Here is a 54,928-nt window from a genome sequence, read left to right as displayed (position 1 = left end):
TCCGCCGACTCCTGCACCAGGGCGTCGTCCAGCACGCCGAGTCCGCGCAGCGCGCGCTCCATCAGCAGGATCGGGTCGTGCTCCCGCCAGGCGGCCACCTCGTCCGACTCCCGGTAGCGGGTGGCGTCGTCGGCATTGGTGTGCGCATCCAGCCGGTAGGTCAACGCCTCCACCAGGGTCGGGCCGCCGCCGGCCCGGGCCCGCTCCACCGCCTCCGACAGCACCTGGTGCACCGCCGCCACATCGTTGCCGTCCACCAGGCGCCCGCGCATCCCGTAGCCGACGGCCTTGTGCGCCAGGCTGGGCGCGGCGGACTGCGCGCTGAGCGGCACGGAGATCGCGTAGCCGTTGTTCTGCACCAGGAACACCACCGGCGCGTTCAACACCGCTGCGAAGTTCAGCGCCTCATGGAAGTCACCCTCGCTGGTGCCGCCGTCGCCGAGCATCGCCAGCGCCACCAGCGGATCACCCGCCAGCCGCGCCGCGTGTGCCAGGCCCACCGCGTGCGGCGCCTGAGTCGCCAGCGGAGTGCACAACGGCGCGGTACGCGTCGCCCGCGGGTCATAACCGGTGTGCCCGTTCCCGCGCAGCAGCGTCAACACCTCCAACGGATCCACCCCGCGCCCGACCACCGCCAGGGTGTCCCGGTAGCTCGGGAACAACCAGTCCCCGGGCCGCAGCACCATCGCCGCCGCCACCTGACAGGCCTCCTGACCCGCGGACGACGGGTACACCGCCAACCGGCCCTGCCTGGTCAGGGCGGTGGCCTGCTGGTTGTAGCGCCGGCCCACCACCAGGCGGCGGTAGAGGTCCAGCAGCAACGCCGGATCTGTGCTCGCCACGGCGGGCGTACCGAGCATCCGAACGGGGGAGTCGTCCGGGAGCAGCGGAGCCGGGTCGGTGCGGGGGCCGGTCGCGCCGGGGAACCACCCGGGTGCGGTGGTCTGGCGGCGGTGGTCGAGCGCGGTCATCTCGGCTTCTCCGGGGTGGTGGGGTCCGCCCGCCGCGTCCGGTCGAGCGAGCAGCGGGCGGACGGTGTGTGACGGAGGACCGGGCCGGGCCGGTCAGTGGACCTCGGAGTGGAGCTCCGTGCCGACCGAGTCCTTCTGGGCGAACTGGGTGTGGTACAGGTCCGCGTAGAAGCCGCCCGCCGCGAGCAGTTCGTCATGGGTGCCGCGCTCCCGGATCCGGCCCGCGTCGATGACCAGGATCTGGTCGGCGTCGCGGATGGTGGACAGCCGGTGCGCGATCACCAGGGAGGTCCGGCCGACCAGGGCGGTCTTCAGCGCGCGCTGGATCGCGGCCTCGGACTCCGAGTCCAGGTGTGCGGTGGCCTCGTCCAGGACGACGATCGGAGGCGCCTTGAGCAGCAGGCGCGCCAAGGCGATCCGCTGCTTCTCACCGCCGGAGAGCCGGTAGCCGCGGTCGCCGACAACCGTGTCGAGGCCGTCCGGGAGCGCGGAGATCGAGTCCCAGATCCGTGCGGCGGTGCAGGCCTCGACCACCTCCTGCTCGGTGGCGTCCGGGTGTGCGTACAGCAGGTTGGCCCGGAGCGTGTCGTGGAACAGGTGGGAGTCCTGGGTGACCACGCCGACCGTGTCGCGAAGGGACTGCAGGGTGAGGTCGCGGATGTCGTGACCGCCGACCCGGACGGTGCCCGAGGTGGGGTCGTAGAGCCGCGGCACCAGCTGGGTGATGGTGGTCTTGCCGGCGCCGGACGAACCGACCAGCGCGGTCAGCTTCCCGGCCGGGGCGACGAAGCTGAGCTCCTGCAGGGTCAGCGGGTTGTCGGCGCCCTCCGGCGCCCGCGCGGAGACGGACTCCAGCGAGGCGATCGACACCTCGTCGGCGCCCGGGTAGCGGAACGAGACCAGGTCGAACTCGACCTCCGGCGCGGCCTCGTTCTCGGCGGCGGGCAGCACCCGCGCGTCCGGCCGTTCCGCGATCAGCGGCTTCAGGTCCAGGATCTCGAAGACCCGGTCGAAGCTCACCAGCGCGGTCATCACGTTGACCTGCATGGTCGTCAGCTGGTTGATCGGGCCGTAGAGCCGCAGCAGCAGCGCCACCATGGCCGCCAGCGTGCCGATCTGGAGTCCGTCGTGTATGGCGAGGTAGCCGCCGAGGCCGTACACCAGCGCAGTGGTCAGCGCGGTGAGCACGGTGGCCGTGATGAAGAGCAGGCGCCCGTAGACGGCCGACGCCACGGTGATGTCGCGAATTCGGCCGGCCAGCTGCTCGAACAGGCCGGACTCCTGGTCCGGCCGGCCGTACAGCTTGGCGAGCATGGCCCCCGACACGTTGAACCGCTCGTTCATCATCGAGCCCATCTCGGCGTCGAGTTGCATGCGTTCACGGGTGAGCCGCTGCAGCCTGCGGCCGACCATCTTCGCGGGGGCGAAGAAGATCGGGATCATCACCAGGGCGGTGACGGTGATCTGCCAGGACAGGAAGAACATCGAGCCGAGCACCAGCACCAGGGTCATCAGCGTGGATACGCTCTGGGAGAGCAGGGTGGCCAGCGCCTGCCGGGCCCCCACGATGTCGGTGTTCAGCCGGCTGACCAGCGATCCGGTCTGTGTCCGGGTGAAGAAGGCCAGTGGCTGCTCCTGGACGTGTCGGAACACCTTGGTGCGCAGGTCGAAGACGAGCCCCTCGCCGATCCGTCCCGAGAACCAGGACTGGACGTAGAGGGCCACCGCGTCCACCACGGCCAGCACGCAGATGGTCCCGGCGAGCCAGAGCACCGTCGCGAGCCGCCGGGGAATGATGCCGTCGTCGATGATCGCCTTGAGTAGCAGGGGACTTGTCGCCGCGATTCCGGCGTCGATCACCGTGACCAGCAGCAGCATCGCCAGCGACCACCGGTAGCGCATCGCGTAGGGCACGACACGCCGGAGTGTACCGGGTTTGACCTGCTGGCCGGTGACGGAGTTCTTGTCGAAGCGCGGAAGCGTCGGACCCGTGCCCGGGCCGCCCGTCTTGGCCACGAATACCTACCTCGTCAGTGTGCGTCAAGGAACTCGGCGGTCGCCGCGTCGACCGCTTCAGGATGCCCAAGGTGATCGCAACCGGATATTCCGAGCCGCCACGGTTTCTCGGGCACTGCGGAGTCGACTGCTCTGGGGTTGCGCGGTGTTGATCGCTCGTGGTTTTCGATGGCCCGACCCGCGACGCGAGCGGTCACAGCGGCGCCTCACTATCCCATTCGGCTGCTGCGCTGATCAATATTCGGGCAGGTGCGGTTCGGCTGCGCCCGTCCCCCGCGACCAGGGTGACGGCCCAGTCGTTCAACTGCCGCAGTACGGCGGTTGAACGACTGCATTGATCAGCTGCGGGACTTCCTCCATAGTGGAGTTCGGCGCAGTGCCGGCGTCCCGGCGCGAGCACGGTCTGGTGTGGGAAGCGGGTTTGACCGCACCCGCACTTCCGGTGCCGGCGGACAATGGTGCCGGCGACGGCGGATCACCGCGCGCGATCCACATCCAATTCACCTGAGGAAGGACGGCGTGGTGACGAACCCGTTCGACGATCCCGATGCGAACTACCTGGTCCTGGTCAACGAGGAGGGTCAGCATTCGCTCTGGCCGGTATTCGTGGACGTTCCGGCGGGCTGGACCACCGTCTTCGGTGAGGCCGCACGGCAGGAGTGCCTGGACTTCATTGAGAAGTCCTGGACCGACATGCGCCCCAAGAGCCTGATCGAGGCCATGGGCTGAGGAGGACCCACCACCCGCTCGGCCGGCCCTCGTGGCCGGCCGAGCGGCTTTCTCGGGACATGTGAAGGACGCAGGCGGCACGTTCGCGGGACACTCGCGGCACAACGCCCGCCCGCCCGGCCGACTGCCGGGCGGGCGGGCGTTGTGCCGCGTTCCTTCGTTCGCTACCTCACCGCCGGTTCCGAGACCGCCGGTCCCGGGACGGCCGCCTCCGACACCGCGGAGTCGTAGTGCTCGCGGACCCAGTCCGGCCGGTAGATGGTGTCCACGTAGCGCTCGCCCAGATCCGGCGCGATCGCCACCGCGATCAACTCGTCGGAGTCCGAGCCGTGTTCGGCGAACCAGCGCTGGGCGCCGGACACCACCGTTCCGGTGGAGCCGCCGAAGAGGAACCCGTGGCCGGCCAGTCGGTGGCAGGCCCGGATCGTGTCGGCCTCCGGGACCGTCACCACCTCGTCCACCAGGGACTCGTCCAGCAGCGGCGGCCGCACTCCGGAGCCGAGGCCGGGGATCATCCGGCGTCCCGCCGGTCCGCCGAAGACCACTGAGCCGACGCTGTCCACCGCGACGATCCGCACGCCGGGCCGGTGCTCCTTGAACCAGCGGGCGCAGCCCATCAGAGTGCCGGTGGTTCCGGCGCCGACGAAGAGCAGGTCGAGCTCTGGGAACTGGTCGGCTATCTGTGGAGCCGTCAGTCGGTAGTGGGACCGCCAGTTGTCGGAGTTGACGTACTGGTTGAGCCAGAGGTAGCGCTCGTCGCTCTCGCAGAGCCGCTGGACGTACGCCAGCCGAGCACCGAGGAACCCGGTCACCGGATCCGGCTCCGTGATGACGTGCACCTCGGCGCCGAACGCCGCCATGATCTGGCGCGTGGCCGGATTGCAACGGGCATCGGTGACGCAGACGAAGCGGTGGCCCTTGCTCGCCGCGATCATGCTGAGCGCGACTCCCAGGTTCCCCGAGGAGGACTCCACCAGGATCGAGTCGAAGCCGAGCAGCCCCGACTTCTCGGCCGTCTCGACCATCTCCAGGGCGGGCTTCTGCTTGATCGAGCCGGAGAAGTTGAAGCCCTCGCACTTGAGATGGAGGGGCAGCTCGAAGGAAGAGGTCAGGTCTACGTACAGACCGGCCTCATTGTATTCGTGAGGTGCCGAGATGATCACCGCGTGCCTCCCGCAGCCGCGCTTGTCAGGGGGTCCGGGCCGGTCAGCCGTAGCGGCGCAGCTCGTGGAAGAAGTCCTCGACGACTCCCAGCTCTCCGGCACTGAGCACGGTGTCGTAGACGTGCTTGCCGACCGCGAGGTCGAGCACCCCGAGCCCGAACGGCGAGAAGATCGTCGGCCGGTCGGGGGTCGGACTCAGCCGTCCGGTGAGCACGTCGTTGAGGGTTCCGTCGATGAAGTCGCGGTGACCGACCTGCTGTTCGGCCAGGTGTACTGACGTGTCCGCCTTCAGGCAGTGCTCGACGTCGTCGACGATGTTGGTCGAGGAGAGCACCACCTCGGGGGACAGGTCGCGCAGCGAGACGTGCAGCACCACGGGGTTGTGCGAGAACCAGGCCGGGTCGGTGACGTGCGGGGCGCTGGCGGTGGTGGCGAAGACCAGCAGGTCGCTGCCGCGGACCACGTCCTCGGCGTTGCCGTGCACGGTGACCCTGGCCGAGCCGTCGGTGGAGCGCTTCAGGTAGTCGGCGTAGCCGTGGGCGTGCTCGGCGGACAGGTCGAACACGCCGAACTCGTCGAAGGACCAGCCGGTGCCGGCCAGGTAGTCGTTGATGTAGCGGGCGATCAGGCCGACCCCGAAGAAGCCGATCCGCCGGGGGCGGTCGTCGTGCCTGGTGAGGTGGTCGGCCGCCAGCGCCGCGGACGCCGCGGTGCGGCTGGCACTGATGATCGAGCTCTCCAGGCAGGCCAGCGGGTAGCCGGTGTCGTGGTCGTTGAGGATCAGCACGGCCGAGGCGCGGGGGATGCCGCGCTCCAGGTTCTCCGGAAAGCTGGAGATCCACTTGATGCCGTCCACCGGGGTCTCGCCGCCGATGGAGGCGGGCAACGCGATGATCCGGGAGCTGGGGCGGTCGGGGAAGCGCAGGAAGTATGACGGCGGGTTGACGGTGTCACCGGCGCCGTGTGCGCGGTAGGCGGAGTCGATGAGATCGACGACCTGCCGGTGCCGGCCGTCGAGGACCCGGTGGACCTGGCCGCCGGAGATCACGGCGAACGGGGGCACAGCGGTGTTGTCGGACATGCGGACTCCGTGGTTCTGGGCTGGGCGTGGGCAGATCGGCTGGGGCCGGGTCAGGACCGGAGGTGGTCGGGAAGGCGGACCGGGTCGCCGAGGATGGCGACGATCTCCCGCCTGCCCTGGTAGGGGGCCCGGCTGTGTGCCATCCGGAGGTTGTCGAGCAGCAGGACGTCGCCGTCCTGCCAGGGCTCGCCGACCGCAGCCTTGAGGTAGACCTCGTTGATCGTGTGGACGGTCTCGTCGGAGATCGCCGAGCCGTCGCCGTAGGCGGTGTTGAAGGGCAGGCCGTCGGGGCCGTAGACGTCGACCAGGTAGTCGCGGATCACCGGGTCCATGGTCCGCTCGTTGAGGAAGGCCACCTGGTTGAACCAGACCTGGGCACCGGTGCGCGGATGCCGGACCACGGCGGCACGCCGCTGCCGGGTACGCAGCCGGTCGCCGGGCAGCCACTCGTGCTCCAGACCGGCGGCCGCGCAGTAGGCGTCGACCTCGGCCCGGCCATCGGTCTGGAACGCGTCGCTCCAGGGGACACCGACCTCGTGGTACATCCGGGTGAGGAGCCAGCCCTCGCGGGTGAAGCGCTCCACCAGCTCGGCGGGCAGAGCCTTGAGCACCTCCTGGCCGTCCGCAACCTCGGTCATCCCGCCGCCGGTCGGCGCGGTCAGGCAGCCGAACAGCAGCAGGCTCGGGACCTCGGCGGCGTAGCTGAGCTCGTGGTGCATGCACATGGGCTCGTCGGCGGGCCACTCGGAGGCGGAGTAGACGCCGTCGGCGTGCGTGCCGCGCGGGGCGAACCGCTCCCGCTCGGTCATCCTCCCGATGCCCAGGCCGTCGGCGACCGCGGCCACTTGGGCGGCCGAGCCGACGTCCAAGCCGCGCAGCAGCACTGCCCCGTGCTCGGCGACCAACGCCCGCACCTCGTCGCGGTGCCCGGCCGCCCAGCCGGCGGCCCCGCCGGGGCCGGGAGTCGCCGTCAGGACGTGCAGGCCGCCGGGTCGGCGCTGCGCGCCCGGGGCCGCCGGATCGGGGATGGTCGTGGAGGTCACGGTGTCGTCCTCTCGGGGGAGCTTGCATTGATCCGGTCCAGCAGGGCCGCCACCTCGGCGACTGTGGGGGTGTCAGCCAGGTCCTTGACCGTCAGCACCCGGTCCAGCGCGATCACCAGGCGGATCGCGGTCATCGAGGTGCCGCCGAGCTCGGCGAATCGCGAGCCGCGGCCGATGCGCTCCAGCGGCAGCTTCAGCAGCTCGGCCCACAGCAGGGCGACCCGGCGCTCGGAGTCGGTCGCCGGTGCCTCGAGGGCGCCGTCGTGGGCCCGCTCGGACTCGGCGGCCATCCGCAGCAGCGCCTTCTTGTCGGTCTTGCCGTTCGCGGTGAGTGGCAGCTCCGGGATCCGGTAGAGGCGCTGCGGCACCATGTAGGCGGGCAGCGCCGCCGTCAGGGCCTGCCCGACGTCGGTGGGGGACGGAGCGTCCCGGCCGGTGAAGTAGCCGACCAGCTGCGGCTTCCCGGCACCGCCGGCGATCACAACGGCGCCGTCCCGCACGCCCGGGACCCGGAGCAGCCGGTTCTCGATCTCGCCGATCTCGATCCGGAAGCCGTTGATCTTCACCTGCGAGTCCCGTCGGCCGAGGAACTCCAGGGTTCCGGAGGGCAGCCAGCGGCCGACGTCGCCCGAGCGGTAGAGCCGCTGACCCGGTCGGTGCGGGTCGAGGCCGAACGCCGCCTTGGTGCGCGCCTCGTCGTTGATGTAGCCGCGGCCGACGCAGACCCCGGAGAAGACGATCTCTCCGGGAGCGCCCAGCGGGACCGGGTCGAGCCGATCGTCCACGACATACACCCGGACGTTGCGGACCGGTCGCCCGATCGGCACCGACCGCTGGTCCGGCACCCGGTCCATCACCTCGTGGTTGGTGTCGTCGGAAGTCTCGGTGAGCCCGTAGGCGTTGACCAGGAGCACGTTAGGGAAAGCGGCGAACCAGCGCTGGGCGAGCTCCTTCTTGAGCGCCTCACCGGTCACCGAGACGCAGCGCAGCGCGGGCAGCGGCTGGGGCCGCTCCTGCAACGCCGACAGCACCACGTCCAGGTAGGAGGGGACCAGTTGGAGCACCTGGATGCCGTGGTCGGCCACCGTCCGGACAAACCGGTGGACGTCCAGGACGGTCTCCTGCTCGATGATGTGGGTGCGGCCGCCCACCAGCAGCGCGCTGACCAGCTGCCACAGCGAGATGTCGAAGCACTGTGGCGCGGTCTGCGCTACCACCTGGCCCTCCTCGATGCCGAGATCCTCGATCTTGGCCAGAAGATGGTTGAGGAAGCCGTCGTGTTCACACATCGCGCCCTTGGGCTCGCCGGTGGAGCCCGAGGTGAAGTAGATGTACGCGAGCTGGTCGGCGGCCACCGTGAGCCCGAGGTCGTGGTCCGGGCCCTGCCAGGCCAGCAGCTCGTCCAGGTAGGAGAGTTCGACGCCGGAGCGGCCGCGGAGCGCCTCGTCGAGGTGCGGCACGCCGCGCTCGGCGAGCACCCAGCGGGCCTCGCTGCGGCCCAGTACTGCGGTGATCCGGTCGGCCGGGAAGTGCGGCTCCAGGGGCAGGTAGCAGCCGCCCGCCTTGAGTACCGCCAACACCGCCGCCAGCCACTCCAGGGTGCGCTCGGTCACCACGGCGACAACGTCCTCGGAGCGTAGCCCACGCTGGTGCAGCTGCCGGGCGATCCGGTTGGCCCGCCGGTTCAGCTCCTGGTAGCTCCAACGGCGCTCGCCCTGCACGGCGGCGACGACGTCGGGGTGGTGGCGCACCCGCTCCTCGAACAGCTCGTGGAAGCGGCGATCGGGCAGCGGGCGGACCGGGCCGGCGAACGCCTCCAGCTGGCTGCGCAGTTCCGCCTCCGGGAGCAGGCTGCGCAGCTGGTGGGGCTCGCCCGGGTCTGCGGTCAGCCGGTGCAGGGCGGTCAGCAGGTAGCCGGCGACCTGCGCCGGCGGCACGTACCCCTGGGCGCCGACGCCCTGCCAGGCCAGCTCGGCCTCGGCCCGCCCCCGCGGTGTGGCCACCCGGGCGACCAGGTCCTCCCAACTGCCCTCGTCCGACGAGAGGTCGGAGGAGCCGGTGACCGCCGCAGCCACCTTGAGCCGGGCGGCCAGGTGCACTGTGTCGGTGCCGACGCCGGAGGCGTCGGCGAGCCGCTGGACCGCGGTCGCGAGATCCGCGGGCACCACGGGGAAGTACTCCCGCATCGGTGCGCCGTCGTCGGGACGGCGGGTGCTGTCGATCATTGAGAGTTCCCTCGTTCAGCCGATCCACGGACCCGGATCGGTCGCCCACAAGAAATGCCGGGCGGCCGTCCGGCCGCCCGGCCGGAGCCGCGCGTGAGGGTCGGGCAGGGCCGGCCGCGGAGACTGCCGAGCGCGGCCCGGTACCGTCGGTCGACCGCTCGGCGAACCGTGTGCGGTACGGCTGCGGGGGAGCCGCCCGGGCCCGCCGCGCGGTCTGGTCGCGACACCGGGTCGCGAGCATGGACCCCGCAGCGGGCCGAAGGTCGTACCCGAGACTGCTACCAGCGCCACTCACGCTGGTTGAACAGGTGCTCGGCGGTGAAGCCGCGCTCCTTGCACCAGCCGAGGAACTCCTCGATCTGCTTGAGCTGGTAGGTGTCCGGGTGGTAGGTGGTGGCCATCACGTGACCCTGCCAGCTCTCCTCGCCCATGGCGTAGATGTATGCCTCGGTGGCGCCCAGCTCGACCATGATGTCGCCGGCCTGTGCGGCGTTCGAGCCGGACAGCTTGCGCGAGTCGCTCATCTTCTTGGTGACCGGCTTGGTGAACAGGCCACCGTACAGCCACGTCAGAGGTGCGCCGTCGCACTCCATGCCCAGGAAGGCCATGTCGACCTGGCCCAGGTTGTTGCGGATGTAGCGGTAGAGCACCGGGTCGATGCCCGAGGAGTCCGCACCGACGAAGACGTTCTTCCCGGCCAGTTCGACCCAGAAAGTCGACTTGGAGCGGATGTCCAGGTCAGAGTGCTCGCCGAGGAACGGGGTGGCCACCACGCGGCCGCCCTTGAAGGGCACCTCGTCGAAGTCGTCGACCTCGATCACCGGCAGGCCGATCTCCCGGAGGTAGAGGCCCATCGACGGGTCCTCCAGGTTGCCCCGAGAGGAGCGCGGAACCACGATGGCGCCGACCCGACCGCGCAGCTGCAGCAGGGTCTCCAGCACGATGTGGTCCTGGTGCCCGTGGGTGATCAGGACCAGGTCGATGTAGTCCGGCAGGTCGTCCAGGGTGTAGCGGTCGCCCTGGGTGTTGTCGGTGCTGATGAACGGGTCGGTCACGATCGACACGTCGGGGGTCTGCAGCACCAGGCAGGCGTGGCCGAAGTAGCGGATCCGGCCGCCATCCTTGATGTGCCGGTCCGCGGACAGGCTCGGCTCGGTGGTCAGCAGCTTGTCGAGCTGCGCCGCCTGCGTGTCGTCGAGGCCGAGCGCCTCGACCAGCTTGGCGGCCGTAGTGGGCTTGATCCGGGCCTGGAACAGCGCCTCCAGACCGGGGTGGTTGAACGGGATCTGCAGCTCGAGCACGTCGGGCGAGGGGAGCCGCGGGGTGCTCAGGATGAACGGGCGCTCGACACCGTCGTCCAGCGACAGCTGAACCGACTGGCGCCGCTCGTCGAAGGCCGGGCTCTTGTAGGTGAGCGGCTCGAGGAAGCGGAGCGCGGCTTGGTTGCTGGTGTCGTACGCCATCTCGACCAGCCCGTTCAGGGCGGTCGGCAGCTTCGGGTAGAGCGGGGTGAGGTCGAAGCCGGTGGCGTTCTGGCGCACCAGCTCCTCGCCCTCGGCGATCGCCTCGGCGAAGGCCAGCATGTCGGCCCGGTCCCTCTTGATCGTCTCGAGCAGCTCCGCGACCTCGCCGGCGCGCTCCTCGGGGACGTTGACGAAGTAACCGCCGCGCAGGTCGGGGTTGTTGCTGGCCGCGACGTGCACCTGTGGGGACTGCAGGTACGACTCGAGCAGCGGCACCTGCAGGAACGCCAGGTTCATCGACGCCGGGACCGGTGCGAACGTGAACATCCAAGCGTAGAACCTGTCGACCAGCGGCTCGATGATCACGTTCGAGCGGAGATACCTCAGCTCGCTACTGTCGCCCATGTGTTCCCTCCAACTGGAACTCTGCTGCCGAACTACGGGCCCGGGATCGCATGGCAAAACCGACAGTCGCGCCGTATTCGACGGGAAAAGAGAAAAGGCCTGCGGCCATTGACGAAATGCAGCTGACACGCAACTCATTGCACGGCGCGGTGCTACGGCTCCTCACTATGGCATCGGGTCGCATCGTTGATCAATGCCGGGCCACCACAGCCGCATTGTCGGCCGGACGCGTCAGCCTGCGGACGGCCGACCTGCGTTCAACTGCGGCATCGCGCCGGTTGGACGCAGGTCGAGCGGACAGGTCGATGACACCCGAGCATTGATCCACGATGCGATGCCGCGTCATAGTGCTCCGACGGAGTGGGCTCAGTCAGGATCGCTTTGAGTCGACGCTCGAAGACCATCGCGCCGGACCGGCGGCGCGGGATGCCTGCGGCCCTACGCGTGGGTGATTGGGTGTCCCCCCGACGAACTGGCGGTTGTGATGATGCGCAGCGAGCCCCGGCCGGTGCCGGAAGAAAACAGCCTGCAGAAGGAGGAGCTGCACTTCAGCCTCTCCGACCCTGTTCTTGACACGATGAACTTCCTCAACGAGGTGACGCAGCGCTATCCGGATGCGATCTCCTTCGCCCCGGGCCGCCCGTACGACGGCTTCTTCGAGACCGAGGACATCTTCGCGCACATCCGGCGCTACCTCGATTACCTGGAGGAGACTGGGCACTCGCCGGCCCAGGTCCGTGACGCGCTCTTCCAGTACGGCCCGGCAAGCGGCCGGATCCGCGAGCTGGTGGCCGAATGGCTTCGCCTGGACGAGAACACTGACGTACCGGCCGAGTCCATCGTGATCACCGTGGGCTGCCAGGAGGCGATGTTCCTCGCGGTGCGTGCACTCGTCTCCGGCCCCGAGGACGTGCTCATGGCCTCCAGTCCCTGCTACGTGGGGATCACCGGTGCGGCCCGGGTGCTGGGCGTCGAGCTGATCGCCGTCGAGGAGGAGGTGTCCGGCTTCAGCTGCGCCGACCTGGAAGCGGCGATCCTGGCCGAACGGGCGCGCGGGCGCCGACCCCGTGCTTTCTATGTCGTCCCCGACCACTCGAACCCCTCTGGGGCCACGATGCCGCTGGAGGCTCGACACGAGCTGCTCGAGTTGGCGGCCCGTCAGGAGATCCTCATCCTGGAGGACAGTCCCTACCGGATCGTCAGTCCTGGGCAGCAGCTGCCGACCCTCAAGTCCCTCGACAGCGGGCGCCGGGTGGTCCATCTCGGGTCGTTCTCCAAGACCCTCTTCCCCGGTTCGCGGGTGGGCTTCGCGGTGGCGGACCAGCTGGTCGTCGACAGAGCCGGCAACCGCGGCCTGCTGGCCGATGAACTCACCAAGATCAAGAGCATGGTGACGGTGAATACCTCCCCGCTGAGCCAGGCTGCGGTGGCCGGCATGCTGCTCGGCGGCGGCGGACGGGCCTCGGAGCTGAACGCCAAGACCTCGGAGTACTACAGGGAGGCAATGCAGGCCACCCTGCGTGGGCTCGAAGAGTGCTTTCCACAGGAGACCCGAGCGGAACTCGGGGTTCACTGGAACAAGCCCAGCGGGGGCTTCTTCTTGGCCGTGACTGTTCCGTTCCGCGTGGACAATGTCGCGCTGACGCGCTCGGCGCAGGAGTTCGGAGTCATCTGGACCCCGATGTCCTACTTCTATCCCCAGGGCGGCGGAGAGCACGGCATACGGCTTTCCGTCAGCTGCCTGAAGCAGCAAGAGATTGCGGACGGCATCGGCCGGCTGGCGCGGTTCATCCGGGCGGCAGCCGAGGCGTGACCGCTACGAACTCCGATTCGTGATGTCGGTCTCTACGGGTCGCCGGCCGCCCAGGGGCAGGCCGGTGGTGGCGAGCTCTCCGCAGGTGGGTCACAACCGGTCGTGCTTCGATGGCTGGGGAGCTTTGTCGGCGCCGGTCAACCGTCGCTCTGCGCATACCTCACAGCACGCGACTGCTGGGGCTTCACCGTTCGGGCGGCATCACGAATTGAATCTCAGTGCGGTCGTGCTCCACTTCACCCGTGGTTTCGATATCGTCGCCACCATGGCCTGGGGCGATGAATCCATACCTCGCGCACGTCGAACCTCACCCGGGACCGGAAACCATGCTGGCCCTAAAGCAATTCGGACTCTTTTCCAAAGAAATGACCGGTAATGAGTGCGGCTTTACCATGGTCGGCATTGCGATGGTCCCCGGGGCGTCTTCGGCCTTGCCGGCCGCGGCCCGTTCAACTGCGGCGGTCGACAGTTGAACGCCGCGCCGACGCTCGGGGAAGCCGCTTGCCCGCCCCCGATCTGTGCAGGTGGGGGGCGGGTGCGCGGCTCGGCGTGAAGTTGTACAGCGCTCAACTGCCTCTTGCGTACCAAAGCCCCGCGGTTGTTGAGTACTATCCAGCTTTGGCGGGTTGAGAACTCTCTATACAGATGTGAGGGATGAGTCATGCCCGCGTGATGGTTGCATGGGGAGAGGTGTCGCGCGATGGTGGAGTGAGTTCGCCTCGCGGCCTCGCCTCGGTGCTCTTCCGAATGTGATGAGGTGTTACCCATGCGTCGCATCGGTATGAATTCGGGCGATTCTGCCATGGGGTATGACGGTGTGGGCTGTAGTGGAGGAGTCGGGGTCGAGGGGATCTTGATGCGAAGGTCATGCGCTTTGCGTACAGGTGCTCCTGCGTAACTGTGGGTGATGCGTGCAGCAAGTTTAAGCTGTTCTTCATCATGGGGGAAATGCATTGACTCGTTCAACCGTTGGCTCTTTTGAATCAAGAAATTTGACGACTGGCAAAGAGGTGGCCGTCGAGCCGGCCGCCGGGGCTGTTCCTATCGAACTCCGGCAGCGGACGGTTGTGGCGGTTTCGATTGGTTCCCTGTTGCCCGGTGAATCCCCTCGCCTGAGGGGGGCGGACGGGGATCATGTCGCCCGACTGGCCGAGCTCGACGCACCACTTCCACCCATTCTCGTCGATCGGCGCAGCATGCGGGTGATCGACGGAATGCATCGTCTGATGGCTGCTCTCCTGAAAGGGCAGGAGACAATAGATGTCGAGTTCTTCGACGGTAGCACCGACGATGCATTCCTGTGGGCCGTTGAAGCGAACGTCACCCACGGCTTGCCACTGTCGCACGCTGATCGCCGTGCCGCGGCTGCGCGGATCGTGGTGTCCCATCCGCACATGTCCGACAGGGCGATCGCGCGGGCGGCGGGCCTGGGTGCCAAGGCCGTGGCGGCGATCCGGCGGTGCTCGAGCGAGGCTGTACCGGAGTTGGGAGCCCGAGTCGGACGGGACGGCAAGGTCCGCCCGCTGAGCAGCGTGGCCGGCCGGCAGCGGGCCGCCGAATTGATCGCTGAGCGTCCGCAGGCCTCGCTGCGCGAGGTGGCGCGGCTCGCGGGGATATCTCCGGCGACGGTCAGCGACGTTCGCCGACGTCTGGAATCCGGCGAGGACCCGGTGGGTGCCCGGTCCGCGGCGGGCGGCGCGCCCCGCGAGTCCGCCACCGTGGCCGGAGTCCCCCGGCAGCGCACCGAACGGCGGATGCGGTTGGTGCAGCGCGATCCGGCCACCGTGCTGGAGAAGCTACTGCGGGATCCCTCCTTGCGCCACAAGGAGGAGGGCCGGTTGCTGCTGCGACTGCTGCGGCAGAACGCAATCGGGACGCACGAGTGGACCGAGTTGACGGCCGTGGTGCCGCCGCACTGCGGGGTACTGGTGGCGAACCTCGCGCGTCAGTACGCCGAGACGTGGCGGGAGTTCGCCCAGGAGCTTGACGAACGCGTGCAGCTGGTCGCGGACCTGGCCGTCGCCGAGTGATCCTTCCTGTAGCGGCGGTGCGAGGGATAGCACTGACGGTACCGGGGGGGGCACGCGTCGGTCCGCTCGGCTTGACTTCGGGCCCCACCGAGATCTTTCTTGGTGGGGCTCGTCCGCGTCGGCCGGCTCGCCGCGAAGGGCGAGGCCCAGAGCAGCTACTACGTTGCTGGTCCGAACCCCCCGAGGAGATCACCCGAGGGGCCGTAAGCCCCCGCCGCTGCGGGACCCCTACGTGTGGATCGGCGAGTGCGGAATACGGGGCGTGTGCACCAGCGCCAGCCGCGGCTCCGCCTTGCGCTGGCTCTGCGGGGCGTTCTTCCGGGCCTGGTACACCTCGATGAGGCGGGCCTTCGCCTTGTCCGGGGTGGCCCGGACTCCTCGGTCTGCTTCCCGGCCGTGGTGCGGTAGCGGATCTTGTACTCGTGCGGGCACCTCGGCCACTGGTTCTCGGGGTGCTCGCACTCCTTGAAGAAGCTGCCCATGCCGCAGACGAGGGTGATGGTGGCCATGGTTGTCGACTCCCGGGCGCCTTGCTGACCTTTGCTGGCCCCGGATGGTCGACCAAGCCCTTGACCTGGGAAGAACCGTGGAGCGCGTGGTATGTGGTGGAACTTCATCGGCCGCTCGACGGAGGACATCGCCCAGGCCCGCACAGACTGGACGACGGGCACCCGCTTCGGCGAGGTCCACGGCTACGCCGGTTACCGCCTGCCCGCCCCGGAGCTCCCCGCGATGCCGCTGAAGCCGCGCGGGCGGGAGCGCTGAGGCAGTCAGAGATCAGCGACGTCTCAGCAGGTCTTCAGGCAGGGATGCCAGGAGAGGGGGCTCGGTCTCTCCTTCGTAGCCGAAATGCAGCTCCTGCCGTGCGCGAGTAGCCAGGACGTAGTAGGTCATGCGGAGCGTTGCTGAGGTCGGGTCGGCGGCGCCGTCGACGTGGGTGTCGGGGATGACCACGGTGTCGAAGTCGAGGCCTTTGGCGCTGGCTCGGTTGAGGATGGCGATGCCAGGGCGGTCGAGGTCGACTGTCCGGTATCGGCCGTGTGTGGCTTGGGACGTGTAGAGCTGAGGTCGCACGCGGGGAGCTCTGCGTTCCAGGCGGGTTAGTACGTCGAACTGCGCGTGGGTGGAGCTCAGGACAACGCCGATGCGATGGCGGGAGTGGCGTTCAGCGAGGGTGATGAGTAGATCCGTCAGGGCGCTGGCGCGGCCGAGCCGGTGCAGACGGGCCGCCGGGCCTCCGGGGCCGGGTAGTGGCAGGGGTGAGGTGCCGATGTAAAATTCGGCTGCCAGCAAAGCTATCTGACGTGTGTTTCGGTGATTTCCTTCGATGGTGTGGCTGGTGCACTTCCCGAGGGCGTTCGAGATCTCGGCCAATGTGGAACTGGTTTCGGTAAGGCGCTGGCACTCGTCGGCGTACACAGTCGTACGGCTGCCGAGAATGCGGCACAGCCGGTAGAACCCGACTGGTAGGTCCTGCGCCTCGTCGACCACGAGGGCGGGGGCCGGGCCCGAGTCGGCGACGGCGGCCCGCTCGTAGAAGGCGGCCCAGTCGAACCACCCGTCGTCAGCCCGTGGCGCGTCACCGCCGAACCATCGGGCCAGCCAGGAGTGGGCGGTCGAGACCAGCACCCCGTGGTCCTGGGTGCCGAGGGCGGAGACGATCGGCGCGAGGGTCTGGCGCAGCAGGTTGGAGCGAGTGAGGAGGACGGTCGGTGTGCCCGTGAGTGCGAGCATCAGGGCGCGCTGGGCAGCCATCAGGCTCTTTCCACTTCCGGGTGGGCCACTGACCAGGTGGTTGCCGTCGAACGGCAGGCTGTCCAGTGAGGCGCGCTGGGCGGGACTGAGGTCGAGATAGGTGATCGTCACAACAGGGCCTGCTCCAGTGCGGCGGCCGCGGTGGTGCGAGCGGCGGAGACGACGGATTCGAAGTAGCCAGGGACCTGTTCGCCCCCGACGAGGAGGACCCGGTCCAGGAGGGTGTTGCCGCTCTCGCAGCTGGTCTCCGGAAGAAGGCAGCAGGCATGGCAGGCGGCGCGGTTGAGGTTGCCGAAGCCCTGTCCGGTGTGTTCGGCGCAGAGCGGGTCCGCGGAGCACCAGGCGGCGGCCTCGATCATCCGCAGGAGGGTCTCGGCGAGGTGAGGCGTCTCGCCCTGCTAAACGAGTCCGCCGAGGGTGCCTTCGGCGTCGCCGGCGCCGGTGTAGACGAGGATCCCGTGCTGGTCGTGCTCGGGACGGGCGTACACCCGTTCGCGCAAGCTCGCCGTTGTGTAGCCGGATTCGAAGGCGAGCTGGCGAATGAGCAGGTGGGCGAGCGTGTGCAGGAGGACGAAGCGGGGCGACAGCTCCGTTCCGGTCAGGCCGGCCAGCTGGTCCTTGCAGAAGGACCGGTCGAGGTCGGCCTGCATCCCGGCGACTCGTCGGCGGACCTCCTCGTGCTGCTCCCAGTCGGTGAGGCAGGCCTTGTCGAGGGTGAGGAAGACGCCCTCGCCGAAGACCTCGACGGCGGATAGCCACTTGAGCCGCCTCGCGGTGTCGGCGGGTACGAAGGCCGCGTCCGGTGACACCCTGCTGAAACCGGAGAGCGCGCGGACCTCGCGCAACCGGTCCGCGAGGACGACCCGACCGATCCGGCGGTGGAGTTCGGCCCAGGGCTCGTCGGTCTCGTGGGCGAGGCCGAGTGTGGTGTCGCGGATAGCGAAGTCGCGGGTGACGGGGCGGGCCGGCGCGGTGAACGCGGCCCACTCCTCGCGACTGAGGTCCGGGTGCGCCGAGGCCCTGCGGCTGTCACCGGAGGGCGGCGCGGCGGCGCCCGTCTCCTCCGCCAGGAGGACGTCCAGGAGTGCGTCGTCGGCGCCGGTGTCCTCCTTGATCATCTCGCGGAACACATCGGCCTTCGATCCTTCGCTCGCCCGGCACATCGGGATCCACAGGTCATTCGCCAGGACCTTGGCGGCGAGATCCTGGTCGGTCACGGCCGACGTGTCGCCCTCCGGGATGTCGAGGGCCGAGTGCGTGACGGGGTAGTAGAGGTTGCCTGCCGTGCGCTGCACGACCTGTACGGGCTTCACGCAGGTTGCGGCCTCGCCGGCCCGTTGCCACGGGTTGCGTCCCGAGCAGCGCATGCCGTGGGTGCCGAGGACGTCCAGGAGGTCGCGGGAAGCGCTGCAGCCCTTCACGCCGCACTCGACCGAGAGGGCCTCCAGGCCGGCCGCCCGTTCGGAGACCCGGAACCGCAGCTGCTCGCGGGACGTGCAGGCCCGGCGCCCGGCGGCGTCCTGTCGCGAGTGTGCCCAAAACCACCAGTCGACGTCACCCAGGTGGCCGGCGGCGCAGATCTGGACGAAGCGCATCGGAGTGAGTTGCCGCACCGGTGAGCACGAGGGGCAGCGCGGCGGGACGCCGTGCTTCTCGTCGGCGATGCGCCAGCGCACCATGCGTCGGCACGAGCCGCAGAACAGCCAGGCCGGGAAGCGAATGTAGGGCGCTCCGGCCGCATCCTGGCGGTCGTACCGGACGTCCGCCGCGGCCGGGGCGGCGAAGAAGCCGGTCACGCCGAGCTTGGCGGCGAGCCGCGGAGACTCGACGGGTTGCCGATGCCGAGGCCAGTCCCCGATGCCAGTGGCGACGAACGACTCGCCCTGGATGTCCAGGACGGCGCCGACCCCGAACGGAAGCACGGTCTGTGCCTGACGGACCCTCAGTCGCCTGCTCACTGGTCGCTTCCCTTCACTGTCACCTGGCACTCACGGTCGACGTTGCGCATCGAGTTCGGGGTCTCCCAGAGACCGCCGTACTGCTCGAAGCCCTTCAACAGGTTCAACTGGCCCTTGCCCTGGCTGCGGTAGTGGAGTTCCTTGCCGGCCGCGCGGGCCTCAAGAGCGGCGTTCTCCCAGTCGGTGAGCAACTGGGCGAGTTCAGCTCGGATGCCGTCGGCGGCATGCGGATCGCTGGCGGCGGCCCGCGTCAGCAACTCCTCGGTGAGTGCCTCGGCGGCCGGCAGCACGTCGGAGAGGTGGCCGGCCCGGTTCTCCTCGGACAGACCGAGTCGGTGGCGTACCAGGATGACCAGCGCGGCGTGCAGTGCACGGCGCCGCGAGGGCACTGACCACGGGGTCACGCTGGTCGGTTCGACGTGCCGGTACAGCGAGCGGTGGTAGGTGCCGAAGGTCTCGTAGTGCGAGCGGTCGCGGGGCCGTGTCGCGTTGAAGAACGCGACGACGAGGCCAGGCACGGTGTGGCGGCCCACCCGGCTGGTGGCCTGGATGTACTCGGCGGTCGTCTTGGGCTGCCCCTGCATGAGCATCAGTGCGAGCCGCTTCACGTCCACACCCACCGACAGCATGTTCGTACACGGCAGGAAGGACACTGCCTGCGGGTCGTCCCACGGCCGCTCCAGCCGGTCGAGCAGGACGGGCTGCTCGGCCCGTGGCAAGTTGCTGGTCAGCTCCTGCACCTGGCGGTCGGTCAACTCGCGGATGCCGCAGCCTTCGTCGAGCCCGGCGAGTTGAGCCGGGATGTCGTCCGCCGCCGCGGTGACCGTCCGGCCCAGTTCGCGCAGGCTGTGGTGGTAGGCGACGAGGGTCCAGTAGTCGTCCCGGTGTTCCTCCGGAAGTTCCCAGGCGCCCTGGAGTATGGCGGCGGCGGTGGCCACGGCCGCACGACCGGCGGTGTGGCCCTGGGCCATCACGCCGACGTAGCGACGGCCGGGTCGTGACGTGTCGGGCTCGGCGAAGTACGAGTGTCGGGCGTCCAGGCCGGCCGGCGGGAAGAGCTGCACGTCGCCCCCGTACAGGGCGCGGACCTGTGGGCCGGAGCGGCGGATGGTGGCGGTGGAGGCCACCACCTTGGGGCCCGTCCCGTCGGCGGCGGTACACAGGCCGAGAACTGCCGCCTCGTAGAGGCCGACCGTGGTGCCGAGCGGCCCGGTGAGCAGGTGCAACTCATCCTGGATGACGAGCGATGGCGGGAGGTTGCCGGTGCCGGCCCCGAAGAGCCGGCCGGCGCGGGGTTCCCAGGCGAGCCGGGCGAACTTGTCGACGGTACCGAGAACGAAGGTCGGCGGGCGATCGTACAGCTGCTGGTCCACCACGGCGACCGGCAGTTCGTCGTGGAAGGCGCATTCCTCGCGGGGGCAGAAGAAGGCGAAGGAGTCCGCTGCGGCCTGGACCCCGTAGTCGTGGATGTTGGGTGACTTGTGGGCAGGGAGGATGCGAGTGCCGCACCACGGGCACCGGTCCAGGATGAACACGTCCTCCGGGCGGGCAGCAGCGCGGACCTCGTCGAAGAGGTCACGCGCCGCCTGGTAGGAGTTGGGCGACGTCGCCTCGCCCACCCAGAGCCCGATCGAGAACGGCTCGCCGCCGAGCATGCCCGGGTCCGCGCGGCGCAGGGTTTCCAGAGCGCACAGCGTGGTGGCGGCGCGCTGGAACTGCTGCGTGGTGAGGAGGCTGAGGGTGTAGCGGCTCAGGACGGCGGTTCCGCCACCATCCGATGTGCCGCGGCGCAGCAGCATGGCGAAGGAGGCGAGGAGGAGGTACGCCTCCGTCTTGCCCCCACCCGTGGGGAACCAGATCAGGTCGGTCACTGCGCGGTCGGGATGGCCGGGATCGACCGTTCCGTCGAGCGCGAGCAGGAAGAAGGCGAGCTGGAAGGGGCGCCAGCGCGATTCGGCGTCCGGTTCGGGGTCGATCAGCACGGGATCGTGCCGGCCGCGGCGCTCCCCGGCCTGGTCGGCGCGGATGTGGCGCATTTGGAGGGCCATGGCGCGGTTGGCGGTGCGGAACGCCTGGAGCAGCTCGGGGCGGGACGGATCGCAGAGCGTTCGGACGCCGGCCTCCATGCGGCGGATGGCCGAGCCGATGCGTTCCAGGATGCGGTCGGCGGCTGCGCGGCCCCAGGCGGGGATGTCGGTCCGGCATTGCCCCTCGTACCACGAGCGGTAGTCGGCGGTGAACTGGTCCACCCCGGAGCGGAGTTCGGTCAGGGGAAGGTCGGGATCCGCGAGGTGCAGGAGGCTCAGCACCGGTGCTTCGGTCGGTCCGGCCGCGCGCGTGGCCGGCACCTCGGCCTCCGGCATGACGGCTGCCCGCAGCACCGTGATCCGTCCGCTCCCGTCCGACTCCTCCTCGACGGCGCAGCCGTGGCCGACGGCGTGGGTGCGGACGTGCCGGTACTGGAGCCGTAGCTCCTGTTCCTCTGGGTCCCGGCTGGCCAGCCGCACGCTCGGGTACTGGAGGACCGAGCCGTCCACCGGTCGCGCGGCGAGCCCCACCTGGAACAGCATGCGGTCCCACTGCGCCGTGCGGCCGAGGGCCTGCTCGGTGCGCGCCGTGTTGACCAGGGCGATGGTGATCAGGTGTCCGGGACCGAAACCACGTCGCCGGACACGGATCTCGGCCCGGCCGTCGAGAACGGTGACCTGCTCCCGGTCCGGTCCGATAACGTGTGATTCGTCCTCCAGCGGCATCCGCTTCCACTGCCGGCCGTGTTCTCCCTGCAGCGTGGCGTACCTGGCCCCGGAACAGTGCACCTCGACGGTCGCGGCGTCGCTGTAGAAGCTGAACCCGAGGGAGGACGGCAGCCACGAGTTGGATTCGGGGACGGGATCGGAGGAGGGGTTCGTGTCGTTCGCGACCGACTCGGTTCCGGGGCCGTCCAGTTCCTCGGCCGAGACGGTCAGCCGCTGCTGGAGGTCGGCATCCTGGGCGTAGAGCGTCCCCATCAGGTACTGACGGTCGGGCGGCGTGTCGATGATCTCCTCCGGCCCGTGGGCGGGGCCGATGAGCTGGCGCCGGAGGTAGTCGACGAGTTCGTCTCTGGGTTCCACTGTCGTCCGTTCTCGGGGTCGGCTGTACTGCCCGCGATGCGGGCGGGTCACGATGTCGCGGCTGGCCGGGTAGGGCGGGGCACCAGCCGCTTCCGGGCGGGTAGTGACGGTCGATGCCAAGTCACGCCCAGAGATTCCAGGACGATCCGGCGATGGGTGGGAAGCCCGGTCCCGTTGACGCCGGCGATCTCGCGCTGTTCGTCGAGCCACTTACCCAGGGGAAACTCCTGTTCCTTGTGGCCCAGCCCGGGAAGGCAACACCGTTCACGCGAGCGGAAGCTCCGCAGAGCACTTACGCCCGCGGACCAGTCCCGGCTGGCGAGGTCCTTCGAGATCGCGTGTACAGCGTTGGAGGACCCGGCGTCGAGACGCGTGTCGGTGAGCATCCGGCGCAGTGTGATGTACGGAGCGCCGGCGGGGTCCACGAAGGCGAGTTTCAAGACGATCTTGACCTTCACCTCCAGCTGGCGTACCCGCTCCCGGGTGACATCGAGGTCGTTCCCGATCTCGTCCAGGGTCGCTGGGGCGTGTCCGTCCAGCCCGTACCGCCGGGTGACGATGTGGGCGAATCGCTCGGGAAGCGCGGCGACGGCCGCGTGCAGCTCCGCTTCGGTCAGAGTGCCGATGACCGTGCTCTCCACGCCCGGGATTGCGTTACGGGCTTCGACGAGGTCGCCGAGATGGACACCGTCGCCGATGATCCGGTCCAGCGAGTCGGTGCGGCGGCTGAGCCGCCGCACCTCGTCAACCTTCGTCACCGGGAGGTCGCAGGCCACCGCAACCTCGGCGGCCCGGATCGGGAGGCCGCGGGAGAGCAGGGTCCGTTCGGCGCGGGCCACCTTCTGGACGACCTCGTGCATGTGCACAGGGATGCGGATGACGCTGCCCTCGTCGGCGATGGCCCGGCTGATCATTTGGCGGATCCACTGGGTGCCGTAGGTGGAGAACTTGCAGCCCATGTGGGGGTCGAACTTCCGGGCGGCTCGTATCAGACCGAGCATGCCGTTCTGTACGAGGTCCTCGTACTCCAGCCCCTGGTTGAGGAACTGCCGTGCGACGGAGTGGGCGAGCCTCATATTGTGCGTGACCAGGCAATCCCGTGCCCGTCGCCGTTCGTTCGTCCCCGGGAGCCCGGCCAGTTCCTCGTCGGTCGGTTCGATGCCCACCCGCCGCACCCCGCCGCGCAGTAGTACGGCCAGGCCCACCTCCTCGTCCGCGGTGAGGAGTCGCTTGTCCGGGCGGAGGGTGAAGCGATCACCGGTCAGCACGTTGCGGGCTGCGGCCAGGGCTTGTTCCAGGTGGCCCGGCGCGACCGGTGCCATCTGCGCCGGGATCGACAGCCCGGCTCCTGGGAGAGCGTTGCGCGGGGGTGGCGCTGGCGTCGTGCCGCCAGGTGGTGACGCGACACGCGTACCGGATCCGAGCTCTTCGGCTTCGGCTGCCGAAAGGCCGGCCAGGCGGGCGACCCCGGCTAACGCCTGAGCGTCGACCACGCCCGCATCGTCGGCGAAGCGGTCCAGCAGCCGGCGCGCCGTGCGCACGCGGGGGGAGGCGTCCGGCCGCTGCGCGGGTGCGGGCTCGGCCTCCCGGCGGGACGGTTCGCCGATCCGGAGGTTCATCGTAGTGAGGGCATCGGCCAGCCGACCGCGTGCTTCCTCGCTCAGCCCGAGCGCCTCCGTCTCGGTACGGAAGACCTGGTAGGGCACGACCCCGCGCACCCTCTTCGTCTGAAGCTCGGCGTACAGCCTGCCGAGAGCGGCCTTCAGGCTCGGAACCTGGTGGTCCAACTTCCCACCCCTTCACGCGGAGGCGAGGCGCAGAGGCCTCGAAAGCGCGTACGTTGCGGGCTGCCACCCGATGTACACGGCGACGATAGCGATGGTTTGTTAGCGACGTCAACGCATCATCAACATGGTGTACGTGACCCTCGGAATCGTGTACGGTTCTTCCTGTCGTCCCCGCTCGCCGCTCTGCGGCAGGTCATGGGTGGGGGAGCGGCAGACGGCGTGGTGCGTCCTTGATCCGGGGGTGTGGAGGAGTGGCAGTGGGCCTGGAGCTGATCGGCGGCCGGTTCCGCGTGTTGGGGGCGATCGGCGCCGGCAACATGGGGGAAGTTCACAAGGCCGAGGACCTGATGTCGCCGGCGGACGGACCGGATCGCGTGGTCGCCGTCAAGACGATCCTCCGCCGCCGTTCCGGTGCTGCTGTCGATACCTACGGGGATGCCAAGGCGGTCGAGCGCTTTGCCCGCGAGGTGCGCATCATGCGCCGCCTGGACCACCTCCACCTCAGCCGCCTCATTGGCGGCGGCGTGGACGAGGACCACGGCGGTTTGCCGTACCTCGCGATGGAATACCTCGACGGTGAGGTCCTGCGTGACCTGATCGCGGAAGAGGGACAGCTCCCCGTCGCCTGGGTCGCCGCGATCGGTGCCCAGATCGCCGACGGACTCTCCGCCGCGCACGCGGCCGGCATCGTGCACCGCGATCTCAAGCCTGCCAACGTGATGCTCACCAGGGGCGGCGTCGTCAAGGTCCTCGACTTCGGCATGGGGCGGATCGTCGACGACCCCGAGGACGCCAAGCTCACCAGCACGGGTGTCGCAGTCGGGACGGCCCGGTACATGGCACCCGAGCAGTTCAAGGCCGAGCAGGTGACGCAGGCCGCCGACCTCTACGCCCTGGGCTGCCTGCTCTTCGAGGCGCTCACCGGTGTCGCCCCGTTCGTCGGCGAGGCTGCATATGAGCTGATGCGCAAGCACATCGAGGACAGCCCGACTCCGGTGCGCCTGATCCGGCAGGACGTGCCCGCGGAGCTGGCCCGCCTGGTCGATCGTCTCCTCGCGAAGCAGCCCGTTGACCGTCCTGCCGACGCCGTCGCCGTCCGCGACGCCCTCCTCCCGCTCGTCGACCGGAACGGCGGTGCCCCGTTGCTCCCCGCCTGGAGTGCGTTCGACCCCGTTCCGGTCCTGCATGCCACCCAGCCCGCAGTGACCGCACAGCCCGTGGTCTCCGCGGCCGAGGCACCCGCAACTTCCGCAACCACCACGGGTATGGACGTCTTCGGTGTCCACCGCCAGCTGATCGATGATTATCGCGCCTTCACCGAGGGCGGGACGGTCATTCGCGATGATCGGATCGCCGCGTTCGTCGAGGACGACCTGGACGCCAAGTCCCAGTGGCCGGACCCCTGGCTGTCGCTGAACCCGTTCTTCGCCGGCGGTGGCACCGTCCTGGAGCTCGCGGGCCAGGACGTGCTGCACAAGGAGTGCGCGCGCATCTTCCAGGCGAAGAAGACGGAGGGCGGTACCGTCTGCGACGGCCGTCCGCTGACCCTGCACCAGCACCAGCGCGAGGCGCTCGAAGCCGCCCAGTCGGGCGCCTCGTACGTGCTGACCACCGGAACCGGTTCCGGTAAGTCGCTGGGCTACATCGTCCCGATCGTCGACAAGGTCCTGAAGGACCGCAAGGCCGAGGGCCCGGCGGCCGTCAAACGAGTCCGCGCGATCATCGTTTACCCGATGAACGCCCTGGCCAACAGCCAGCTCAAGGAACTGGAGAAGTACCTCCGCGACGGCTTCGGCAAGGGCCGCGAGCCCGTCACCTTCGCCCGCTACACCGGCCAGGAGGACGACGCGGCCCGCAAGGAGATCCGCGACAACCCGCCGGACATCCTGCTCACCAACTACGTGATGCTGGAGCTGATGCTCACCCGGCCCGACGACCGCAAGAGCCTCGTCAAGATGGCCCGCGGGCTGGAGTTCCTGGTCTTCGACGAACTTCACACCTACCGCGGCCGCCAGGGCGCCGACGTCGCCCTGCTGATCCGGCGGGTCCGTGAGGCGTGCCAGGCCGGCCGGCTCCAGTGTGTCGGTACCTCCGCGACGATGTCGACGGAGGGCACGGCCGAGGACCAGCGGAAGGTCGTCGCGAACGTCGCCTCGACCCTCTTCGGCGTCAAGGTCGATCCCCGGCACGTCATCGGCGAGACCCTGGTACGGGCCACCGAGGAAGCACCGGCGACCGTTTCTCCCGAGCGCCTCAGGGCTCCGGCCGCACCGAGGGCCTACGGCGATCTCGTCCGCGACCCGCTCGCACGCTGGATCGAGACCCGCTTCGGACTCGCCACCGACCTGGCCGACGGCCGACTCGTCCGCCAGAAGCCAGCGAAGATCGAGGAAGCCGCGGCGGAGCTGGCGGAGCAGAGCGGTGTGCCCGCCGACCAGTGCGCCGCCGCGATCCGGGCCACCCTGGAGGCCGGCTCGCAGGCCCGCCACCCCGTCACCGAGCGGCCGCTGTTCGCCTTCCGCCTGCACCAGTTCCTCTCCAAGGGCGACACCGTCTACACCACCCTGGAGGGCAAGCTCACCCGGCACCTCACCCGCGGCTACCAGCTCGAACAGCCGGACTCCGGCGGAAAGTTGCTGATGCCGCTCGCCTTCTGCCGCGAGTGCGGCCAGGAGTACCTGACGGTGTGGCGCACCGAGAAGGACGGCGAGGTCCGGTACGAGGCGCGCCGCGACACCTCGGCGACCGGCGGCCGTCACGGCGACGGCTACCTCTACGTCGACCACGACCGGCCCTGGCCCCACGACACCGAGGCCGCCATCGCGGACCGCCGACTCCCCGAATCCTGGCTGGAGATCGACGACCGGGGCCAGGAGGTCGTCCGCAAGTCGCACCGCGACCGGGTGCCGCGAGCTGTCACCATCGACCCGTACGGCACCGAGGGGTACGGCGACCTGAAGGCCGCGTTCATCCCCTCCCCGTTCCTGTTCTGCGTGCACTGCGGCGTCTCCTACGAGCAGACCCGCGGTCGGGACTTCGCCAAGCTCGCCACCCTCGGTCAGGAGGGACGCTCCTCGGCGACCTCGTTGATCTCCGCCTCCGTGGTCCGCTCGTTGAAGTCGGTGCCGCAGGAGGCCCTGGACAAGGAGGCGCGCAAGCTCCTCACCTTCGTCGACAACCGGCAGGACGCCTCCCTGCAGGCCGGCCACTTCAACGACTTCGTGCAGATCACCCAGGTGCGCGGTGCCCTCTACCGGGCCGCCGTCGAGGCCGGCGAAGAGGGCATCCACCACGAGGACCTGGCCTCGGCGGTCGCCAACGCCCTCGCGCTGGACCCGGTCGACTACGCCGGCGACGCGGCCGACCTGCCGCCGGCCCTCGCCCGCAGCGCGGCGAAGACCATGCGCGACGTGATCGCCTTCCGGCTCTACCTGGATCTCGAACGCGGCTGGCGCATCACCATGCCCAACCTGGAGCAGACCGGCCTGCTGGAGATCGGCTACCAGGACCTCCAGTGGGTCGCCGAGCGTCAGGAGCGGTGGGAGGGCGCCCACCAGGCGCTGCGCGACGCCGACCCGGCCCTGCGAGCTGAGATCACCAAGGCGCTCCTCGACGAGATGCGCCGCGCCCTCGCCATCGACGTGCAGTACTTCCGGGACGACTTCGACTCCCTCCAGCGCGCCAGCGAGGAACGCCTCATCGACCCGTGGGTGCTGACGAAGTCCGACAGCCCCAAGGTCGGCACCGCCTACCCCCAGCCCTCCCGCCCCGGCCTGGACCGCTCCGGCCTGTTCCTGTCCGCCGCGGGCAAGTTCGGCAAGTACCTGCGCCGGACGGACAAGGCCTTCCGCGAGCTGGACAAGGGCGACCTCCAGCTCGTCATCGAGCAGCTGCTGAAGGTGCTGACCAAGGCCGGTCTGGTCCGCGAGGTCTCGCAGGCCCCTCAGCGCTCCGGCCGTTTCCGTCACTCCGCCGGGCCGGCCGTCACCGGCTACCGGGTCGCCGCGCAGACGCTGGTCTGGCGCGCCGGCAAGGGCGAGCGGGGCGCCCACGACCCGCTCACCCGCACCTACGCCAGCGGTGACGGCCCCCGGGTCAACATCTTCTTCCGCGACCTCTACCGCAACGCGGCCACCGAGCTGGCCGGGCTCTTCGCCCGCGAGCACACCGCCCAGGTCGATCCGACCGAGCGCGAGAACCGAGAAGAGGCCTTCCGCAAGGCAGAGTTGAAGCTTCTCTACTGCTCGCCGACGATGGAGCTGGGCGTCGACATCTCCTCGCTCAACGCCGTCATGATGCGCAATGTCCCGCCGACACCCGCCAACTACGCGCAGCGCTCCGGGCGCGCGGGCCGCAGTGGGCAGCCCGCCCTGGTCACCACCTACTGTTCCACCGGGAACAGCCATGACCAGTACTACTTCCGCCACTCCGACCGCATGGTGGCGGGCGCCGTGGCGCCGCCGCGCCTGGACCTCGCCAACGAGGACCTCGTCCTCTCCCACGTCCAGGGCATCTGGCTGGCCGAGGCCGGCCTGAAGCTCGGCCGGGCCATCACCGAGGTCCTGGACATCTCCCACCCCGATACCGGCGACCGCCCCGAACCGGCCCTCGAACTGCACCCCGACCTCCACGCCGCCTCGCGGGACGCCGACGCCCAGACCCGTACCGTCGCCGCCGCCTACCAGGTGCTCGGCCCCTTGCTGCCCGAGTTCGCCCGGACCACCTGGTGGGACGAGCGGTGGATCGAGGACCGGGTGCGCACCGTCCCCGATCGGTTCGACCACGCCTTCGACCGCTGGCGGGAGCTCTACCGGGCCGCGCTGGACGACCAGTATGTCCAGAACAAGCGGGTCCTCGACCACAGCCTCACCGAGGGCGACCGCAGGCGCGCGGTCGGCCGGCGGCGGGAGGCCGAGACCCAGCTCAACCTGCTGAAGAACGAGAGCGCGGAAAGCAAGTCGGTCCTCTCCGACTTCAACCCCTACCGGTACCTGGCGTCCGAGGGCTTCCTGCCGGGGTACTCCTTCCCTCGCCTGCCGCTTGCCGCGTACATCCTCACCACCGGCCGCCGCCGGGGCGAAGGCGATTACCTGCAGCGCCCCCGCTTCCTCGCCATCCGCGAGTTCGGCCCCGGGGCGCTGATCTACCACGAGGGCGCCCGCTATCAGGTCACCCGCATCCAGCTCCCGCCGGACGCCTCCGGGGACATCACCACCAGCGAGGCCCGCCGCTGCGACCACTGCGGCTACCACCACGACCCGCGTGAGCGCGCCGACCGCTGCCAGATGTGCGACGAGCCGCTCGGCGCGGCCACCTACGGCCTGCTCCAGCTGCACACCGTCTACACCCAGCGCCGCGAACGCATCTCCTCGGACGAGGAGGAGCGCCGCCGGGCCGGCTACAAGCTGGAGACCTCCTACGCCTTCCAGGACCACGGCACCCGCAAGGGCCGCCAGGACGCCAGGCTCACCGACGGCACCGGCCCGCTCGCGGCGGTGGCCTACGGCGACTCCGCGACCGTCCGGATCACCAACGTGGGCCGGCTGCGCGCCAAGAAGGACGACCCTGCGGGCTACTGGCTCGACGTCGCGGACGGCCGCTGGATGAACGACCGCGACGCGGCCGACGCTTCCGGTGACTCCAGCGAGCTGCCGGTCGTTGACGCCGACGGCAACGAGAAGCGCCGCAAGAAGCGGGTCATCCCGTACGTCGAGGACCGCCGCAACATCCTCGTCCTCACCCTCGACGAGCCGCTGCCCGAGCCGATCGCACTCACCCTGATGTACGCCCTGGAGCGTGGCATCGAGGCCGCCTTCGAACTGGAGGACTCCGAGCTCAACAGTGAGCTCCTGCCGCCGAACGACGGCCCGCGCAACCGCTTCCTCTTCACCGAGGCCGCCGAGGGCGGGGCGGGCGTGCTCCGTCGCCTGCAGTCGGAGCCGGACGCGCTCGCCAGGGCTGCCCGCCAGGCGCTGGAGATCTGCCACTTCGACGAGGACGGCGTCGATCAGGGCGGTCCCCACCCCGACCGCAAGTGTGCGCGCGGCTGCTACGAGTGCCTGCTGACCTACGGCAACCAGCTCAACCACGCGCTGATCGACCGCCGTACGGTTGCTGCCCTGCTGCTGCGGTTCGCCTCCGCCGTCGCGAAGCGCGACGAGCGCGGTGAGTCCCGCAGCGAGCAGTTCCGGCGGCTGGTCGCCGAGCAGAGCCCGGAGCCAGCGGGTCGGCCGGACGAGGCTGCAGAGCCCGCGGAGCCCGCCGCCGCACTGACCCCGTTCGAGCGCGACTTCGTGACGTGGCTGAAGGATCGCGGCCTGCGTCTTCCCGACGAGACCCAGACCCTGATCACCGAGGCCAACGCGATGGCGGACTTCGTCTACCGGATCCCCGGTGTCAACCTCGCGGTCTTCATCGACGATCACGACACAGAGACCACTGCCCTGCGCGACGGAGACGCCGAGGAACGCCTCTACGACGCCACTTGGGACGTGGTCCGCTTCCCCGCCGACGGCGACTGGGACGCCATCGCCGCTCGACACCCCCGGTACTTCGGCACCGCCCACCCGACGCGCTGATCAACGGAACCGACGAACCACCCGACGAGGACCTCACCTGATGACACCCACCTACTCCGCCGGTTCCCTGGTCACCGCTCGCGGCCGCGAATGGGTCGTGCTGCCCGAGAGCGCCGCCGACATGCTCGTGCTGCGCCCCCTCGGCGGCTCCGACGACGACATTGCAGCCGTCTTCCCGGCCTTCGAGGACGTCAAGGGCGCCGAGTTCGCTCCCCCCTCGCCGGCCGACCTCGGCGACCAGCGTGCGGCCGGCCTGCTCCGCTCCGCCCTGCGGATCGGCTTCCGCTCCGGCGCCGGGCCGTTCCGCTCCCTCGCCGGGATCGCCGTCGAGCCGCGCGCGTACCAGCTCGTTCCGCTGCTGATGGCCCTGCGGCAGAAGACCGTCCGGCTGCTGATCTCCGACGACGTCGGCATCGGCAAAACCGTGGAGGCCGGCCTGATCGCGAGCGAACTGCTCGCCCAGGGGGAGACGAAGGGGCTGGCCGTGCTGTGCTCGCCCGCTCTGGCCGAGCAGTGGCAGGCCGAGCTGCGCAGCAAGTTCGGCATCGACGCCGAACTCGTGCTCTCCTCCACGGTGCCGCGCCTTGAGCGGGGCCTGGACCTCGGGCAGTCGATCTTCGACCGGTACCCGAACGTGGTGGTGTCCACCGACTTCATCAAGTCCCCGCGCCACCGCGACGACTTCGTGCGCCACTGCCCCGAGCTGGTCATCGTCGACGAAGCTCACACGTGCGTCGCCGCCGACGACGCTTCCGGCCCTGGCGGCCGCTCCTCGCAGAATCAGCTGCGGTACGAGCTGCTGCGCCGGGTTGCAGAGAAGGCGGACACGCACCTGCTGCTGGTGACCGCCACGCCGCACAGCGGCAAGGAGTCCGCGTTCCGCGACCTGCTCGGCCTGGTGAAGCCCGAGCTGGCCACCGTTGACCTGGACAGCAAGCGCGGGCGCGAACTGCTCGCCCGGCACTTCGTCCAGCGCAAGCGCGCCGACATCCGGCAGTACCTGACCAAGGAGGATGGCCTCAGCGACGACAGCCTCGCCGAGAAGACCGCCTTCCCGGCGGACCGGTACTTCAAGGACGAGACCTACAAGCTCTCTCCGGCCTACCGCGCCCTCCTCGACGACGCCATCGCCTACGCGAGCGACCGCGTCGAGGCGGCCGGGGCGAAGGGCAAACGCGAGGCCCGCATCGCCTGGTGGTCCGCGATCGCCCTGCTGCGCTCGCTGGTCTCCTCTCCGCGTGCCGCCTCCCAGACCCTGACCACCCGCTCCGCCACCGCCGTCGCCGCGACTGCGGAGGAGGCCGACCGACTCGGCGCGCCGCTCACCAGCGACTCCGCCGACAGCGACACCCTGGAGGGCCTGGACGTCGCGCCCGGCGCCGAGACGGACGACGCGGGCGCCCGGCTGGCGGCGCTCGCGGAGCGGGCCGCGGGGCTGGAGGGCACCGAGCACGACCTCAAGCTCAAGGCGCTGATCAAGCACCTCAAGGCGCTGCTGGCCGACGGCTACAACCCGATCGTCTTCTGCCGCTACATCCCGACGGCGGAGTACGTCGCCGAGGCGCTCCAGGGGAAGGGCGGAGTCAAGGCCACGGTGGCCGCTGTGACGGGCACCCTCTCGCCGCAGCAGCGCATCGAGCGCATCGAGAAGCTCGCCGAGGAGGCGGGGGACAGCCTGGCGGCGCGCCGGGTGCTGGTCGCCACCGACTGCCTGTCGGAGGGCGTCAACCTCCAGCACCACTTCGACGCGGTCGTCCACTACGACCTCGCGTGGAACCCGACCAGGCATGACCAGCGCGAAGGGCGCGTCGACCGGTACGGGCAGAAGCGCAACGAGGTCCGCGTCATAACGCTCTACGGTGCCGACAACGGCATCGACGGCAAGGTGCTCGAAGTCCTCATCAAGAAGTACCGGCAGATCAGGAAGGACCTGGGCATCTCGGTCTCCGTGCCGGACGAGACCTCGGCGGGTGTGACGGACGCGATCGTCGAGTGGCTGCTGATGCGGGGGAGGGAAGGGCAGCAGGAGGGGCTGTTCGCGGTCGACGACCTGGTCGACGCGAAGGCAGCGGAGCTGGAGAAGGACTGGAACTCGGCCGCCGAGCGGGAGAAGACCTCGCGGTCCCGGTTCGCTCAGCGCTCCATCCACCCACAGGACGTGGCGCGGGAGGTCGCCGCGATCCGTGACGCCCTGGGGAGCGCGGGGGAGATCCGCACCTTCGTCCGGGATTCCCTCAACGCGCTCGGCGCCGTCCTCCGGGACACCGGGGGCGGGGACTTCACGGCGGAGGTCTCGGGTGCTCCGGCCGGGCTGCGCGACGCCCTGGCACCGGTCGTCGGCGGGGACGCGGTCGAGACCGGGCGTCCGATCCCGTTCCGCACCGATCCGGCGGTCGGTCGCGGTGAGGCCGCGCTCGTGCGTACCGACCCGGTCGTGGGAGCCCTGGCCGGCCACGTCCTCAACGCTGCCCTCGACACGCTGGCCGAGGGCAGCCGGCCGGCCCGGCGCTGCGGCGTCGTGACGACGGACGCGGTTTCGGTTCGGACGACGCTGCTGCTGGTGCGCTACCGGTTCCACCTGACGCTGCCCTCGCGGAGCGGGGACAAGCAGATCGTCGCCGAGGACGCCCGGCTGCTCGCCTTCCAGGGCGCGCCGAAGAACGCCGTCTGGCTGCCGGACGGGGACGCTCTCGCCCTGCTCGGGGCCCAGGCCACCCTCAACACCGACGTGCACTTCGGCGAGCGGACGATGACCCGCATCCTGGGGCAACTCCCGGACGTCCAGGGCTACCTGGAGTCGCACGGCGAGCAGCTCGCCGCCGATCTCGACGCCTCCCACCGCCGCGTCCGCGAAGCCACCGGCGAGATCGTCCGAGGCCTGCGCGTGCGTGCGCAGCAGCCCGCCGACGTACTCGGCGCCTACGTCTACCTGCCCGCGAACACGTCGACCGGAGAGGGCGCCTGATGTCCGCCACCACCCGCAACCAGGTCTTCTCCGCCGTCCACACGGTGGGCGGGCTGCTGCCCGCCGACATACTGGTCCGCATCGCCGAGGGCAAGGACGTCTCCGGCGCCAAGCCGGCTGATTACGGTGTCATCGGCTCGCGGTCGGTGCGTGATGACGCCGAACGCCACTGGGACTACCTCAAGGGTGTGTGGCGTGAGCTTCGGAAGCGCCTCCCCGAGGACGCCGAGACGGGCGCTCCGGCTGCCGACCCGACGGGACTCGCGGTTGCGCAGTGGCTGGAGCCGCTGTTCGCGGAGCTGGGCTTCGGGCGGCTGACGGCGGTTGGCACGGCCGGTATCACCGCCGACAGCGACGCGGCGAAGACCTTCGACGTCAGCCACCGCTGGCAGCACGCGTTGATCCACCTCACGCCCTGGAACACCGACCTCGACAAGCGCCCTGGTGGGGCTGGGACCATCCCGCCGCAGTCGATGCTCCAGGAGTGCCTCAACCGCACGGAGGCGCACCTGTGGGGCGTGCTCTCCAACGGCCGTCGGCTTCGGCTCCTGCGCGACTCCAGCGCCCTGGCGACGGCCTCGTACGTCGAGTTCGACCTTGAGGCGATCTTCGACGGCGAGCTGTTCAGCGAGTTCGTGCTGCTCTACCGGCTGCTGCACGTCTCGCGGTTCGAGGTGGCGGAGGGCGCGGCGGCTTCGGCCTGCCGACTGGAGAAGTGGCGTACGGAGGCCATCGCCTCCGGGACCAGGGCCCTGGACCAGCTCCGCAAGGGCGTCCAGGACGCCATCACGACCCTGGGTACGGGTTTCTTCCGCCACCCCGACAACGCTGCTCTGCGCGAGAACCTCAAGGCCCAGGATCTGCACAACGCGCTGCTGCGCCTGGCCTATCGGCTGCTCTTCCTCTTCGTCGCCGAGGACCGTGACGTCCTGCACGCGCCCGAGGCCGGGGAGCGGGAACGCGAGCGCTACGCCACGTACTTCTCCTCGGCCCGGCTCCGCGAACACGCGCGGCGCAGGCGCGGTACCGCGCACGGCGACCGGTGGCAGGCTCTGCGGGTCGTGCTCGACGCGCTGGGCGACGAGAATGGGCGCCCGGAGCTCGGGTTGCCGGGCCTCGGCGGCCTATTCACGCACAGTGACGCGGACGTCCCGCTGGACGGCCTTTCCCTGTCGAACGAGTACCTGCTGACGGCGGTTCGCCACCTGTCGCAGGTGCGGGATGCGGGCTCCAAGCGCTGGCGCGCGGTCGACTACCGGCACCTTGACGCCGAGGAACTGGGCTCCATCTACGAGTCCCTGCTCGAACTCGTCCCGCAGCACAGTGCGGCCGACCGGACCTTCGAGCTGGTGGAGCTGGCCGGCAACACTCGGAAGACGACAGGTTCCTACTACACCCCGTCCTCACTGATCGACCACCTGCTCGACTCGGCACTCGACCCGGTCATCGACGACGCCGTCAAGCGCGGCGAGCAGAAGGCCACTGCTGCCGGTCGACCCGATGCGGCGAAGGACATCGTCGACGAGTTGCTGGCCCTGACGGTCTGCGACCCCGCTTGCGGCTCCGGCCACTTCCTGGTGGCCGCCGCCCGCCGCATCGCCAAGCGGGTCGCGGCCGTTCGCGAGCGGAACCCGGAGCCGACGGTCGCCGCTGTCCGCACCGCCCTCCACGACGTTGTCGCCCGCTGCATCTACGGTGTGGACCTCAACCCGATGGCCGTGGAACTGGCCAAGGTGTCGCTGTGGCTGGAGGCCCTGGAGCCGGGCAAGGCGCTGAGCTTCCTCGACGCGCATGTGAAGCACGGGAACGGCCTCATTGGTGCGACCCCCGCACTGTTGTTGAACGGCATCCCGAACGACGCGTTCAAGCCGATCGAAGGCGATGACAAGAAGGTCGCCAAGTCGCTGGAGAAGCAGAACGACAAGGAGCGGTCGGGCCAGAGCATGCTGCTCAACCTCGGCGACGGCCCGAAGATCGCCAACACCGTCTTCGCATCGGGGCTGCGCAGCATCACCACGGCCAAGTCGGACAGTCTCTCCGACGTTCGCCGACAGGAGTCCGCCTTCACGGAGTGGTCGGAGTCCGCCGTCTACGTGCGGGCGCTGCACGCCGCCGATGCGTGGTGTGCCGCCTTCGTCTGGCCGAAGGTGCCGGGTGCCCCGCAGGCCGTTACGCACGATGTCTTCCGGGCCCTGCAGGATCCCGATGCCGACGCAGCCTCCCAGGCGACCCATGATGAGATCCTGCGTCTGCGCGAGCAGTACCGCTTCTTCCACTGGCACCTTGAGTTCCCCGAGGTGTTCACCGTCCCTGACGGTTCCGGCGCAGTCGAAACCGATCAGCGCACAGGCTGGGCCGGCGGGTTCAGCTGCATGCTCGGAAACCCGCCGTGGGAACGGGTCAAGCTCCAGGAGCAGGAGTTCTTCGCCACCCGTGACGAGAAGATCGCGAAGGCGTCGAACAAGGCCGCGCGTGAGCGGATGATCGAGGCGCTCGCGGACAGCGAGGAGGACGCGGAACGCCAGCTGCACGACGACTTCGTTGCGGCCCGCCGCCGGTCCGAAGGTGTCAGCCACCTGCTCCGCAACTCCGGGCGCTATCCGCTCGCCGGCCGGGGCGACGTCAACACCTATGCGGTCTTCGCCGAGACCGCGTCCCTCATGATCGCCCCGCGCGGTCGGTTTGGATTGGTCCTGCCTACCGGCATCGCAACCGACGCGACCACCGCGCCGTTCTTCTCGGACCTGGTGCGCACGGCGCGCCTCGCTTCATTCCTGGAGTTCGAGAATGAGGCGTTCATCCTCAGCCGGGACGTGCATCACTCCGTCAGGTTCGCGCTGCTGACCGTGACCGGCATCGGCGAGCGCGTGCGGGAGGCCTCTTTCGCCTTCGGTACCCGGTACATCGAGGACCTGGACGACCGCCGCTTCGCGATGCCGCCCGAGGAGATCCTGCTGGTAAACCCGAACACGGGTACGCTTCCGCTATTCCGCACCCGCCGTGACGCGGAGATCACCCTTGGCATCTACCGCCGGGTCCCCGTCCTTATTCGGGAGCCGGATGAGAACGGGCAGGGTGGCAGCAACCCCTGGGGCCTGTCGTTCATGACGATGTTCCACATGTCGAACGACTCCCGCCTCTTCCGCACCAAGGATCAGCTTGAGGCGGGCGGCTGGGAGCTCACGGGCAACATCTTCACCAAGGACGGCCGTCGTTACCTGCCGCTCTACGAAGCCAAGATGCTCCACCACTACGACCACCGCCTCGGAACCTACGAAGGCCAGACGGAAGCCCAGTCCAACATGGGCACCCTGCCCCGGGTGACGTCGGAGCAGCATGACGACCCGTCTTTTGCCCCGTTGCCGCGCTACTGGGTCCCGGAGTTCGACACTCCGACAGGCAAGGCGGACAGCAAGGGGCGGGAGATTCTCGATCTGGGAGTGCGCTCGCGATTGGCGGCTAAAGGATGGCACCACTCGTGGCTGATGGGGTGGCGGGACGTCGCAAGGTCGACTGACAGGCGAACCATGATCGGGACTGTGCTTCCAGCCTATGGCGTGGGGCACAAGTTTCCGCTGATGCTTGTAGAGCGCGAAGCCATTTTTTTGAATGCTGTCCTGGCGTCATTTATTTTTGACTACGTGACCCGCCAGAAGGTTGCGGGAGCATCGATGACTTACAACTATGTCATGCAGCTTCCGGTGCCGAGTCCGAACTCGCGCATCCCCTTCCCTGTGGCCGAGGGGGAGGATCTGGCCGAGTGGATCAAGCCTAGAGCTTTGGAACTGCTCTACACATCCTGTGACTTGAAGCCGCTGGCTGTGGATCATGGAAATGACAATGCGCCTTACGGCTGGAATGCCCCCCGCAGGGAGCTTCTTCGGGCAGAGCTTGACGCGGCTCTATTTCACGCCTATGGAGTCGACCGCGACAGTGTGAAATTTGTCATGAGCTCCTTTGGAGTGATTGAAAAAGCGGATACGGGCATCTATGGAAGTTACTGGACCAGGGACCTGATTCTTGAGGTCTATGATCGCATGGCGGAGTCCCGGCGTACCGGCGTCAAATACGAATCGCCGCTAGATCCGCACCCCGGTCAGGGCCCCCGCCATCCCGCCTCCACCGCCGAGGGCGTGCGTTGACCGACAGCATGACCGCTGCCGCCGTCGGCACGGACCCCGCCGAGGTCCGTGCCGAGCGGCGGCGGCTCGTCCAGGCAGTGGCCGCGCATCGCCGGCTGCTCGCCGGGCGGCCGGCGTTCGAGCGGGCGGATCTGCGGCGGCGCAACCGGGAAGTGCGGGACCGTACCCGTGCGCAGCAGAAGCACGACGCGGCGGTTCGGCGTGCTGATGGCGCGCACCGGCGGGCACAGGATTCCTGTGCCCGCCGGCTGACGGCGCTCGACGGGAGCCGTGATAGCCGGGAGCGGGAGGCGCTCGCGGCGTTGCGCCGGCAGTTCATCGATCGGGCGGTCGCCAAATCCCCGTTGGGTCCGCAGGAGGTCAACGGCATCGGTGACGGGCTCGTCCGCGATCTGTCCGCGCAAGGCATCCGCACGGCCGCCGACTTCACTCGCATCAGCTACGAGAAGGCGCCCAACGGCCGTGGTGGGACGGTGGTGTGGATCCACCGAACTCGTGGAGGCAAGGTCCACGTCAACGGCATTGGCGAGCACCGGGCCCGGACCCTGATGGAGTGGCGGGACGCGACCATGGCCCGGGCCGAGGCCCGGGCGCCGCAGCAGCTTCCTGCGGACGAGCGCATGCGCGTGGATCAGATCATCGCCGAGGAACGGCTGCACCTCCAGCGCGAGAAGGAGGAAGCCGAACGGGCGGCGAACGCGGCACGGGCCGAGGCCGGGCAGTTGCTCGCCGAGGCCACATCCCGCCTTGCTGCGGCCGAGGTGGAGGCGGAGGCGGCTGCGGTTCTCCGACGTTCCGAGTTCGACGAGATGGCGGAGCGTCTTCTCGTTCTCCAGGCGGAACTCCGTCTCCACGTTGACCAGCACGACAGCGTCCGGCCGGGCTTCCGGCTACGCCGGGCGCAGGCTCGGGTGCTGCGGCCGGTGCCGCAGCACCCGGGCGCGGAGGAGCGCTCGTTCGTCCCGCCTCAGCGTGCGCCGATGTCCTCGGCGCCGCAGGACCTCGGAGCGGCTGCCGCTGGGGGAGACGTGTCTCCTGAGCCGGGGGCCCGTTTGGTCTGGCTGTTGCCGATCGGCTGGTTCGTGCTGACGGTGTTCTTGGGGTTCGGCCGGAGGATCGCGGGCCCGCTGTGGGCAGAGGTCACGGTTCGGCTCGTGGCTGTGGGGATGGTGGTGTGGCTGTTGCGCCTCTGGGTTCCCCGGCGGCGGATGGCTACGGACAGTCCATGCCGCCCGGCTCTGCCCTGATGACCTGGGGAGTGTTCGTGGGACTTGTCGCGTTTCGAGGGTTCCTCGACCAGGCCGGCGTCGGTTCTGGCATTGGCTGGTTCGGGGCTGTCCTCTCGGCGCTCTTGCTGCTCATGAGCCTCGGCCGGGGGGGGGGGGGGGGGGGAGGACTGACCGGGCGAGTCGCTTGATGAGGTGGTCGAACTCCCCTGCCTTCACGCCGCAGAGGAAGGCCCGGAGCTTATCGGGGGTGGTGGTGATGATCGTGTCAGGGTCGTCGCTCTCTCGGATCTTGACGGCGCCGTCAGGGGCTCCTGCGAGGTAGATGCAGTTGGCGGTGTCGCCGCTGAATGAGGACTTCTGCCAGTTCTGAATGGCTATCATTGTTCCCGTCTCAAGGGCTCTGGGAGATACGGCGAATGAGGTCGCGCGACGCTTCAGGCTTGAGCGCGCTCGCTTCCAGCCGATCCAATACGGCTCGATACTTGATCAGCTGCGGCTCGGTGTCAATGAACTCGAATCGATCCCCATCGACCTGGACGCTGTCCAACCGTGCGACCTCGGCAGCGAAGTACACGATTCCGGCGCCGGAACTGGGGTAGCTGCCGGTGCCGAACGGAATCACCCGCAGGTCAACGTGAGGGTGCTCGCTCATGGTCAGCAGGTATTCCAGCTGACCACGGGCAACCTCCGGACCACCGAAGCCCATGCGCAAGGCGGTCTCATGGACGATTGCCGACAGCGGGATCGGCTGCTCGCGGAAGAGCACAGCCTGTCGCTTGATGCGATGAGAAACAAGGTGTTCCACTTCGGGTGGAGACAAGGGTGGGGCTACATCTCGGAAGAGCGCACGGGCGTGCTCAGGGGTCTGTAGGAGGCCGGGGACGTGAACCACTGAGGCGATCCGCATCCACTTCGCATGGTGCTCGACTTCCGCGAGGTCGAGTGCTCCGGCCGGGAGGATCTCGCGGTACTCCTCCCACCAGCCTCGGGTGCGGCCGCCGGTCATTCGGGTCAGCGCCTCGATCAAGGCATCATCTGCGCAGCCGTAGAGACGGGCGAGGGCCCGCACCCGGTCCGCGCTCACCGGGTATCCCCCGGATTCGATGTTGCTGATGCGGGATTGCTGGGTGCCGTGGAGTTCCCCGGCTCGTGTGACCGACAACCCTGCCTTCTCGCGCAACCGACGCAACTCTGTGCCGAGTCGCCGCTGCCGGATGCTCGGCGGGATCTTGCTGGGCGGCATCCGCTGTCTCCTTCCCTTCGCCCGCTGTGGCCGACGCCACTCACTCGTTGGAGTGGTAATGCAATGGATTCCCCAGTGGCGATGGACTACATACTACCAACCGGCTAACTTTGATTGAGCGTCAGAAAAGCACGCTACCTGTGGTGGCGCGCCGTCCAACTCCCCTTTGGATAGGAGAGTTCCATGGCTGCTGCGCCCTCGTAAAACCCTCGCTCACTGTTCGACCAGGAGCTGTGCGGGCTCGTGCTCGACACCGCACCCCGGCTGTTCGCCGTGGTCCAGGTGTGTGGCGATGGCGGCGCGGACTCCGACGGGTGGGTCGTGGCCTGGGGGCTCGTCGACAACGACGGGCCGACGCACATCGTCGGCGTCGACGGGCGAACGCGGATGACCCTCGCGTCGCCCGAGCGTGCCGTGCGTCATTTCGCCCGGCGGCCGGGGATCACCGCGCGGCTGGTGTGGCTCGCGCAGCCGGGTGTCGCCGCACTCGACCGGGCCGACGCCGCTTGAGCTCTCCGTCGCGCCGCCGCTGTCCCGTCGGGTCTGCTGCCGCGGGTCCTCGCTTGTCGGTGAGCGGCGATAGCATCCCGTTCAGCAGAAGCACTAGTGACGCTACATCAGGAAAGTGGGGCCGCTGTGGGATTCCCTTCGAGTGACATGCTTGCAGCGATGGGGAATCTCCTCATGTACGAGGCACTCGGCGAGAGGTTCCGTACACGGCATCCCGATCTGGCTGGGCGTCTTGAGGTGCCGCAATCGCCGACGTTGCACCTGTCGGTGCCGCTGACCGGGGGCCGTTCCGTGGTCCTTGCCCAGGTACGCTTCGCCAAGCCGTACGACTACACCCCGGTCTGGGCGGTCGTGGGGCCGAAGCTCTCCGAGCCGCCTCGCATCTGGGCCGGCATCACGGACATGGATGTCCTGGTGGACGCTCTCCATGCCAGGGCCGTGGCCGAGCTCGAACGAGAGGAAGAGCAGACGCCCTGGAGGTGGGACGAGCCCGCGACCGGCGAGATCGTGGAGCTCGCGGACGACCTGGCGGCCCGCGGAGCGGATGTGCTGATGGCCGTGGCGCAGAACTGGTGTCGCGCGGTGGAGGCCGAGCGAGGTACGAAGGCCGAATATTTCGGGCGTGACCAGGGGCATTTCGTCGTCGTCCAGGGCCTGGGCTGCTTGATCAGGGTGTCCAGCAAGCCGTTGTCGGGGTGGAGTGCCAGCGTCCGGGCCGAGGAGGGAGGGATCTGGCAGTGGCTCGATCTGGGCGGTCTCCTGTTCGGTGAGCCGTCCGTCGTCCCGGGTGTGGAGTCCGGCCGCATCGACCGGGCGAAGCTCGCGGGGCTCGTCGCGGATCTGGCCCGCCTTCCCCATGTCCCCACCGTGGCCGAGCGGTCCGTCAGCCGGCACGGCCTGCCCGCGCAGCGGCCGATGGTGGCCGACCGGTCGGCGAGTTCGGTTCTGGTCGAAGGCGCGGCGCGGGAGTTGGCCCGGATGGGATTCGCGGACGTCGTACCGGACGACACGTGCAGCCGACTTGAGTCGGAAACCTTCCAGATCGAATGGTGGAGCCGTCCGAGGAGCATGGGCGTCGGGGATGTGCAGCGGCTGTACGGCGTGGCCGCTGTGCAAGGCCGACGCCTGATGGTGCTGTCGGAGAGCTCTGCCACGAAGCCTGCTTGCGCCTTCGCGGACCAGGCGAAGGCTTTCATCTTCACAGTCGATGCCGAGGGGAACGGTCTCCACTCCTGCAACGACCTCGCCAGGGAGGTCATCCTCGACAAGTCGAGCTGGAGCCCGGCGTGAGGCCTGCTGGGCGGCCGGCCGTGGTCAGGGCGGAAGTCGTCCGACCTCCTGGCCCGCAGGCCTGTTTGTCAGAGGCAGGGCCTATTGTGCGTACAGGATCTCTGAGAACGAGGGGCGGGAGCGGTCCGTGCAGGACGAGTACCAGGAGTTTCGGCTGCGTCTGCCCAATGGCGGGCCTGTGGCGCGGGGTCGGCTGCTGTCGGAGAAGGGCAGTAACGGGAGTCAGAAGTTCCTGGTGTACGCGGGTGCGCCGGCCCGGGGGAACGTGGTTCCATCATTCTCAGTTCGGAATGTGTCCTCGAATCGCCTTCGGACACAGCTGATCAACGACGGGAAGCTGCGGCCGTCCGAACGCTGGCCCGGGCACCTCGAACTGGTCGAGGACGTGGAGTGCGGCTCTCCGTCTGCCGCCGCCGAAATCCTGATGGGCCGTGCGGCCAATGGGTGGTCGCGGTGGCGGACGGAGGATGGCAGGCCGCTGTCGGAGTTCATGCCGGGCGTCTGGGTCGGCCCCAATCGCGCCTGGCTGGTTCGCGGCTCCAACGTCTCCGGCCTCGACCTCGTCCAGCGGCTCTGGCTGCCGGAGGGCCTGGTCACCCTCGCGGCGTCCCGGCTGCGGCAGGGCGTCGGGCAGGGCACGAGCAAGGAGCAGCTGCGCGCGTTCGTCCAGGAGGACTACGAGTCCACGGCGACGTACAGCCAGAAGCAGGATCTCGTCGAGGCGCTGCACGCCTTCCTCTCCCGGATCAAGCCCGGCGACACCGTGTGCACCATCTCCGGTGGCCGGCTCCACGTGGGCGAGGTGACCGGGCCGGCGGAGCAGACGGCCTCGGACGATGACCGGTCCAACCTGCGCCGGCCCGTCGAGTGGCAGAGCGAGGGGTACCCGTACTCCGACCTGCCCGAGGAGCTCCAGCAGAAGCTCTCCGTGCAGCACGACGTCGTCGACCTCACCTCCGTGCAGGCCTTGATCAAGGGACTCGGGGTGAGCGACCAGGAGCTGGAGGAGGAAGCCGAGGCGATAGAGCGTGACCCGAGTACGGAGATCCTCATCGCCCGGCGAGAGCTGGCGCTGCCCGAGCCGACTCCCGAGCTCGCCCGGGAACTGCTCGTCCACGACGTGGAATGGCTCCGGGAGGTCCGCGATCTCCTCTGGGACGAGCGCCAGCTGGTCCTCTACGGCCCTCCGGGGACCGGCAAGACGTACCTCGCGCAGAAGCTCGCGGAGTTCCTGGGCGGCGGCCCCGAGCAGGTCAAGCTCGTCCAGTTCCACCCCTCCTACGCTTACGAGGACTTCTTCGAGGGCTTCCGTCCCAAGGAGGACCCGGAGACCCGCGAGGTCGCCTTCCGCCTCACCGCCGGCCCGCTGCGCGAACTCGCCGACCTCGCCTCCCGCGAGGGCAACCGGCACGTGCCGCACTTCCTGATCATCGACGAGATCAACCGGGCCAACCTGGCGAAGGTCTTCGGCGAGCTGTACTTCCTCCTGGAGTACCGCAACAAGGCCGTCCGGCTCACGTACTCCGGCGACGACTTCGCCCTCCCGCCGAACCTCTTCATCATCGGCACCATGAACACCGCCGACCGCTCCATCGCCCTGGTCGACGCGGCGATGCGGCGCCGGTTCGCGTTCGTCGAGCTGTCGCCGCGCATCGAGCCGACCAGCGGCCTGCTGCGACGCTGGCTCGCGGCGCAGGAGCGCGACAGTGAGCCGGCCGACCTTCTGGACACCCTCAACGCCCGGATCGACGACGCGGACTTCCGGATCGGCCCCTCGTACCTGATGAAGCCGGGCGTCTACCGCGATGGCGGTCTGGACCGCACCTGGCGGACCAAGATTCTCCCCTTGCTGGAGGAGCACCACTACGGCGAGGGCGTCGACATCGAGAAGCGCTACGGCCTCGCGGCGCTGCAGGCCGAAGTGGCCGCCAGACGCTCGAGGTTCGTCGTGCAGCCGGGCGACATCGTGTGGGACGACCAGCCCCAGGCCGAGTCGTGACCGTCGTCCACCTGACCGAGCACGCTCCGGCGGTGTCCGTTCCCCTTCCGGACGCCGCCGGCCGGGCCATCGCCGCCTCCCGCATCCTCGACACCGCGGCCCCCGATCCCTACCGGACGGGCCACTGGACACTGCGGGCCGGCAGCAAGATCGGCGCGGTGAGCCTGGCGGTGCCGGGCGGCGATCCCGTCGCCCTGCGGATCACTCCCAAGGTGCCGATCGCCCGCCTCTTCTTCCTCATCGGGTACAGCCTCGACCCGCGCGGCTGGCGGGACGGGGACGTCGAGATCGGCGACCACGACGAACTCCTGCCAGCCCTTGCCCACGCCGTGGAGCGTCAGGTGGACCGGGCGCTGCGACAGGGTCTCCTCCAGGGCTACCGCACGGTCGAGGAGTCCGCGCTCGTGGTCCGGGGCCGGATCCGCGAAGCCGAGCAGATACGCCGCCGGTTCGGCGCCGCCCTGCCCGTGGAGATCGCGTACGACGAGTTCACCACCGACATTGCGGAGACCCGCATCCTGCGCGCCGCTGTCGAACACCTGCTCCGCCTGCCCGGCGTACCCCAGGACGTGCGCCGCCGCCTGCTGCACCAGCGGGTACGCCTCGCGGAGGTCTCCCCGCTCATACGTGGTCAGGTACTCCCCACCTGGCACCCCACCCGCCTCAACGTCCGCTACCAGCACGCGCTCCATCTCGCCCGCGTGGTCCTCGACGGATCGTCACCGGAGCACGCCACCGGTGAACTGCGCATCGACGGCTTCCTGTTCAACATGAACAAGCTCTTCGAGGATTTCGTGACGGTCGCCCTGCGCGAGGCGTTCCGGGGTACGGACCGGACCTGTCGGCTCCAGGACCCGCACCACCTGGACGAGGCGGGCGAGATCCGCATGAAGCCCGACTTCGTCCTGTACGGCTCGGATGGGGCACCGCAGGCAGTGGCCGACGCCAAGTACAAGGCCGAGAAGTCCGGCGGCTTCCCGGACGGCGACCTCTACCAGATGCTGGCCTACTGCACCGCCCTCGGCCTGCCGGACGGGCACCTCGTCTACGCCAAGGGCAACGCCCCGCACGCCGCCCACCGGGTGCGGCACGCGGGCATCATCATCCATCAACACGCGCTGGACCTCGATCGGGGGCCGGCCGATCTGCTCGGTGAAATCCGTTCCCTGGCCTGGCAGATGGCCCCGGGCGTGACGGTATGATCACGATCGGAACAGCCGCCAGGGGGTAGGGAGTCCGTCGGTGCCGCAGCTCGCGTTCGCGAACAGCTTCTGGGAGAGCTACGACGTCCTGGAGAAGCCCGTCAAGGCCGGCGTCCGGAAGGCGATGCAGAAGTTCCAGCAGCTCACCGTGCCCGAGTTGCACGCGGACAAGGGCCTGCACCTGGAGTCCGTGGACAAGGCGCGCGATCCGCGGATGCGCACGATCAGGATCAACGACTTCTGGCGCGGCGTCGTCCTCGCCCCCGACGACGGCAGTGACGTCTTCCTGCTCATCAACGTCGTGCCGCACGACGACGCGTACACCTGGGCGGCCAAGCGGCTCTACACCGTCAACACGGCCACCCGCGCCCTGGAAGTCCGCAACGTCGTCGCTATCGAGCAGCTGACCCCGGCTCTTGAGAAGGCGGCGACGACCGCGCCGACGCTGCTGTTCGCGGAGTACTCCGACACGGTGCTGCGGGACCTCGGCATCGACGACCAGGTGCTGCGAGCGGTGCGGACCGTGGTCGACAGGCCGCAGCTGGAGGCGTTCGGGACGCTGCTGCCCGAGGACCAGTTCGAGGTCCTGCAGTTCCTGGCGGAGGGTTTCACGCCGGAGGAGGTGTACCGGGACGTCGTGGTCGAACGGCGCGCTGCGGCCCCCGTCCCGGAGTCCGAGCAGAGTCTGGCTGCGGCCATCGCCAACACCGCCAGCCGGATCACCCTGGTTTCCGGCCCCGGCGAGCTGGCCGACATCCTGGAGAAGCCGTTCGCCGCGTGGCGGGTCTTTCTGCACCCCTCGCAGCGACGGGTCGCCTATCGGGCTTCCTACCGCGGCCCCGTCCAGGTCACCGGAGGCCCCGGCACCGGCAAGACGGTCGTGGCCCTGCACCGCGTCAAGCACCTGCTGTCCCGGTCGCCCGAGACGCGCGTGCTGCTCACCACCTACACCAACGCGTTGGCGGCGACCCTGAGGGAGAACCTGGCGCTGCTCCTCGACGGTGACGGCGAGCAGCTCGCCCGGGTGGACGTGACGACGGTGAACGCCCTCGCGCACCGGACGCTCACCGAACACGCGGGACGCGTGCCCGCGATCATCGGTGACCGGGAGGAACAGCTGGTCTGGCAGCGGATCCGCAAGCGGCTGGACCTCCCGTGGACCGAGCAGTTCCTTGCCCAGGAATACCGGCACGTGGTCCTCGCCCACGACCTTCGTACGCTCGACGACTACCTCGCGTCCGACCGTCCAGGGCGTGGCAGGTCGCTCGTGACGGGGCGGCGCAAGCTGCTGCGGCCGGCCGTCGAGCTCTTCGAGGCCACGTTGAAGGCGCGGGGGTCGGTCACGCACCTCCAGGTCTGCGCGCAGGCGGCCCGGGCGCTCGACGGCGCGGCGGCGCGCTACGACCACGTCGTCGTCGACGAGGCGCAGGACCTCCACCCCGCCCAATGGCGGGTGCTGCGGGCGGCCGTCGCATCCGGCCCGGACGACCTGTTCATCACCGGTGACCCGCACCAGCGGATCTACGACTCGCGGGTGTCGCTGGGCTCGCTGGGGATCCAGGTGAAGGGCCGCACCAGCCGGCTGCGCATCAACTACCGCAGCACGGAGGAGATCCTCGCCTGGGCGACCGGGATCATCGGCTCCGCCGCGGTCGAGGACCTGGGCGGCGAGGGCGCGGACAGCCTTGCGGGATACCGTTCGTTGCTCCACGGTCGCAGGCCTCATGTGGAGGGTCATGCCTCGGAGCAGGCGGAGATCGCCGCACTCGTGCAACGGATCGAGGGCTGGATCGTCCAGGGGATCCGTCCCGCCGACATCGGCGTCTCCAGCCGTTTCAACGTGTTGCTCGACAAGGCTTACGACCGGCTGGCCGCTGCCGGTGTGCCCGTCGTGCGCGTCAAGGACGGTCCGGCGCCGGGCGCGGATGGTGTGCGGCTGGCCACCATGCACGCCATGAAGGGGCTTGAGTTCCGCGCGGTGGCCGTCCTCGGGGTGAGCGCGAGTGCCGTGCCGTTCGCGCGGGAGATCACCCCGGTGGACGTGGACGAGTCGCAGCACGAGACCGACATGCTGCGGGAACGGTGCTTGCTCTTCGTGGCCTGTACCCGCGCACGGGAGGCACTGGCCGTTTCGTGGAGCGGGGCTGCGAGCGGTTTCCTGCCTTCGCGCGGGTGAGGGCGGTTCAGTCCTCCTCGACGGTGGGGGTCAGCGCGCCGTTCGTGAGGCCTTCGCGCGCCAGCTCGGTCACCTGCTGACTGAGCTGTGCGAGACGGCGCGTACCTGCTTCGACGTCCTGGAGCGCGCGGAAGGCCGTGCCGTACAGGCGTTGGGACTCGATGCCCATCTGGGGAATGCGGGAGCCCCTCGTGTCGGCGCGGAACGTGCCGGTGCTGCTGGTGGAACGGCGCCGGTTGGCGGGGCTGACCAGAAATCCGTGCAGGTAGTCGGTGTCGAGGTGTTCGCTGACGGAGACCGGCTCGCCCCCGGTGTATTCGACCAGTCCGGCGCGCGCGAGATCGGCGACGCTGACGGATGCGGTGTCGAGCGTTCCTGGCCCGCCTCCCGGGGTGAGCCGGGGCAGCAGGGCATCCAGGGCGCGGAGTTGTTCCCGCAACTGGTCGCGGAGGGCGGTGTACTCGACGAGGTAGTCCCGGTTGGCGCTGCCGATGTGGCTGCCCGGCGTGAGGTCGACGACGTCGTCCAGGAGATCGATGAGCGGGATGTCGACGACCTGGTCGGGTTGAGGGGAGAGCGGTCCGTCCGGCGTGTTGGCGGTGAGATCCACCATGCGGACGGTCTGCGCAGCCTGCCCGTCGGGGCGCACCAGGACCCACAGGTGGACGGGGAGGGAGTGCGCCGTCGCGGTTCCCGCCGGCAAGGCGACGACCTGGGCGAGAATGCCCCGCCGGACGAGCTCTGCACGAATACGTCGGCCTGCCTTCCGGTAAGCGACGGAGGCAGGCATGACGATGACGGTCCTGCCGCCCGGAGCCGTGTGTGCGTACGCGTGCTGGAGCCAGGCGAGCTCGCTCTCGGCACGCGAGGGGGTGCCGAGTTCCCAGCGTGAGTCCAGGAGGAGGTCCTCGCGCCCCCAGTCGGGCCATGCCACCGGCGGGTCGCAGACGACGAGGTCGGCCCTGAGCCCCGGCCACTGGTCGTCGCGCAGGGAGTCCCCCGCCCGGATCTCGGTACGGGTGCGGCCGCTGAGCGCCGCGCGGAGCCGGGCGAAGTCGGCCATCGAGGCATCGACCTCCTGGCCGTACCGGGCCGGGCCGTCCGCCGGACCGAGGGAGAGCAGCAGGGTGCCGATTCCGCAGGCCGGATCCAGGATGGTCGCCGTGTCCGCGACCGGGCCCGTGAAATGCTGCACCGCCCGGACGATTCGAGGGGAGGAGACCTGGTCGGAACCCGCACGGCGGGTGGCATCGAGGAACCGCTCCGTGAGGGCGTCCATCAGCTCGGCCCCGGAGGTGCTCTGGGCGATCTCCAGCGCCAGCCGGGTGATCTCCGGCCCGAGACGAGGTGGGGCCGCACCGTCCGTGAGGAGCCGGGCGACCGCTGCCAGCCCCTGGACGACGTCCTCACCGAACTCGCCGCGCAGGGACTGCCACAGCCGAACCTCGTCGGACACGTGGTGTCCCTTGCTCTGCCTGGCGAGCCATGCCTGCACGTCGGCCAGGTTGAAGAGAGGACTGGTCGGCCCACCCCCGGCCGGTGCCGGAAAGTCGTCGTAGCGCCGCCGCCAGTTGGAAACCGCGGCCCGGGTCACTCCGGCCAGCCGGGCGATCTCGGCACCGGTGATCAGCGGATCAGGGGCGTGGCGAGTGTCGTCCGTCATTCGGCCACCGTACACGGCGAGTGTGCCATCCATAAAGGCAACCCATGTTGGCGACGTTCACATGGCTTTACGTGACGCCTCGTTTACGGAGCCGACCAGAGCACATCAAGGGGCGGTTGGCGGAATCCGGCCCCGGTGTCGGTAGCGCTCCGTACAGTGGGCGAAGCACTGTGCACACGTCAGGGGGGAGTGCAAACGTATGACGCAGGCCGAACGGCCCTACCCGGTCAATGAGCTTCTGGTCGCCGTGCAGGCGGAGATCCGGGCGGAACGGCGCGACGACGCCAAGGACGCGGAGAAAGCAGCGTTGTCCGACGGGCAGCCGGTATCCGCATCGGAGGGCCGGTACGAGTACCTCTTCGGCTGCCGCAGATGGCCGGGATCCTTCGACGGCAGTCCTGTTCTCGTGCGTCCCTCCCAGGCGCGCGGCGCCTGGATCCCGGGCGAGGCCTCCCCGATGCCGGACGGGAAGGTCAGACTGGTGGTGGCCGAGAGCCTGCCGGCCGGGGTGCGCAACGTGCAGGTGCGGAAGGACGATTCGGCAGGCTTGCTGGTGCTCGCGGAACGCCTGGGGGCGGCAGGTTCGGACGACGGTGGCATCCGGATCGAGAGTGCCGGGTGGATCGTCGGGCAGGGAGCACCGGCGGTGGGCCGGGCGGCGGATCCCGAACGGTGGGTGGCCGGCTGGCACGGGTTGAAGCTCAATCCCCGCCAGCGGACCGCGGTCGCCCAGGCCCTTGCGAGCGAGGCGTTGTTCCTCTGGGGTCCGCCGGGCACGGGGAAGACCGATGTCGTTGGCCACATCGTGGAGGGCAACGTCCGCCAGGGGCACAATGTCCTCTTCCTGGCTCCGACCAAGGTCGCCGTCGACCAGGCCCTGGAGCGGATCTGCGACCTCCTGAAGACCGAGACGGGCTTCGCCGAGGGCCTCGTCCAGCGGGCCGGGGAGATCGAACTGCCGTCACTACGCGAGCGGTACGGAGACTACGTCGCCCCGGACCGGATCGCTGGGCGGGTCTCGGCACAACTGGGCGAGGAGGCAAGGGTCGCGCGGGAGGCCCTGCAACGGGCGCGCGCCGGTGTCGCCCTGCACGACGAGGTCCGGGAGCTGGAGCAGCGCCTCGCCGACGACCGGAAAGCCCACCAGAACGCTGCTGACTCTGCCGGGGTTGCGGAACGGGACGCCCTGCGGTCGGAGGCCGAGGCGGCCCGGCTGCGCCTGGCCGTCACCGAAGCCAGGGAACCGAAGGGCTTCTTCGCCGGGCGAAAGGAGCGAGAGCTCGCCGCCTTGCGGGACGAACTCGCCCGGGCCACCGAGGCCGCCTTCACCTCTCAGTACGTCGGAGCGGCCGCCCGGAAGCAGGCAGAGGAACTGGGCGCCCGGATCAGCACGACCAGTGGGCGCCTCACGGGTCTTCGGCCCCGGCTCGAAGGCCTCCCGGCGTACGCGGCGCTGGTGCGCGAGGCCGGAAACCTGCAGGAGCGCATCCAGGAGCTCGACCGGCAGCTCGCCCGCATCCAGCAGACCGTACGGTCCCGGTGCCGGGTCATGGGGGCCACGGTGGCCAAGGCGGTTCAGTCGCGCAAGCTGCTCGACCGGGTGGACGTCGTGGTGGTCGACGAGGCGGGCATGGTGGATCTGCCCTCGGCCTGGCTGGCAGCCGGCCTGGCGGGCAAGCGGATCGTCGTGGCGGGCGACTTCCGACAACTGCCCGCGGTCACCAAGGGAGACGGCGATCGGAAGGCCACGGAGGACGAGCGCACACACGCGCGGCACTGGGTTGCCCGTGACGCCTTCCATGCGGCCGGCCTGGTGAGCGAGCACGGGTCCGTACGCCAGGACCCACGCCTAGTGGCGCTGGACACCCAGTACCGCATGCGTGAGCCGATCTGCCGACTCGTCAACGCTGTCGCCTACCCCGACGCGCCGCTCGCCACTGGACGCGGCGATGGCAGTCGGATCCCGCCCAACCCGCTGATCGACGTCCCCGTGATCCTCGTCGACACCTCCAAGCAGCGCATCCCGGGGCCTGACTACCGGGCCAACACAGTGAACGAGGCCGTCGTCCACGAGCTCGTCCGCGGCCTCCAGTACGAGGGGGTGCTCCCCGGTCGCAAGTGGGGGAGTTCCGAGAGCGGGGTGGGGGAGCGGGCGACCGACCGGCTGGCGGTCATCGCGCCCTACCGCGCGCAGGTCAAGGCGCTGAAGGGAAGCCTGAAGTACCGGTTCGGAGAGGATTATGAGGGGCTGGTCGACACCATTCACCGGTTCCAGGGCAGCCAGCGTCCGATCGTCGTCTTCGACACCGCCGTCGGTGCCGGAAAGGACCCGGGCATCTTCTACGCCGGAACCGGCCTCTCCTCCCAGACCTGCCGCCTGCTGAACGTCGCGCTCAGCAGGGCCCAGGACCACCTCGTCGTCGTCGCCGACGTCGAGCACCTGCGCAAGCATCTCGGCCCGCACAGCGAGGCCCGGACCATGCTCGACCACCTGGAGCGCCATGCCCAGGTGATTTCGGCCGACCAGCTGATCCCGACGCGGGACGCGGCTCAGCTCTCGGTCCTGTCCGAGGAGGAGCTGGCGCGGCCGGCCTTCTTCCCCGCCGACGAGGTGCAGAAGGCCGTGGAGTGGGACATCGCGCGGGCCCGGACCAGCATCGAGGTCTACTGCGCCTTCCTCGATCCGACGCCGGTGCGCCGCTGGTCGGCGCTGCTGGGTGCCCGGGTGGCCGACGGAGTGCGGGTCGTCGTCCATACCCGGTCACCGGAGGAGCAACGGGAGGCGGCCGGGGCGGCCCGTCACCAGAAGCAGATCGACATCCTCAGGGCGGCCGGCTGCCAGGTGGGCTTCCGTGAGCGGATGCACGAGAAGGTCCTCATCCTCGACAACGCCGTGCTCTGGCACGGCTCGCTCAACCTGCTCGCGAGCAGTGGGCCGACCGACCTGATGATGCGCTTCACCGACCCCGCATCCTGTGAACGGGTCAGCCGGGTCATCGACCGGGCCCGCAAGGAGCGGGCTGCGTGGAACCCACGGCCGGCCGGGGACACTGCCGGCAGCGTGAGACCTGCCGCGTCTCCGCCCGCCGCTCCCGGCACGACTGGGGCGGCGAGCATTCGCCCCGGGGACATCATCGACGGGCGGCTCTACCTCAACGTCCCGTACGGCGAGAAGGACGAGGCCAAGAGACTCCTCAAGGCCCGGTGGGACAAGCCGAACGGGCTTTGGTACGTCGATGCCGCGCGGGTGACCCGGGAGCAGGCCGTTCGCTGGTTGTCCTGAGGGCGGGAAACGTGCTTCTGGCCGTACTCCCGCCGGTCAGGGCGGCGGCTTCTTGTATTGGTGCACCGGAAACTGACATGATTTCAGGGAAAATGCTCCTTGTGCGATGCGAACCGGACACCTGCCCTGGCGGCACGGAGAAGGAGGCAGGATGGCACGGGTGAACCTGCGGGCCGCGTTCATGAGCGGACTGTCGTCCACCGTCACGGCGCAGCAGGTCTTCACCAACCGGGTCGACGAGGTGGCGGCCTTCAAACGGTCGGTGGAGTGCCTGCGCCGGACATTGGACGAGGCCGAGGTCTCGCCGGTGATGGACCGGGCGCAGGGGCGCCGCAACGTCCTGACGCTGTACGGGGTCGGCGGCATAGGCAAGACGACTCTGTCCCACGAGCTGGAGCGCCGGCTGCTCGCTGACGCGGTGGCCGAGGGACGCGAGGACGTCGTGGCCGTAAGGGTCGACCTGTCCGAGGACGGTGCGTGCGACATCGAGGGCCTGCTGCTGCGCCTGCGGGCCGGCTTGGGGCAGTTGGGAAGCCGGTGGCAATCATTTGACCTGGCGCTCGCCTCGTACTGGGCCCGCGCGCACCCCGGGGAGGCCTTGCAAGACTTCCTCGACACCTCACCGGCCCTACGCCGGGCCTCCCGGAGCGTCGGGCTCGGAGACCAGATCGCGGAGACGGTGCGGGACGTCGACCCTGCCGGGCTCGGCGGGCTGACCGGGCTTGCGCATCGCGCCGCCCTGGCCACCTACCGCGCTGTCCGGGACCGGGTGCGCGAGGGGCGGCTGCTGGCCGACTGCGAGCTTTTCGCCGAGCTGGTCGAGGCGGACGCGGACTACGAGACGCTCTCCTACTTCCCGTACCTGCTGGCTTGGGACCTGGACCGCCTGCCACACCGGAGCCGGGCGGCCGGGCGGCCCACGGTATGCGTGTTCCTGGACACCTTCGAGGTGGTCAACGGGCGTGCCGACCGCACGGTGGAACGTCTGATCCAGCGCTGCGCCTACCTGATGCCCAACGTGCTGTTCGTGATTACCGGCCGCAACAGGATCGACTGGGCGGACGCGGGCGTGGGCGGCGAGCTGGACTTCACCGGCCCGCAGTGCTGGCCCAATCTGCACTTCAGCAACGACACCGTGGAACCTCGCCAGCATCTCGTCGGCTACCTCTCGGACTCCGACGCCGACAGCTACCTCCGCGAGGCGCTCGTCCGGGACGGCGAACCCGCCATGCCTGCCGAGGTCCGTCGACGGATCATCGCGGGCGGCCAGGGGCTGCCCCTGTACCTGGACCTGTCGGTGTCGCACTTCGTCGCACTCCTCGCCCGCGGCGGGCAGCCGTCGCCGGCGGATTTCGGTGGCTCGTTCACGGCGGTGGCCACCCGGTCGATCCGTGACCTGCCCCGGGAGGAACGCGACCTGGTCCGGACCGCGGCGCTCACCGACCGGGTCGGTGCCGAGCTGCTGCGGGCGGGACAGCCCGGCGTCTCCGACGGCAGCGTGGCCCGGTTCCTGCGCCGGCCGTTCCTGACCCATGACGACGCTTACGCGCTGCCGTACGCCCTGCACGCGGCGCTCCGCCATGCCATCGGCGAGGCTGACCGAACGCTCCCGGACGGCTGGTCCGACCGCGACCGTAGCGAGGTTGCAGCCCGGCTGCTCGCCTGGCTGGGGAAGCGCCTCGGGCCGGGTGCCGGGCGGGTCGCTGTTGCCCAAGCCTTGGAATCCGGTCTCAAGCTCTCGGCGACGTACGGGGTCTTCGAGGACTGGATGGCTCGTGCCACGCAGCGTCTGGTCGAGGCGGGGCAGTGGTCGGAGCTGGGCGCCGGGCTCAGCGCCGAACGGACCGGGACACCGGAACACCAGGCCGTGCTCGCAGCCATACAGGGCGTCCGGCTGCGCCGAACAGGCCATGCCGCACAGGCGGTGGAGCTGCTCGGCGGTGCAGGGGAGGGCGTACCGCAGGGCAGCCCGACGGCGCAGCTGTTGCGGATCCACCTTGCCCACGCGCTGCGCAACCAAGGGGACTACACCGAGGCGGCGGAGATCTACCGCACCCTGGTGGGTGGTGAGTTCGACGCAGTGGCCCGGTACTGGCTCTGTGACTTCGACTACCTCAACGGGAGGTTCGGCACGGCGCTGGCCTCACTGCGGGAGCAGCGCAGCCGCGGGCCGGAGGACGAGGGCGAACGGCTCCGGCTGATCGGACACATCTGGCGGGTCAACGCCCGCTTCGACGAGGCGGGCGCCGCGTACGACGAGGCGATCGGCCTGGCCCGGCGCGAGGGCCTGGCCGCCGCGGAGGCGAAGGCGCTGGCCAACCTGGCACAGACCGTGTGCTGGTCCGGTGACACGGCAGCGGTGTCGGACGCGGCGGCCCGCGCGCGGGACCTGCTCGAACTGGTACCCAACCCGGTCGAACTGGTCAAGGTCCGCTCCGCCGAGGCGGTCGCTCACGCGGTGGCCGGTGATGACGGGGCCGCTGTCCAGGCGATAGAGGGTACCCGGCGGCTGGCGGACGACATCGGGTACCGAGGCGGTCACAACCTGGCTGACGTGGCCCAGGTCCTGCTCGGAGTCCTCGACGGGGACCACGACGGTGCCCGCCGTACCCGGGCCGAGCTCGACGCGCGAACCCGTCGGTCGGGCGGTAACACCTACTGGGTCCCGATCGTGACCAGTTGGATCGAGGGAGTCCCGGCGGCGATGGAACACGAACCGCGGGTCGAGTGGGTCGACGGCCCGGCCGTGTCGTTGGGCCGGTGGGCGGAGATGGCTGCTCGACGATGAGGCACCGGAGCCCTGAGATGTGGGGCGGGATCGACGAGGGGAAGAGAGCTCATGGCCAACCCGGTAGGCGTCGAGCCGGTACGTGTCGGCTTGGTCGGGATCGGCATCATCGCCGAGACCCACCTCGCCGTCCTTGCCGAACGGCCGGACGTGCAACTGGAGTTCACAGTCGATCCCCGACCCGTGGCGCACGTGGAGTTTCGAGGCCGCACACCGCCCCACTACGACGACCTCGCCCGGGCGCTCGACGAGCACCGGCCGGACCTGGTGGTACTCGCCACCCCGACGGAGACACACGCCGAGCTGAC

The 54,928-nt window shown here is 69.5% G+C and carries 31 protein-coding genes and 2 pseudogenes; 16 read left to right on the top strand and 17 right to left on the bottom strand.

The features are described from left to right. The coding region (locus tag ACZ3TI_RS36940; protein ID WP_465734262.1) for a thiamine pyrophosphate-dependent enzyme at positions 1–971 on the bottom strand (971 nt) is incomplete at its 3' end. 93 nt (positions 972–1,064) lie between these two features. Then, positions 1,065–2,885: an ABC transporter ATP-binding protein gene (locus tag ACZ3TI_RS36935; protein ID WP_465734260.1), complete on the bottom strand. Its 1,821-nt coding sequence runs from the start codon at positions 2,883–2,885 to the stop codon at positions 1,065–1,067. Positions 2,886–3,509: 624 nt separating this feature from the next. Here ACZ3TI_RS36935 and ACZ3TI_RS36930 point away from each other — a divergent pair. Then, entirely contained in the window at positions 3,510–3,716 is a 207-nt protein-coding gene (locus ACZ3TI_RS36930; protein WP_465734258.1) for an MbtH family protein, read from the top strand. 164 nt (positions 3,717–3,880) lie between these two features. On the opposite strand, the gene sbnA is transcribed toward ACZ3TI_RS36930, so the two are convergent. The 5 genes from sbnA to ACZ3TI_RS36905 form a co-directional block, all read right to left on the bottom strand. Then, the gene (sbnA, locus tag ACZ3TI_RS36925; protein ID WP_465734256.1) at positions 3,881–4,879 is read right to left on the bottom strand and encodes a 2,3-diaminopropionate biosynthesis protein SbnA; all 999 of its coding nucleotides are present in this window, start codon (positions 4,877–4,879) and stop codon (positions 3,881–3,883) included. Positions 4,880–4,922: 43 nt separating this feature from the next. Beyond that, on the bottom strand, positions 4,923–5,960 hold the full coding sequence (gene sbnB, locus ACZ3TI_RS36920) for a 2,3-diaminopropionate biosynthesis protein SbnB (RefSeq protein ID WP_465734254.1): 1,038 nt from the start codon (positions 5,958–5,960) through the stop codon (positions 4,923–4,925). Positions 5,961–6,010: 50 nt separating this feature from the next. Next, positions 6,011–7,003: a TauD/TfdA family dioxygenase gene (locus tag ACZ3TI_RS36915; RefSeq protein ID WP_465734252.1), complete on the bottom strand. Its 993-nt coding sequence runs from the start codon at positions 7,001–7,003 to the stop codon at positions 6,011–6,013. Continuing rightward, positions 7,000–9,228, bottom strand: a complete 2,229-nt coding sequence (locus ACZ3TI_RS36910) for a non-ribosomal peptide synthetase (protein WP_465734250.1) — start codon at positions 9,226–9,228, stop codon at positions 7,000–7,002. The genes ACZ3TI_RS36915 and ACZ3TI_RS36910 overlap by 4 nt, the downstream gene beginning before the upstream one ends. Positions 9,229–9,506: 278 nt before the next feature. Continuing rightward, the gene (locus ACZ3TI_RS36905; RefSeq protein WP_465734248.1) at positions 9,507–11,096 is read right to left on the bottom strand and encodes an MBL fold metallo-hydrolase; all 1,590 of its coding nucleotides are present in this window, start codon (positions 11,094–11,096) and stop codon (positions 9,507–9,509) included. A gap of 484 nt (positions 11,097–11,580) precedes the next feature. Between ACZ3TI_RS36905 and ACZ3TI_RS36900 the strand changes: the two genes are divergently transcribed. Further along, the gene (locus ACZ3TI_RS36900) at positions 11,581–12,909 is read left to right on the top strand and encodes an aminotransferase-like domain-containing protein (RefSeq protein WP_465734246.1); all 1,329 of its coding nucleotides are present in this window, start codon (positions 11,581–11,583) and stop codon (positions 12,907–12,909) included. Positions 12,910–13,892: 983 nt separating this feature from the next. Here the strand turns inward: ACZ3TI_RS36900 and ACZ3TI_RS36895 are convergent. Next, a complete protein-coding gene (locus ACZ3TI_RS36895; RefSeq protein WP_465734244.1) occupies positions 13,893–14,297 on the bottom strand; it encodes a hypothetical protein in 405 nt (134 codons plus the stop codon). A gap of 6 nt (positions 14,298–14,303) precedes the next feature. On the opposite strand from ACZ3TI_RS36895, the gene ACZ3TI_RS36890 reads away from it, so the two are divergent. Further along, positions 14,304–14,939 (top strand): hypothetical protein, encoded by a 636-nt coding sequence (locus ACZ3TI_RS36890; protein ID WP_465734243.1) that lies wholly within the window; start codon positions 14,304–14,306, stop codon positions 14,937–14,939. 228 nt (positions 14,940–15,167) lie between these two features. Here the strand turns inward: ACZ3TI_RS36890 and ACZ3TI_RS36885 are convergent, their stop codons facing one another. Further along, positions 15,168–15,371, bottom strand: coding sequence for a hypothetical protein (locus ACZ3TI_RS36885; RefSeq protein ID WP_465734241.1), 204 nt, complete (start codon positions 15,369–15,371; stop codon positions 15,168–15,170). 168 nt (positions 15,372–15,539) lie between these two features. Between ACZ3TI_RS36885 and ACZ3TI_RS36880 the strand changes: the two are divergent. Continuing rightward, positions 15,540–15,704: pseudogene (locus ACZ3TI_RS36880) on the top strand (pirin family protein); the annotation flags it as partial. Between the two features lie 12 nt (positions 15,705–15,716). On the opposite strand, the gene ACZ3TI_RS36875 reads toward ACZ3TI_RS36880, so the two are convergent. Genes ACZ3TI_RS36875 through ACZ3TI_RS36855 form a run of 5 tightly spaced genes read right to left on the bottom strand, consistent with a single transcriptional unit; the run spans position 15,717 to position 23,552 of the window. After that, positions 15,717–16,805 (bottom strand): DEAD/DEAH box helicase, encoded by a 1,089-nt coding sequence (locus tag ACZ3TI_RS36875; protein ID WP_465734239.1) that lies wholly within the window; start codon positions 16,803–16,805, stop codon positions 15,717–15,719. After that, the gene (locus tag ACZ3TI_RS36870) at positions 16,802–17,053 is read right to left on the bottom strand and encodes a hypothetical protein (protein WP_465734235.1); all 252 of its coding nucleotides are present in this window, start codon (positions 17,051–17,053) and stop codon (positions 16,802–16,804) included. The genes ACZ3TI_RS36875 and ACZ3TI_RS36870 overlap by 4 nt, the downstream gene beginning before the upstream one ends. A gap of 39 nt (positions 17,054–17,092) precedes the next feature. Beyond that, positions 17,093–18,652 (bottom strand): DrmB family protein, encoded by a 1,560-nt coding sequence (drmB, locus tag ACZ3TI_RS36865; RefSeq protein WP_465734233.1) that lies wholly within the window; start codon positions 18,650–18,652, stop codon positions 17,093–17,095. Next, complete coding sequence (locus ACZ3TI_RS36860) at positions 18,649–21,765, bottom strand: helicase-related protein (protein ID WP_465734231.1); 3,117 nt, start codon at positions 21,763–21,765, stop codon at positions 18,649–18,651. The genes drmB and ACZ3TI_RS36860 overlap by 4 nt, the downstream gene beginning before the upstream one ends. Before the next feature lie 47 nt (positions 21,766–21,812). After that, entirely contained in the window at positions 21,813–23,552 is a 1,740-nt protein-coding gene (locus ACZ3TI_RS36855) for a sigma-70 family RNA polymerase sigma factor (RefSeq protein WP_465734229.1), read from the bottom strand. Between the two features lie 317 nt (positions 23,553–23,869). Here ACZ3TI_RS36855 and ACZ3TI_RS36850 point away from each other — a divergent pair, with 317 nt between their 5' ends. Genes ACZ3TI_RS36850 through ACZ3TI_RS36835 form a run of 4 tightly spaced genes read left to right on the top strand, consistent with a single transcriptional unit; the run spans position 23,870 to position 38,484 of the window. Then, the gene (locus ACZ3TI_RS36850; RefSeq protein WP_465734264.1) at positions 23,870–30,130 is read left to right on the top strand and encodes a protein kinase domain-containing protein; all 6,261 of its coding nucleotides are present in this window, start codon (positions 23,870–23,872) and stop codon (positions 30,128–30,130) included. Between the two features lie 40 nt (positions 30,131–30,170). Then, positions 30,171–33,095 carry a helicase-related protein gene (locus ACZ3TI_RS36845; protein ID WP_465734227.1) on the top strand — a complete coding sequence of 975 codons (2,925 nt, stop codon included), beginning with the start codon at positions 30,171–30,173 and terminating at the stop codon, positions 33,093–33,095. Further along, entirely contained in the window at positions 33,095–37,237 is a 4,143-nt protein-coding gene (locus tag ACZ3TI_RS36840) for an Eco57I restriction-modification methylase domain-containing protein (RefSeq protein ID WP_465734225.1), read from the top strand. The genes ACZ3TI_RS36845 and ACZ3TI_RS36840 overlap by 1 nt, the downstream gene beginning before the upstream one ends. Next, positions 37,234–38,484, top strand: coding sequence for a hypothetical protein (locus tag ACZ3TI_RS36835; RefSeq protein ID WP_465734223.1), 1,251 nt, complete (start codon positions 37,234–37,236; stop codon positions 38,482–38,484). Before ACZ3TI_RS36840 ends, ACZ3TI_RS36835 begins: the two co-directional genes overlap by 4 nt. A gap of 111 nt (positions 38,485–38,595) precedes the next feature. Here ACZ3TI_RS36835 and ACZ3TI_RS36830 read toward each other — a convergent pair whose 3' ends face one another. Next, positions 38,596–38,847 (bottom strand): DUF397 domain-containing protein, encoded by a 252-nt coding sequence (locus ACZ3TI_RS36830; RefSeq protein ID WP_465734221.1) that lies wholly within the window; start codon positions 38,845–38,847, stop codon positions 38,596–38,598. Between the two features lie 10 nt (positions 38,848–38,857). Next, positions 38,858–39,709, bottom strand: a complete 852-nt coding sequence (locus ACZ3TI_RS36825) for a helix-turn-helix domain-containing protein (protein WP_465734219.1) — start codon at positions 39,707–39,709, stop codon at positions 38,858–38,860. Between the two features lie 243 nt (positions 39,710–39,952). Between ACZ3TI_RS36825 and ACZ3TI_RS36820 the strand changes: the two genes are divergently transcribed. The 5 genes and pseudogenes from ACZ3TI_RS36820 to ACZ3TI_RS36800 all read left to right on the top strand — a co-directional run bounded on the left by ACZ3TI_RS36820 (position 39,953) and on the right by ACZ3TI_RS36800 (position 46,886). Beyond that, a complete protein-coding gene (locus tag ACZ3TI_RS36820) occupies positions 39,953–40,219 on the top strand; it encodes a hypothetical protein (protein WP_465734217.1) in 267 nt (88 codons plus the stop codon). 174 nt (positions 40,220–40,393) lie between these two features. Further along, positions 40,394–41,509: a hypothetical protein gene (locus tag ACZ3TI_RS36815; protein WP_465734215.1), complete on the top strand. Its 1,116-nt coding sequence runs from the start codon at positions 40,394–40,396 to the stop codon at positions 41,507–41,509. Between the two features lie 133 nt (positions 41,510–41,642). Further along, positions 41,643–43,508, top strand: a pseudogene (locus ACZ3TI_RS36810) (DUF4357 domain-containing protein); the annotation flags it as partial. Continuing rightward, positions 43,505–44,710, top strand: coding sequence for an McrC family protein (locus ACZ3TI_RS36805; RefSeq protein WP_465734213.1), 1,206 nt, complete (start codon positions 43,505–43,507; stop codon positions 44,708–44,710). The pseudogene ACZ3TI_RS36810 and the gene ACZ3TI_RS36805, both read left to right, overlap by 4 nt. 40 nt (positions 44,711–44,750) lie before the next feature. Then, a complete protein-coding gene (locus ACZ3TI_RS36800; protein WP_465734211.1) occupies positions 44,751–46,886 on the top strand; it encodes a UvrD-helicase domain-containing protein in 2,136 nt (711 codons plus the stop codon). 7 nt (positions 46,887–46,893) lie between these two features. On the opposite strand, the gene ACZ3TI_RS36795 is transcribed toward ACZ3TI_RS36800, so the two are convergent. Then, positions 46,894–48,549, bottom strand: a complete 1,656-nt coding sequence (locus ACZ3TI_RS36795) for an N-6 DNA methylase (protein ID WP_465734209.1) — start codon at positions 48,547–48,549, stop codon at positions 46,894–46,896. A gap of 199 nt (positions 48,550–48,748) precedes the next feature. On the opposite strand from ACZ3TI_RS36795, the gene ACZ3TI_RS36790 reads away from it, so the two are divergent. The 3 genes from ACZ3TI_RS36790 to ACZ3TI_RS36780 form a co-directional block, all read left to right on the top strand. Further along, positions 48,749–51,832, top strand: coding sequence for an AAA domain-containing protein (locus tag ACZ3TI_RS36790; protein ID WP_465734207.1), 3,084 nt, complete (start codon positions 48,749–48,751; stop codon positions 51,830–51,832). Positions 51,833–51,983: 151 nt separating this feature from the next. Further along, positions 51,984–54,620, top strand: a complete 2,637-nt coding sequence (locus ACZ3TI_RS36785; protein WP_465734205.1) for a hypothetical protein — start codon at positions 51,984–51,986, stop codon at positions 54,618–54,620. A gap of 51 nt (positions 54,621–54,671) precedes the next feature. Further along, positions 54,672–54,928 (top strand): Gfo/Idh/MocA family oxidoreductase (locus ACZ3TI_RS36780; RefSeq protein WP_465734203.1); only part of this gene is annotated, 257 nt, incomplete at its 3' end.

This window comes from Kitasatospora sp. NPDC023120, from assembly GCF_055560835.1.
This window is presented reverse-complemented; position numbering and strand designations above follow the sequence as displayed.

What these genes read in the sequence shown, in the direction of transcription:
- sbnB (WP_465734254.1), bottom strand. Translation starts at nt 5,960, where the DNA reads ATGTCCGACAACACCGCTGTGCCCCCGTTCGCCGTGATCTCCGGCGGC.
- ACZ3TI_RS36785 (WP_465734205.1), top strand. Translation starts at nt 51,984, where the DNA reads ATGGCACGGGTGAACCTGCGGGCCGCGTTCATGAGCGGACTGTCGTCC.
- ACZ3TI_RS36830 (WP_465734221.1), bottom strand. Translation starts at nt 38,847, where the DNA reads ATGATAGCCATTCAGAACTGGCAGAAGTCCTCATTCAGCGGCGACACC.
- ACZ3TI_RS36790 (WP_465734207.1), top strand. Translation starts at nt 48,749, where the DNA reads ATGACGCAGGCCGAACGGCCCTACCCGGTCAATGAGCTTCTGGTCGCC.
- ACZ3TI_RS36905 (WP_465734248.1), bottom strand. Translation starts at nt 11,096, where the DNA reads ATGGGCGACAGTAGCGAGCTGAGGTATCTCCGCTCGAACGTGATCATC.
- ACZ3TI_RS36845 (WP_465734227.1), top strand. Translation starts at nt 30,171, where the DNA reads ATGACACCCACCTACTCCGCCGGTTCCCTGGTCACCGCTCGCGGCCGC.
- ACZ3TI_RS36815 (WP_465734215.1), top strand. Translation starts at nt 40,394, where the DNA reads ATGTACGAGGCACTCGGCGAGAGGTTCCGTACACGGCATCCCGATCTG.
- ACZ3TI_RS36850 (WP_465734264.1), top strand. Translation starts at nt 23,870, where the DNA reads ATGGGGGAAGTTCACAAGGCCGAGGACCTGATGTCGCCGGCGGACGGA.
- ACZ3TI_RS36900 (WP_465734246.1), top strand. Translation starts at nt 11,581, where the DNA reads ATGATGCGCAGCGAGCCCCGGCCGGTGCCGGAAGAAAACAGCCTGCAG.
- ACZ3TI_RS36795 (WP_465734209.1), bottom strand. Translation starts at nt 48,549, where the DNA reads ATGACGGACGACACTCGCCACGCCCCTGATCCGCTGATCACCGGTGCC.
- ACZ3TI_RS36890 (WP_465734243.1), top strand. Translation starts at nt 14,304, where the DNA reads ATGTCCGACAGGGCGATCGCGCGGGCGGCGGGCCTGGGTGCCAAGGCC.
- ACZ3TI_RS36910 (WP_465734250.1), bottom strand. Translation starts at nt 9,228, where the DNA reads ATGATCGACAGCACCCGCCGTCCCGACGACGGCGCACCGATGCGGGAG.
- ACZ3TI_RS36870 (WP_465734235.1), bottom strand. Translation starts at nt 17,053, where the DNA reads ATGATCGAGGCCGCCGCCTGGTGCTCCGCGGACCCGCTCTGCGCCGAA.
- ACZ3TI_RS36825 (WP_465734219.1), bottom strand. Translation starts at nt 39,709, where the DNA reads ATGCCGCCCAGCAAGATCCCGCCGAGCATCCGGCAGCGGCGACTCGGC.
- ACZ3TI_RS36895 (WP_465734244.1), bottom strand. Translation starts at nt 14,297, where the DNA reads ATGGGACACCACGATCCGCGCAGCCGCGGCACGGCGATCAGCGTGCGA.
- ACZ3TI_RS36840 (WP_465734225.1), top strand. Translation starts at nt 33,095, where the DNA reads ATGTCCGCCACCACCCGCAACCAGGTCTTCTCCGCCGTCCACACGGTG.